This is a genomic window from Massilia sp. CT11-137 (assembly GCF_047302885.1).
In the GTDB taxonomy this organism is placed as follows: domain Bacteria; phylum Pseudomonadota; class Gammaproteobacteria; order Burkholderiales; family Burkholderiaceae_D; genus Telluria; species Telluria orientalis.
Window position 1 is genome coordinate 3,367,483 of sequence record NZ_JBKYMP010000002.1, and the last position, 55,226, is coordinate 3,422,708.

Consider the following 55,226-nt stretch of genomic DNA (forward strand, 5'->3'; position numbering starts at 1 on the left):
CTCCAGAGCGGCAACCTCGACCAGGGCAACCAGTCGCAGTCCGACCTCGGCAGCGGGCCCGGCGACAATTCGCAACGGGGTAGCCGCGGCGGTGGCAACATGCAGAGCGGCGGCCAGGGCAGCCGGTCGGGCCGGAACCGGTTGACGCCGGACGATCTCGATACGGACGAGTCCCTGTAACACCCTCACCGGCCCGCCCACCGGGCGGGCCTGTCCCGAAGCCATGATGTTGTGTTTACGCGTCACTCGGGAAAAGAGTTGCCGCGCGGAATGATACAATCTTCCATCCGTGCGCCTGTGCGGGCTTCTTCCGCATCATTCCCGGTCTGACTGGAAACACATCATGAACGCGCCGGCCCTGCCCGCCTCCGCCGCCGACTACATCGCGCATATCGATCTTGCCTTCGAGCTGATGGTCGTGCTGGACGCGTCCGGACGCATCGTGCGCGCCAACGCGGCGGCCGGGGACATCCTCGGCTACAGCCCGGTCGAGCTGGCGGGTCGTCCCGTGCGCGAGCTGCTGCATCCGGACGAGTGGGCCGCCATGGACACGCTCGCGGCCGACCTGCTGGCCGGCCGGCCGTGCCACGAGCGCGAACTGCGCTGGCGCCGCAAGGACGGCGCGACGATCTATCTGTCGCTGTCCGCGCGCTGGTCCGCGCACGCCAGGCTCGTGTACGCGAGCGCGCGCGACGTCACCACGCACCGCGCGGCGCGCGACGAACTGAAACGCTCGCGCGAGCGCATGCACGCCATGCTGGAGAGTATCGGCGACGCGTTCTTCGCCATCGACCGCGAGTGGCGCATCACGTACGCCAACCGCAAGGCCGGTGCGTTCATCGGCGTGGACGTGGCACCGAATGTCGGGCGCCACCTGCTCGAGGTCGCGCCCGCGCTCGAAGGCTCGGCCATCGTCGAGCACTACCGCCGCGCGCTGGCCAGCGGCGAATCCGGCTTCTTCGAAGCGTACTGGCAGCCGTCGGCGACGTGGGTCGAGGTACGCTGCTACCCGACGCCGGACGGGCTCTCGGTGTACTTCCATGACGTCACCGCCAAGCGCGTCGCGCTGGACGCCGTCCGCAAGAGCGAGCAGCGCTTCCGCAACCTGTTCCAGCAGGCCGGCGACAGCATCGTGATCGCCGACGCCGACCTGCGCATCATCGCCGCCAACGGCCGCGCGTGCGCCCGCTTCGGCTACACGGAAGACGAATTCAGCGGCCTGTCCGTGAGCGACATCGACGGCCACCACGCCTACACGCCGGGCCTGCTCGACAGCCTGCGCGGCGGCCAGACGCACCTGCTGCGCATGGCCAAGCGGAGAAAGGACGGCACGAGCTTCCCGGCCGAGGTGCACATCTCGCGCTTCGAGGACGGCGGCGAGGAATACTTCCAGGCCATCATCCGCGACCTGACGGAGCGCGAGGAAGCGGAGCGCCAGCTGCGCGCCAGCGAACGGCGCTTCCGCGAAGTCATCGAGATGACGCCGGCCGGCTACGTGCTGGCCAGCGCGGACGGCCGCGTCCTCGACGTCAACCCGGCCCTGTGCGCACTCGCGGGCCATACGCGCGCCGCGCTGCTCGCGCGCACGCTCGACGACCTGTTCGTCGCCTTCCCCTGGCACGGCCTCGCGGCGCACGACGCCGACGCACCGGTGCAGGGCGTGGAGGCGGTGCTGCGCCACGCGCAAGGCGGCTCCGTGCACGTGCTGTTCAATGGCAGCGTGCGGCGCGACCCGTGCGGCAACGTGGAATCCGTGACGGGCCTGATGAGCGACATCACCGACCGCAAGCAGGCCGAACGCCGGCTGCAGCAACTGGCCACGCACGACACGTTGACGGGCCTGCCCAACCGCGCGCTGCTGCAGGAACGCGTCCAGCGCATGCTCGACGAGTGCCCCCGCGGCCGCGCCGTCGCCGTCATGTTCCTCGACCTCGACCGCTTCAAGGAAGTCAACGATTCGTTCGGCCACGAGTTGGGCGACGCGCTGCTGTGCGAAGTCGCGGCGCGGTTGCGCAAGGTGATGCGGCCGGGCGACGTGATCGCCCGTCTCGGCGGCGACGAATTCGTCGTGGCGGCCGAGTGCGCGGGCGCGCAGGATGCCGAAGTGATCGCGGCCAAGCTGCTCGACGCGCTGGCGCTGCCGGTGCGCGTGGGCGGCCAGGAAGTGACGGCCGGCGGGTCGATCGGCATCAGCATGTTCCCGCACGACGCCGGCACCCGCGAGCTGCTGTTCCAGACCGCCGACACGGCGATGTACGGCGCCAAGCGCGCGGGCCGCAACCGCTACCGCTTCTTCGAACCGGCGATGACGCTCGCGGCCCAGGCGCGCATGGCGCTCGAGATGGCGCTGCGGCCCGCGCTCGCGCGCGCCGAGTTCGAGCTGCACTACCAGCCGCGCATCGACCTGCGCACGATGAACGTCGTCGGCATCGAGGCGCTGATCCGCTGGAACAGCGCGGACCTGGGACGCGTCTCGCCGGGCGAATTCATCGCCATCGCCGAGGAGACGGGCCTGATCCTGCCGATCGGCCGCTGGGTGCTGAACGAGGCGTGCCGCCAGACGCGCCGCCTGATCGACCGCCACGGCCGCACCATCCGCGTGTCCGTGAACGTCTCCGCGCGCCAGCTCGCGCAGCCTGGGTTCGTCGACGACGTCCGCACTGCGCTGGCGGATACCGGCCTCCCCGCCGCTTGCCTCGAAGTGGAACTGACGGAAAGCGCCCTGATCGAAGACATCCCGCGCACGGCCGCCATGCTCGACGAGCTGCGCGCGCTGGGCGTCAAGCTGGCCGTCGACGACTTCGGCACCGGCTATTCCGGCCTCGCCTACCTGCGGCGCTTCCACATCGACGTGCTCAAGCTGGACCGCTCGTTCGTGCTGCAGGCCGATGGCCGCATCAGTGCCTTCGACTTCATCAAGGCATTCGTCGACATGGCCCATGCGCTGAAACTGTCCGTCGTGGCGGAAGGCGTGGAAACGGCCGAGGTGCTGGACTTCCTGCGCGCGGCCGACTGCGACGAGGTGCAGGGTTACCTGATGGCCCGGCCGATGCCGCTGGACGCGCTCGAGGCCTGGCTGGTCGCGGCGACCGAAGGCTAGCGCGCTGCGACGGCGGCGCCTGCTGCCGTCTCCTCATCCGCGTCTTCGGGGGGCGCGAGCAGCAGGAGCCGCCCCTCCAGCGCCTCGAACCGCAGCGGCAACCGCATCCGGCACACTTCCCCATCCGTCGCCGTCTTGAGCCTGCGCCGCGCCGACAGCAGCGGCGCGCGCACCGTCATGCTCCGGAACGCGAACGCCTGGACATCCTCCGCCTCGCCCAGCCGCCCGAGCGCCCCGCGCACGAGCAACCCCAGCATCCGCAACCGCCCGACGGGCCGCGGCGCGATCGCCACCAGCCGTCCTTCGTCCAGCGCATGGTCGAGTGCATGCATGCCCACCTGTTCCATCTGCAGACGATTGTTGCCGACGAAGAGCGTAGGCGTGCGCAGGTGGCGCGTCTGGCCGTCCAGTTCGAGGGTGATGCGCAGGCTGCGGTAGCCCCGCAGCGCCGTCTTGACGGCCGACAGGAGGGCCACGACGCGCCAACGGCCGTACTGGCGCTTGTCGTGCTCGCGCTCTTCCAGCAGGTGCGGATACATGCCGACGCTCGCGTTCACGAGGAAGATCCGCTCGTTCAGCAGGCCGATCTGCACGGGCCGCACGCGGGCGTGCAGCAGCGCGCGCACGGCCTCGGCCAGGTCTTCCGGAATGCCATGCGTGCGGCCGAAATAATTGAAGGTACCCTGCGGCAGCACGCCGAACACGCAGCCGTGCGCAACGGCCGCATGCGCGACCGTGTTGAGCGTGCCGTCGCCGCCCGCCGCGACGAGGATGGCGCCGTCGCGCGCCGCCCGTCCGGCCGTGACGCGCGCCGCGTCCGCGAGCTTTGCCGCATCGTGCACGACCTCCAGTTCGCAGGATCGTCCCGCCGCGCCCAGCACGGCGCGGATCGTCGTGCAACGCAGGTCGGTCTCGGCCCGGCCGGAGCCGGCGTTCAGGACGACGTAGAAGGGGGCATCGGAGCGCACAGGTTCGGGACGTGATGCGGCGCGCATCGCCGTGGATCTCCATGGTCGGCGGTTGATCGGACAAGCGCAGGATAGCAGCATTCGCGCGACCGGCCCGCCCCGCTGAACGTGGCGAACGAAATGTAACTTCGGTCCCCTTTCACCATGATGGTGCATTCTCCGTCGCCCGTGCCAATGTCAACAATTTCGCTACGCGCAGCGCCACCTGCGAAGCGCTATACTCGCAGGCACAATCATAATTTCATCCTACGGGACTGCGCCGCCCAGCCAACGCGACGCGCTTCCGGCACCACACGCACAGCATGAGAATCAGCAAAGAGAAGGCCGCCGACAACCGCGCCGCATTGATCCGCGCGGCGAGCAAACTGTTCCGCGAACGCGGCATCGACGGCGTCGGGGTCGCCGAGATCAGCAAGGAAGCGGGGCTCACCCACGGGGCGCTGTATGCCCATTTCCGGTCGAAGGAAGAGCTGGCGCTGGAAGCCCTGTCGTATGGCCTGGACCAGGCCAATTCGCGCATGTATTCGGGGACGGTGGACGGCATGCCCGACCTCGCGCGCTTCCTCGACCGCTACCTGTCGCTGGAATCGCGCGACGACTTCGGCAACCGCTGCGCGATGGCGGCGTCGGCCAGCGAGATCGGGCGCCAGGACAAGGCGCTCAGCGCCCGCTTCGCCGAGGGCTATATGGTGATGGTGCGCGCGTTCGAGCGCCAGATCGCGCAGAACGATCCGGACAGCGACGCCCTCGCCCGCGCGATGGTCGTCGTGTCGACGATGATCGGGAGTCTCGCGGTGGCGCGCGGCGCCGCCAAGGGCAACCCGGCCGTATCCGAGCAGGTGCTGCGGGCCACCCGCCAGCTGGTGGACGAGTTGATGCGCGCACCCGCGCGGGCAAGCGTTACTTCGTGACGCCGATCGGCGTGCGGTGGCCGCCCTTGAACGTGTACAGGGTCAGCACGCCGTCGCGGATGTCGCCGTGGGCGTCGAACGCGATGGTGCCGGTGACGCCCGGATAGCGGACCTTCGCCAGCGCCGGCAGGTACTTCGCCGGCGCGCTCGATCCCGCCTTGTCCATGGCCGAAGCGATCGCCAGCACCGCGTCGTACGAATACGGCGCGATGATCTGCACGTCGATGCCGAAGCGCTTTTTATAGTCGGCGCGGAACTTGTCCATGCCCGCCTTGCCCTTCTCTTCCACGCCGCCCGCTTCCGCGCACACGACCTGGCCATCCGTCATCGTATTGCCCGACAGCGGCTGCATGGCGTCCGAGCAGATGCCGTCGCCGCCCATCATCTTCGCGTTGATGCCCAGCTGCTTCATCTGGCGCAGCATCGGGCCCGCCACGGCGTTCATGCCGCCGAAGAACACGAGGTCCGGGTTGCCGGCGCGGATGCGCGTCAAGATGGCGGCGAAGTCGGTCGCCTTGTCGTTCGTGAACTCGCGCGCGACCGGGTTCACGCCCTGCTGGCGCAGGCTGTTCGTGAATTCCGTGACGAGCCCCTGGCCGTAGGCGGTGCGGTCGTCGATGACGGCGATGCGCTTCGCACCCATCGTCTTGACGGCGTAGCGGCCCAGCGCGCGGCCCAGCTGGATGTCGTTCGCGACGACGCGGAACGCCGTGTTGTAGCCCAGCTGCGTGTATTTCGGATTCGTGGCCGACGGCGAGACCTGCGGGATGCCCGCGTCGTTGTAGATCTTCGCCGCCGGGATCGTCGTGCCGGACGTTTCGTGGCCGATCACGGCGTTTACCCTTGCATCCGCCAGCTTCTGTGCCGCGGTGGTCGCCGCCTTCGGGTCGCCCGCGTCGTCTTCCTGCACGAGCACCCATTTCACCTTCTTGCCGCCGATCGTGGCGCCGCGCGCGTTGAGCGCGTCGATCGCCATGCGCACGCCGTTTTCACTGTCCTTGCCGAAATGGGCAACCGGTCCCGTCATCGAGGCCACGTGGCCGATTTTCACGACCTCCTGGGCCGTGGCGAGACCCGCCGCGGACAGTGCCAACACCAACAACGCTTGCTTCTTCATTCCATCCTCATCTAAAACTGCGGTTCTTTATACCAATACGTTAGGGTAGCGCGGATGAGCGCATTTCACAAGTCTTGCAATGGAACACAGAATTTCAGGCACAATGGGATTTTGGTTTTCCGAAGTCCACGATGACAGCCGACTCTCCGTCACCGCTTCCCTCACTGGGCGCCGCCACCCTGCTGCGCGCCCTGTTCAAACGCCCGCGCCGCCTGAACGGCGTGCGCACCCCGCGCACCGCATACGTGCTCGACAGCATCGATTCGAACCAGCTGCGGCGCTACCGCCAGGCCCTCGGCTTCCGCGACGAAGGCATCCCCGTCACCTATTACTACCTGCTGGCCCAGCGCGCCCACGTGGCGACGATGCTGGACGACGCCTTTCCGTTCCGCCTGCCCGGCACCGTGCACACGGAAAACGCCCTCCAGGCACTGGCCGAGCCCCTTCGCGACGTCCCGCTCGTGCTGTCGACGACCGTCAACATCCGGCCGCCGGCCGAGAACGGCGCCGTGTACGCCGAACTGGACACCGTCGCGCGCCAGCAAGGCACCGACATTTTTACGTGCCGCAGCACCTACCTCGTCGTGCGCGGCCAGGCCGCCAGGAAGCGCCGCCAGGATGCGCGCGACCTGCCCGTGCTGACGGGCTGGCGCCTGCCGCGCAATACCGGGCGCGCCTACGCCCGCATCTCGGGCGACTGGAACCCGATCCACCTGTGGACGTGGAGCGCGCGCCTGATGGGCATGCAGCGCCCGATCATCCACGGCATGCACACGCTCGCGCGCGCCTGCGCGGAGCTGGAACAGGCGTGCGGCCGGCGCATCCTCGCGCTGGAAGGCCGCTTCCGGGCGCCGGCCGCGCTCGGCAGCGAACTGGTGCTCGGCGCCGACCTCGCAGCCGGCAGCTTCGCCGTCGGGGGCGGCGGACGCATCGTGGCGGAAGGCAGCTTCCGGACCATTTGATGTAGATCAAAGAAACTGCTTGATAGATTCGCCATCCTGAGGTCGTCCCCATCGGACTCTCAGGAGGAATCATCATGTATGACCGCATCCTCATCCCCACGGACGGTTCCGACGTCTCCGCCGCCGCCGAGCAGGCCGCCATCGCCTTCGCGCGCGCGCACGGCAGCGAAGTCGTCGTCCTCGCCGTCGGCCAGCCGCAACCGCCCATCGCGTCGGCGGAAGCCGCGATGGCCATCGATCCCGGCCTCGACGACGCCGTCCTGCTGGCCGCCGCAAAGGAGCACGCGCGCATCGTGGCCGATGCCGCGGAAGCCGCCGGCGTGAAATGCACCTCGCTGGCGGTGCTCGACTACTCGCCGGCCGACGCCATCCTCGCCACTGCCGACAGCCACGCCTGCGACCTGATCTTCATGGGCTCGCACGGCCGGCGCGGGCTGTCGCGGCTGCTGGCCGGCAGCGTGACCCAGAAAGTGCTGGGCGACGCCCACGTGCCCGTCATGGTCATGCGGCCCCACGCTGCCGGGAGGAAGTGACCGTGTACAAACGCATCCTCGTCCCCGTCGACGGCACCGAACGGGGCGCGGCCGCCCTCGGGTCCGCGCTGGGACTGGCAAAACTGGGCGGCGGCACGATCGTCGGCGTGCACGTGGCGGGCGAGTCGCCGCTGCTCGCGACGGGCGACATCGGCGGCCCGTTCTACGACGCCTGGCGGGCCGAGGCCGACCGCCAGGGCCGCGATGCGCTCGACTACGTCGTGCGGCGCGCCACCGAGGCCGGCGTGCCGTGCGAGACCGTGCTTGCGCCGCCCGGCCCGCCGTGGGAAGGCATCATCGCGACGGCGCGCGCACACGGCTGCGACGTGATCGTGATGGCCTCGCACGGCCGCCACGGCATGGCCGCGCGGCTGCTGGGCAGCGAGACGCAGCGGGTGCTGATCCACTGCGATATCCCCGTGCTCGTGGTGCGCTAGATGTGTTGTTTCAGGTCGCCGAGCCGCCCAGGCGGCGCAGGTGGTCGCGCCAGATGTCGATCCGCTCGGCCGACAGAGAATGGGCGCGCCCGACCAGCGTCGCGCGCACGGGCCGGATACCGGCACGGCCGAGGATTTGCCGGCGCATCATCTTGATGCCGTACCCGCCGTAGCCCCACCGGTAGACGGCCGCCGGCATGCCCATGCTGACGACGAGCCGCGCGCTGCGTCCGCCCAGCAAGCCGGCGCCGAACGGCCGGTGCGGGTCGTCCATGAAGACGCCGGGCCGCGTGACGTGCTCCAGGAAGCCGCGCATCAGCGCGGGCATGTCGCCCATCCACAGCGGGTACACGAACACGAGGTGGTCCGCGTGCTGGATCGCCTCCTGCACGGCCGCCAGCTGCGGCGGCGCCGAGCCGTGCCACCACTCGGACGGGCTGGTCAGCAGAGGGAAGTTCATCCGCGCCGGCTCGACGACCTCGACGTCATGCCCCGCATCGCGCGCGCCGTCCACGTACGCCTCGGCCAGCGCATGGCACAGGTGCGGGCGGTGGCAATCGGGATGGCCCTGGATCAATAGAATGCGTGCCCCCATCAGCAACCGCCATGCTCTCGTTCGACTTGTACAGCGCTCATTTTTCGCCTTCGATCTGTATTCCCTCAATCAGGCTAACCGAACAGAACATTGTTACGTTGCGAGATATCAAACCACAGGGATTTTTTCGTGATATCGGAAGTCTAAGAAAATTCTGACTCCGAGGAGCGAACATGTCTGCCACCCGTGCCAGTCCCAGCCGTCCACGCGCAATCTGCGCCGCGCTGCGGCATGGCCGCAAGATGCTGTGCCGGCGCATCGGCGAGATCGTGTCCGGCCCCGACGACATGGTTGCGCACGGTTTCGCGGCGCTCGTGGCGGCCGTCGAGGCGGCCTTCCGGCACGAAGAGCTGATCATGGAAACCCTGGGCTACTTGCACCTGCACGAGCACCGCGAGGAAAACGCCGTCGTGCTGTCCGCGCTGCACCACGTGCTGCCGGACGTCGAACGGGGCGACCACATGCTGGGCCGCCAGGTGCTGTCCGCGCTGGTGGACGTGCTGGACCTGCACCGCCTGTCCGGCGAGCTGGCGCTCACGGTGGCGGCCCGTCCGGCCGAGGTGCGGGCCCGCGGACACGCGGCGCGCGCCACGCTGCACGTGGCCACGCGCCGCCCATCCTCACGCTGACAGCCGCCTGGCCATGTACAGCGCGCCGGCCGGATACGTGGCCAGCGCCGCGCCGTCGCCGGCCGCCGCCGCATAGCCGAGGTTTTCCCAGAACCGGCGCGAGTCCTGCACGGACACGAGGGCCGAATGACGCAGGCGGCCGGCCCGCGCCAGCATCGCGTCGACCAGGCGGCGCGCGACGCCCTGCCCCGCCGCGCGCGGTGCCACCGCGAGGTCGTGCAGGTACAGCGTATCTGGCGTGTCCGGCAGCGTGAAATCGCCGCCGAGCGGCGTCACCTTGCCGAGCCGCGACGGATACGCGAACAGGTACGCGCAGATGCCGTCGGCGTCGCGCGCGACGAGCACCGTGTCCGGGCTCGCGCGCAGGCGCGCCCGCACGACGTCCGCCGCTTCCCGCATGGCCCGCGGATAGCACGCGGCCTGCACGGCCAGCACGGCGTCCAGGTCCGCCTCCGCCATCGGGACCATCCGCATCAGGCGGTCCCCAGCGCCCGTGCGACGATCGCCGCGGCGTCGGCGACAACCTTGCTGTCGCTTTTCGAACCCGTGTGGTAGACGGCCACGATCACGGGCTGGCCCCGAGGGGGAAACACGATGCCGACGTCGTTGGTCGTGCCGTGGGCGCCCGTGCCCGTCTTGTCGGCCACGCGGCAATCGGCCGGGAAGCCGGCCCGGATGCGCTCCTTGCCGGTCGTGTTGGCGAGCATCCAGTCGAGCATCCGGCGGCGCGACTCCGGCGCGAGTGCTTGCTCGAGCAGCAGCGCTTCCAGGCTCCGGGCCATCGCGCGCGGCGTCGTCGTGTCGCGCGGGTCGCCGGGGATCGCGGCATTCAGTTCGGTCTCGCGGCGGTCGAGACGGAACGCGGTGTCGCCGAGGCGGCGTGCGAACGCGGTGACGGCCGCCGGGCCGCCGATCCGGTCGAGCAGCAGGTTGCACGCGCTGTTGTCGCTCACCTGCAGCGCGGCGGCGCACAGGTCGGCGGTCGTCATGCCGTCGTCGACGTGTTGTTCCGTCACGGGCGACCACGACACCAGGTCCGTCTTCTTGTAGCGCACGCGCTCCTCGAGTAGCCCCGGCGTGCGCGCCGCCTGCGTCAGCACGGTCCCGACGACCATCACCTTGGCCGTGCTGCAGAACGGGAAGCGCTCGTCGCCGCGCCACGCGATCACGTTCGCACCGCCGCGGCGCCAGGCGGCGACGCCGAGGCGGCCGCCGGCGCGGCGTTCGAGGGCGGCCAGCGCTTGCGTGGCGTCGGCGGCGGCATGGACGGCACCGGCCAGCCCGATCGCGGGCAGGATCAGCGCGGCGCGCAGGACGGTGCGGCGTGTCGTGTCGGTCATGGGTTCTCCTGATGGTGGACGCGGCCGTCATTATGCCGCAAGACGTTCCGGTTGCCGCTTCGGAAAGTTTCGCGATATGGTTCGGGTTTACAGGCACACGACTGGAGACGACATGCACAATTCCATCCTGCCCCTCGCCATCGCCGCGTTGTGCGCGGGTTCGCCCGCCCACGCCGCCAACCGCACCGACAACGTCGACGTCTTCATCGGCACCGGCGGCGACGGCCACACGTTCCCGGGTGCGACCCGCCCGTTCGGCATGGTGCAGCTCAGTCCCGACACGCAGGTGCGCCACTTCCGCCAGGGCTATCCGTGGGCCGCCGGCTACCGCTACGAGGACGATTCGATCCTCGGCTTCTCGCACACGCATTTTTCCGGCGCCGGCCACTCGGACCTGGGCGACGTGCTGCTGATGCCGACCGCCGGCCAGGTGAAGCTGGAACCGGGGTATCCAGAACGCCCGTTCAGCGGCTACCGCTCGCGCTTCTCGCACAAGGACGAGCGCGCGGAGCCGGGCTATTACGCGGTGAAACTGCTGGACAACGACGTCGACGTGGAGCTGACCGCGAGCGAGCGCGTGGGCCTGCACCGCTACCGCTTCAGGCCGGGCGCGGTGGCCAACGTGATCCTGGACCTGCGCTCCAGCATCTACGACTGGTCCGGCAAGAATCTCTGGTCGCGCGTACGCCTGCGCGGCAACGACACGGTCACGGGCATGCGCGCGACGCGCGGCTGGGCGCCGGGCCGCCAGCTGTACTTCGCGATCCGCTTCTCGCGGCCCATCGTCGCGCACCAGTTGATGAACCGCGAGGAAGGCGTCGAATACAGGGGCTTCGCGGCGCCCGGCAAGACGCCCGCCGACAAGGTCCTCGTCGAAGGCAAGGCATTGGAAGGCACGTTCGGCTTCGGCACGCCCGCCGACGGCACGGTGCTCGTGAAGGTGGCCGTGTCGGGCGCCAGCGAAGACGGCGCGCTCGCCAACCTCGCGGAGATGCCGGGCTGGGACTTCGATGCCGAGCGCCGGCGCGCGCACGACGCGTGGGAAGACGCCCTGGGCGCCGTCGACATCGACGCGCCGCAGCCGATGAAGCGCATGGCCTACACGAGCCTGTACCACGCGCTGCTGGCCCCCAGCCTGTTCATGGACGCGGACGGCAAATTCCGCGGTCCGGACAACCAGGTGCACCAGGCGCAGGGCTTCCGCTTCCACTCCACCTTCTCCCTGTGGGACACGTACCGCGCCCTGCATCCGCTGCTGACGCTGATCCAGCCGGAGCGGCGCAACGCCGACTTCGTGCGCTCGCTGGTCGAATCGCAGAAAGCCAGCCCGTACGGCATCCTGCCCGTGTGGCAGTTCGCCGGCCTGGAGACCTGGTGCATGATCGGCTACCACGCGGTGCCCGTCATCGCCGACGCGTACATGAAGGGCCTGAAGGGTTTCGACGCCGACGAGGCGCTGCGCGCGATGACCGCGAGCGCGGAGTATAGCCCGTACGGCGGCCTGCAGCACTACATGAAGTTGGGCTATGTGCCGATCGACCTGGAACCGGAAGCGGCGTCGAAGACGGTCGAATATGCGTTCGACGACTGGACCATCGCGCGCATGGCCGACAGGATGGGCCGGCGCGACGTGGCCGACCGTTACTACCAGCGCGCGCAGAACTGGCGCAACGTGTTCGATCCCGGGACCGGCTTCGTGCGGGCGAAGAAGTCGGATGGGACGTTTCGCGAGCCATTCGACCCCGTGCGCTCGAATTTCGGCAGCGATTACACGGAAGGCAGCGCGTGGCAGTATTCCTGGTATATGCCGCACGATAACGCGGGGCTCGTGACGATGCTCGGCGGCGACGCGGGGCTGATCGACAAGATCGACCAGGTGTTCGACGCGACGATCGACCCGACCGTGTACGCGCACATGGAAGACATCTCCGGCCTGATCGGCCACTACGCGCACGGCAACGAGCCGTCGCACCACGTGGCGTACCTGTACAACTACGCGGGCGCGCCGTGGAAGACGCAGGCGCGCCTCGCGCAGATCGTGAAGAGCCAGTACAAGGACACGCCGGACGGCCTCGCGGGCAACGACGATCTGGGCCAGATCTCGGCCTGGTTCGCGTTCACGGCGCTGGGCTTTTATCCCGTCGCGCCGGGCAGCAACGAGTACGTGATCGGGCGGCCCTTCGTCGAGCGCGCGGCGTTGAACCTGCCGAACGGGAAGCGCTTCACGATCCGGACGGAAGGACTCTCGGACGCGAACCCGTACGTGGGCAGCGTGACGTTGAACGGCAAGCCGCTCGCGCGCAGCGTGCTGCGCCACGAGGACATCGTGGCGGGCGGGGAACTCGTGTTCCGGATGCAGCCCACGCCGAACAGGGACTGGGGCAAGGCGCCGGCCGCGCGCCCTTATACCCAGACCGCGTATTAACGGCGGCGCATGCTGGCGACGGCGACGCCGGCCAGGATGACGGCGAAACCGGCCGCGTGGTACAGGTGCGGCGGCTCCTTCAGCAGCGGCCACGCGGCCAGCGTCGCGAACAGCGGGATCAGGTACACGGTCAGGCTCGCGCGCGCCGGACCGGCCGCGCCCACCAGGCGGTCGAAGAAGAAGTACGCGCCGAGGCTCGGCACGACGGCGAGGAAGGCGAGCGCCGCGTACAGGCGGCCGTCGGCGAAGTCGGCGACGGTGCCGCTGGCCGCTTCGACCGCGGCGAACGGCGCCAGCACGAGCGCGCCGCCGCCGATCAGCGCGGCCAGTTTCACCGTGGACGGCAGCGGCGGCAGCGGCAGGCGCTTGTTGAAGACGGTGTAGAACGACCAGCCGCACGCGGCCAGCACGACCCACAGGTCGCCACGCCCGAATTCCAGCTGGCCCAGCGCCGTCACGTCGCCCTTCGACAGCACGACCAGCACGCCGAGAATCGCCAGGAACATGCCGCCGGCCTGGCGGCGCGACAGCGGCGCCTTCCACACGAGCGTTTCGATCAGGGTCACGAGCGCCGGGCAGGCGGCGAAGATGATGCCCACGTTGGCCGCGCTCGTATGGCGCGCGCCGACGTATTGCGGTGCAACGGAAAGGCCCATGCCGAGGCCGGCCAGCAGCAGGATGCGCTGCCAGTTGGCGCGGAGCAGGCCGCGCAGCGCCCACAGGCGCGGACCGCACGACGGCAGCAGGATCAGGAACGCCAGCATCCAGCGCCCGAAGGCGAGGAAGACGGGCGGGATCCCCGCGCCCTGCGCCCAGCGGGCGACGACGAGGTTCGCTGCGAACAGCGCGGGGGTGATCAGCATGAGCGGCAGTTCGGCTGCGAAGGGATCACTCCGGCAGCCGGCGCCCGCCCGTGACACTGCATTCGACACGAGGGCTCCTGAACGAAAAGCGGCGGACGCGGACATTGCCGGGTAAGCGATGCTGCGCCGCAATAATGGATAGGCGCCATGGTAAGGGAGCACGCGCAGAATGTGCTTCTATTCGATAGCGATAACACGGCCATTTCCGCAAGGGTCTTCTGCAGAAATGCGAGATAGAAGATAAAATCTCCGGCGTTATCTAGAATCTACGAAGGAAGCACTGCGATGAAAGACGGCCAGCTGGACGAGATCGACCGCCAGATCCTGCGCACGCTCAGCCGCGACGGACGCATCAGCAACCAGAAACTGGCCGAAACGGTGCACCTGTCGCCGACGCCCTGCTGGCACCGCGTCAAATCGCTGGAGGAAGCGGGTTTCATTACGGGCTACGTCGCGATGCTGGACCAGCGGGCGCTGGGCATGCCGGACACGGTGATCATCGAGGTGACGGTGGACCGCCACGACGACGAGATCTTCAAGGCGTTCCAGGACGCCCTGGCCGAGTTGCCGGAGGTGATGGAGGCGTATCTGCTGTCGGGGGAGTACGACTACCTGATCAAGGTCGCCGTGGCGGGGACGGAAGGCTACGAGAAATTTCTCCGGCAGAAGCTGTACAAGCTGCCGGGGGTGACGCGGACGCGGTCGACGTTTACGTTGCGGTGCCTGAAACGCACCCCGTCGGTTTCGCCATGATGCCGGCCTTCGCGTGGGCACAGGGTGCCCACCCTACGCGCTGAAATGCACTCCGTCCGTGTGGCCGTGCACATATTTTTTGGATTTCAGTGCACTGTAGGGTGGGCTCCCCGAGCCCACGATGCGCACACGTTTATTTTTTGGATTTCAGCTCGGTCAGCTCGGCCCGCAGCTTGCTGCGCTCCGCGGTCGACTTGTCGAGCTTCGCACGCAGGTCGTCCAGCTCGGCCGCCAGGCTGTCGCGCGCGGTCGTCGCGCCCACGAGTTCCATCTCGGCGCGCAGGCGCGCGTCCGATTCGGCGGCCATGTCCGCCACCTTGCGCTCCAGTTCCTGGCGCAGCTGCGTCAGTTGCTGTTCCTTGCCGTCGATCGCGAGCTGGTCCTTCGCCTTGCTGACGAGGGCATCCATCGCGACCTGGCGCGCATTCTTGAGTTCCGCGTTCAGGCGCTCGATGGTTTCGTCGCGCTCGGCGATGGCTTCCTCGGACGCCGCCGTGGCGCTCGCCATTTCCTCGCGCAGCGCGTCGCGCTCGCCTTCCAGCACTTCGCCGGCCGAACGCAGCGCTTCGATGTCCGCCTCGTTGCGCTCGAGCGCTTCGCGATCGCCGGCACCGGCCTGCTCCGCGAACTTCAAGGCCCAGTCCGCCAGACCGGCCAGCAATTCCTGCGGCAGCTCGGCCTTTGGGGGAGCCTTCGGCTTGACGTTCGCCGCACGCCACGCGGCCAGGTGCTTGAAGATGGCGTTCGGCGACCCCTCGCCGAGGAAGTCCTGCACCGCTTCGATGGTTACCGCTTCGCCATCCTCCTGCAAACTCTCGGCTGCGCGCGCAACGTCGTCGAATGTGACTTCTTGGCCTGCCATAAGGTCTTGACTCCTGCTTCGTTGGATTTCGGGAGTGCGTATGATACTTCCCGTAGAGAAATTCAGCAGCAATCAGCGCAAGAGTGTTGCGCGCCGGACGCGTTGGCCGGCAAACCATTTCACAATTGGTAAGAATTCAGCCCGTTTGCGCGACTGGCGCGGCGATCGGGCGGATCTGGTTGCGTCCGCCCTGCTTCGCTTGGTACAGCATGGCGTCCGCGCGCAGGAACAATTCGTTCTCGCTGCGTCCGTCCGGATAGGCGGCCAGGCCGCCGCTGAACGAGAAGTGGCGCACGTCGCCCGGCTTGACCTCGAACGCAATGGCGCCAAACGCCTGGCGCAGCGCGTCGAGCCGGTGCCAGCCCTGCTCCAGCGTGCAATCCCAGAACACGACGACGAATTCCTCGCCGCCGAAGCGGCTCAGCAGGTCGCCCTCTTCCATGCGCGCCGCCAGCGTCAGCGACAGACGCTTGATGACGATGTCGCCAAAATAATGGCCCCAGGTATCGTTGATGGTCTTGAATTTGTCGATGTCGATGACGCCGAAGCACAGCGGCCGGTTTTCCAGCACGGCGCGGCAGATCAGCGCCTGCGCCTTCTGCTGCAGGCCGATCTTGTTGAGCAGGCCCGTCGCGCGGTCCTTGCCGATCAGGTCGCGGTTGATGCGGATCTTGGCGGCCCGGTTGAGCAACTGGCGCGCGAGCAGCTCGGCATCGTCCATCGCGAGCAATGCATCGAAGCCACTGTCCAGCGCGCGTCGCGCCAGCGCCGGGTCGGCGCGGCGTTGCAGCAAGGTGATCTCGCGCACGGGATCGGCCTCGATATTGCGCTTGAGCACGCGCACGACGGCTTCCGTGCATTCGTATTCCGCGTCCGTGATCAGCACGATATCCGGCTGCAGGTCTTTCACGCGCAGGTGCAGCGTCTGCGGATCGGTGTGATAGACGATGTCCAGCCGCTGTGCGCGCAGCGCCGCCTCGTCCCAGCCCGGCGGCGCGCCCAGCATGACCACGCGCACGAGGTCGCCGCGTTTCTGCTGCACGAACAGGTTGAACAGCTTGTCGACGAGGACGTCGTTCGCGATCGGCTTTTCGGCGTAGGCGAGGCAGTTGCTGTCGACGAGGCGTTGCTGCAGCAGGAACCGGCTGCCCTGGCGCACGCTTTGCAGGTAGACGTAGCGGTGGTCCGCGGGCAGCCGCTGCAGCAGCTCGCCCAGCAGCAGGGTCTTGCGCGCATCGCGCAGGTCCGACTGCATGTTGTGCAGCGCGTCGAGGTCGACGACGTACAGGCTGTCGGCCGCATCGCGTTCGACCGCCGCCACGAATTCGCTCAGCTCATGGAAGAAGCGGATATCGAAATCGTACTTATGCGCGTGCAACTGCAACTCGGCCTGGTTGTCCTTGATGAAGAAGCTGTGCGACAAGAACAACACATGATTCCTGTACAACGAGGTATGCCCTGCCATCTGTTACACGCCTTCGAAGAGTTGACCATGGTAGCGTTGCGCCGACCGCCAGCATACCTCCGTTTGCGCCATGCATAAGAAAGAAACCCCGTTTTTTTTGACTATCTGATGTTCCTCTGAGAGTTATCAGGAAAATATGTTGTGCGCTGACAAAAAGATACCGATCAGGCACGCAGGCCGGCCAGTCCGCCCAGCTTGTCCGGGTTGCGTACGACATAGATGGCGGCGATGCGGCCGTCCTCGATGTGGATCGACGTGATCGCATCCGGCATGCCGTTGCGCCAGGTCAGCACGCCCGGCGCCCCGTTGACGGTGATGATGTCGTGGCGCGTGTCGGCGTTCGACCACTTGCGCTCGATGCCGGCGACGAGGCGGCCCACGCGGTCGGCGCCGACCACCTGCCTGACCGTCGTCTTGACCTTGCCGCCGCCGTCGCCCGTGAACGTCGCGTCCGCCGTCAGCAGCGCCTGCACCTGGGCCGGGTCGGCCGAACGGGCCGCCTGCACGAAACGCCCCAGCAATTCCAGGTGCAGTTCGCGGTTGACGGCGAACCTGGGCCGTTCCGCCCGCACCCGTTCGCGCGCCCGCTGCAGCACCTTGCGGCAGGCCGCCTCCGTCTTGCCGACCATCGCCGCGACCTCGGCGTAATCGAAATCGAACACCTGGTGCAGCAGGAACACGGCGCGCTCTTCCGGTGCCAGCCGTTCGAGCATCAGCAGGAAGGCCGTCGAGAGGTCGCCGGCCGCTTCCAGTGCGCTTTCCGGCGACGCCGCGGTGTCTTCGACCAGCGGTTCGGGCAACCACGGGCCGACGTAGTGCTCGCGCTCCGTCATGGCCCCGCGCAGGCGGTCGATCGAGAGCCGGGTGACGACGGTGACGAGCCACGCTTCCGGCGTGCGCGCTTCCAGGCTGCCGCCGTTCTGCCAGCGCAGCCAGGCTTCCTGGACGATGTCCTCGGCGTCGGCGCGCACGCCCAGCATGCGGTAGGCGATCCCGAACAGGCGGGGACGGAGACGAATGAATTCGTCGAGGGGAGTGGCAGTCTGGGTATCCATATCCATTAGACGGATGAGGCACACGTTTTGTGACCGCCGATTGTACGCCCCGTCAGCGCTGCGACATAGCTGCCCGGGCTGTCAGGGTGGCGTCCCGCACTCGGCATCCAGCCGGGTGCGGGCATGCGACTTTCCCGGCCGCACCCGCATCGGTGCGCGTGGCGCGTCCAGCCGCACCGGGGTGAGTTTGCCGGCATACGGCGGCATGTCGGGATCGATCTCGACCGTGCTGCCGTCCGGCGGTACGCCGGCGAGGAAGGCGCCGATGGCAATGCGGACGATCATCCGGTTGCCGGGCTCCGCCTTCATGCTGACCCGCTGTTCAACCTTGTTGATGTAGAGGAACGTACACGTCGCCCCGGCGGGCGTCGTGATGTCGACTTTCTTCGGCAGGGAAAACCCGTAACGGCCCGTCGCCCACAGCTTGACGACACAGGTTCCGTGCTCCAATGACGAAAAAGTAAAGTTCATGCGGCAATCCTAACCGCCGTCACTCATCTGTACGTTTGGAATTTGTACCAAACCGTAACGGGTGGAACATTCGTTTCCTGGTCACATCTTCAGCTCGAGATTCACCCCCACGCGCGTGGCGCCCTGCTGCCAGCTGACCTGGCGCGACAGCCCGCCCGCGTCCTCGTAGATGCTTTCCGACTCGCCGTCCATGCCCAGGATATTGTTGAGCGTGAAGCGCAGCTGCAGGTGCGGATCGAGCTTCCACGCGGCATACGCGTCGACGTCGCGCCGCGTGTGCGCGTGGCGGATCTGCGCGTCCGACACGCGCACCCAGCCGCCCTGCTGGTACGCCATGCTGGCGCCGAAGCTGAGGCGATCGCGGCGGTAGTCGAGGCCGACGTTGGCCGACATCGGCGTCTGCCCGTCGAGGCGGTTGTCGGGGCCGGGCACGGTCGACACTTCCGACCAGTTGCGGGTCACGCTCGCGCGCATGTCGAAGCCGGCGGCGGCCGGGTTCAGCATGCGCAGCGGCAGTTTCACTTCGGCCTCGAGCGAATGCACGCGCGCGTCGCCGTCGTTCAGCGGGCGATAGATCCAGCGGCCGTCCGGATCGAGGTCCAGGCGCGTGCGGATATAGTCGCTGATCAGGCGCTGCGTGCCGCTCACTGACACCATCGCCCCGTCCGCCCAGTACTGCTCGAACGCGACGTCGACGCCGTTCGCCAGCTCCGGCTTCAGGCCCGGATTGCCGCTGGAATCGGGCGCGAAGCGGGTGTTCAGCGCGGACAGGTAGCGCCGCGCCGTCAGCTGGTCGACGGTGGGCGCCTTGTACGTGCGCGTGAGCGCGAGGCGCACCTGGCGGCCGCTCTTGTCGGGAAATTTGTACAAGGTCTGCGCGACGGGGCTCAGCACGTGGCTGCGCGACGTCGTCCCGGGCACGTTCGTCCCCGCACTCTCGGTCTCCACGCCTTCCCAGCGCCCGCCCAGGTACATCGACCACTGCTTCGTGATGCTCCACTCGTCCTGCACATAGCCGGCCAGGCGCGTGACTTGCGGCTCGTAGGCCTCGACCACGTGCGTGGCGGGCGCGCCGTCCTGCTGGTCGATGCGGTCGCGCGAGTCCTCGTTGCGCTGGCGGCTCGCATCGATGCCCGTCACGAGCGAATGGCCGTCGAACAGCGAGCGCGCGAACTTGCCGCGGAACGACATGCGGCGCGGACGATACACGGTGTCCCAGTCGCGCAGCAGGTGGTGCGCGCGGCCGGCCGAATAATAATCCGTGTCGTTGTCGTTCTCGTCGCGGCTGCGCTCCCCCGACAGGCTCACGTCCAGCTTGCCGCCGGCCAGCTTCGCGACCCAGCCGATCTCGCCGCGCATCATCCACTGATCGCCCGACGTGCGGCCCGGCATGTCGATCCAGTCCGGATTGCCGAACGACCCGGCGAGATTCTCGTTGTGCGAGACGCCGGACCACGCATGGCTGCTCGCCTGCAGCCCCGCCGACAGGTTCAGTTCGTTGTCCGCGTCGATCTTCCAGTTCAGGCGCGGGAACAGGACGCCGCCGCGGTAGGCGCCGCCGCCGTCGTAGCGGGTCAGGCGCGACTGCGCCAGCGTGCCGTCCGGCAGCGACAGCTGGTCCGCGCCGCGCGAATGAAACTCGTTGTGGCCGCCGAACAGCGTGCCGTTCACGAAGTACGACAGGGTGCCGACCTTGTCGCCCCACGTGCCGCCCATCGTGCCGCTGCGCTGCAACGGCGAGCGCGTCGCGTTCAGGCGCAGGTCGCGCTGCGGCTTGCTCACGACCTTGCGCAGCACGATGTTGATGGTGCCCGCGATGGCCTGCATCGAATACTCGGCGCTGGCGGCGCGGATCACTTCGATGCGCTCGATCTGGTCCGGCGTCAGCGCGTCCAGCGAAAAGCCGGGCGGCGGGCGGTCGCCGTTGACGAGGATCTGCGTGTAGCCGGCGCCGAGTCCCCGCATCTTGATCGATTTATCCGTCACCGTGACGCCCGGTGCGCGCTTCAGCACGTCGAAGATGTTGTCGTCGCCGTATTTGCGGATCTCCTCGGCCGACAGCACGGTCTTGCTGGCCGTGTCGTCGCGGCGCGGGTCGTAGGTGCTGGCCGAGCCCTTCACTTCCACCTTTTGCATCGGCTTGTCCTGGGCCTTGCCCTTGTCGGCCGGCGGGGTGGATTGTGCGAACGCGGCGCCGGGACAGGACAGCACGGCGGCGATGGCGAGGCAAAGAGGTGTGGGTGACATCGTGAGAGGGCAGAGGATTGCGTCAATACGCGCTGGATTGGCAGCGTTCGGATCAAATAGTTCGAGAGACTAACGAATTATGCTATCCGGAATCGCGGCGTTTGTCACTTCCGCGTTGCACCACCGAGTCCCGCGAAATTGGCCCGCACGCGATCTTCCGGGAACGCTTCCGGCGGGCCCGTCTCGGGTTCCGATACAAGACGATGACGCGTATGTGGCGCGCAGCCCTCATGTGCTATTGATTTGACGAAATACTTGGTCCTCCAAGATATAATCGGCCAGCCATGCTCCTGCGCCGCCTTTATTACTTGCTGCTTGCCTTGATGCTGTCCGCGACAGGCGGCCACGCGTACGCGAAGACCTATCAGTTCAATGGTGGAAACGTCGGCGGGTGTCCGTTGTCAGGGAATACGTACACGTGCACAAGCCTTCCGCTGAGCAACTGGAACGACAGTATGACCATTGCGAGCGGCTACCGGGTAGATTTTACGTCGGACATCACGTTCGGATACGATCACACGCTGACGATGAGCGGTACCGCTGTCCTGTCGAGTACTGGCGACCTCGACATCGGCGGGATCAAGACCGGCAACCTCAACATCAGTGGCGGCACGCTGATCGCAGGCGACGTGTTCAGCGTGGGCGCGCAGAACCAGACGCTGACGGCGACCATCCAGGCCGTCACGGCGAACCTGGGCACCGGATCCGACCTCACCATCAACGGCAGCATCAAGGCGACGGGCACCGTCAACGTCGCCTCGCACGCGACGATCAACGGCCCGATCAGCGGTGCGACGATCACGACCAACTCCCCTGTCGCCCTGAACGGCGACATCGTCGCGACGAACTCGTTTACGCTCGCTTCGGGGAGCACGGTCAAGGGCAACATCACGGCGCCCGTCGTCAGCCTGCTGGCGTCCGGCTCCACGGTCGAGGGCAATATTACGGCCCGGACGTCGCTGCAGCTTGGTTCTTCCGTCACCGTGAAAAAAGGCGACGTAACCGCCGGCACGTTGACGCTCGACTCATCGGACGCCCTCATCGATGGCAATGCGACGATCGACAGCGGCATCTTCAACTGGCACGGCCGCGTGACGAAGACGATTTACTGCTCGGGCGGCACCGCCACCGGCAAGTGCGACTGCGTACAGAACAGCAGCGGCTACGACGTGAACACGACGCTGGGTCCGCACTGCCAGGGCAATGCTGTAGCGCTCGACCACTTCCTCATCAACTACAATCCGGCGGGCAGCGTGTGCGCGCCGTCGGCGGTGACGATCACCGCCTGCGCCAACCAGGCGTGCACGGCCACGTACGGCGGCGGCGCCACCGTGACGCTGGCCCCGACGGGCCAGTCGGTGGCAATACCGACGTCCGGCAGCGTGCAGGCGGCCGTGAGCTGGACCCAGGCCGGCACGTTCACCCTGGGGCTGTCCGGCGCGACGACGGCCAGCGCCACCGCCTGCAACCGCACGGACACGGGCACCGGGGGCGACTGCAAGGTCGCCGTGGCCAGTTCCGCGTACACGATGACGATGAGCGCCGACGCCGCCTACGCCGAGGCGCCCTCGCCCCCGCAGCTCACGATGGCCGCCGTGCGCTTCGACGCGAAACAGAATACGTGCGTGCCGCTGTTTAACAACGTGGATCGCAACATCACCTTCACCTGCGCCTACAGCAATCCGGCGAGTGGCACGCTGCCCGTCCGCCTGAAAGATATCCCCCTGAACAGCGGCCAGAACGCCGCGGCGGCCTGCGACGGCACCGGCGCGACCCTCAAGCTCACCTTCAACGAGGAAGGCAAGGCGAGCGTGCCGCTGCAATACGCGGATGCCGGCGCGGTGACCGTCAAGGCGACCGACAGCGGCGCCGGCAGCCCGCCGTCGGCGAACGTCACGGCGACGTTCGTGCCGGCGAAGTTCGCGCTCGCGCTGGCGAACGCCAATGCCCCTTACGTGGCGGGCAAGGAGTTTACGGCAACGGTCACGGCCGTGAATGCCGCGTCCACCCCGGCCGCGACCCCGAACTTCGGCCGCGAGCGGATAGCGGAAAGCGCGAAACTGGTGCCGGTGACGTGCCAGCCGGCTAACGGCAACGGCCTGCTCGCACAGACGGCATCGCCGACCCTTGCCGGCGTGCAGACGATCAAGGCCACGTGGAGCGAAACAGGCCGCATCGACCTCGTCGCATCGCTCGCCAACGGCGCCGGCTACCTGGGAACGGGCGTACTTCCCGCCACCGCGGCGACCGGCAGCGCCACCACGGGGTGCACGGGCGGCGTCGGCACGTTCAGCCCGGCCTACTTCACGTTCGATACGGACGCCGACTGGAAGCGCACCTCCCGTTTCTTCGGCGGCACGCTGGCGCAATATTATTCGGGCGAACCCGCGCTCAAGCTCAAGGTCACGGCACGCAACCTGCAGAACGGCGTCACGCAAAACTACGAGGGCGCAAATGCGCGCGACGTGCTGTTCACCGGCGTCAACCCGGACGGCAGCGCACTGGCCGCCGGCGGCGCCTTCAGCCGCTCGACGAGCTATCCGAACACCGACCTCGTGGGCAAGGCGCAGCTGCGCGGCACGGACTTCAAGGCCGGCAGCGCCACGTGGGCCGGCAGCTTCACGTTCACGAAGTCGCCGACGGCGCAGACGCGCTTGCGCGTGCGCGCGGCCGAGGACCTGCCGCTCGATCAGTATCCCGCGAGTTCGTCCGCGATGCCGGCCGAGGTCACGGCCGGCGCCGAACCGACGCTGTTGATCCGCAGCGGGCGCATCCGCCTGCCCAGCCGGTTCGGTCCCGCCGGCGCCCTGCTCCGGATTCCCGTGTCGATCGAGTATTACACGGGCCAGATGTGGATCATGAACGCCGAGGACTCCACCACCGCCCTGCCGGCGGGCATCGTGTCGACGGGGACGGCCGTGCCGGGTCTCACGCTCTCGTCCACGCTGTCGCCGGCATTCACGGGCGGCAAGGCCGACCTCACGTTGACGCCCAACGTCGCCGCCCACGTCAGCGTGCCGTTCGCGCTCAACCTGGGGACGACGGCCGCCAACACGTCCTGCTACGCCAGCCGGGGCGCGGGGATGTCGACCAGCACGGGCGGCGCCCTCGCATTCCTGCGCAGCCCGGACGCCTCCTGCGCGCCCGCCGGCAACGTCGACCCGTCCGCGCTGGCCACGTTCGGCGTCTACGCGCCGGAGACGAAGCGCATCATCCACACGCGCGAGGTGTTCCGATGACGCGCCCTGCCCGTCGCGGCGGCTTCACGATCGTCGAGCTGGTCGTCGTGATGATCATCATCGCGGCGCTGGCCGCCATCGGCATCCCGCGCCTGACGGGCGACAAGTCGGCGGAAGCGGCCGTATTCGGGGACCAGGTCGTCAGCGGCCTGCGCCGCGCCCAGAAGATCGCGATGGGGCACCGGCGCGTCGTGTCGGCGACCGTCGGGCCGAAGGCCGTCGTACTGCGCGTGAACGGCAACAACAACGGCTGGATCGCGCTGAACGGCGTGGGCGACGACGACTATGCGACGAGCGACAGCGGGCTTACGCTCACGACCGGCAACCTGCCGGCCACCCTGTACTTCCAGCCGGACGGCCGTATCACGACGGACGCCCGCGGCGCGGCCGCCTGGGCGGGCAGCCTGTCCGTCACGGGCGCCGTCAACGGCGGAACCCTGTTTCGCACCATCACCGTACAAGGCGCGACCGGCTATGTTGAATAAAGCCAGGCGCAGCACCGGCGTCACGCTGGTCGAACTGATCGTCGCCCTCGTCATCATGGGTGTCGCGCTCGGCGGCATGGTCGCCGTGTACACGGCCACGACGCGGTCCAGCGTGGATCCCGTCATCGTGCAGCAGATGCAGTCGATCGCGGACAACATGATGGAAGAGATCCTGATGAAACCCTTCACGCCGGGGCCGGGCACCGGGGCGCGCATCAACTACGACGACGTCAGGGACTACAACGGCTATGGCAAGGGCATGACGGGCATCCGCGACGTCGAAGGCAACCTCATTCCAGGGCTGGAGCGGTACTCGGTGAACGTCGAAGCCGTGACTGCGGCGCTGGCCGGCGTCGCGTCGGCGGAGGATGCCGTGCGCGTCGTCGTCACCGTGTCCATGCCGGGGGCCGGCTCCGTCGTGCTGACCGGCTGGAGGACCAACCCATCATGACCCGCCAGCGCGGCTTCACCCTCGTCGAACTGATCATCGTGATGGTCATCGTCGGCGTCATCGCCGGCGTGCTCGTGCTGCAGATCCGGCCGGCCATGCAAACCTATCTCTCGATCCGCCAGCGCGCGAACCTCACGAGCCAGGCCGATACCGCGCTGCGCCGCATCCTGTGGGAAGTGCGCACGGCCGTGCCGAATTCGCTGCGCTATACGTGGACGGATGGGCAGAACCAGTGCATCGAATTCGTACCGACGAAGGATGGCGGCCGGTTCCGCACGGCGGCGGACTACGAGCATGCAACCCCCGGCAACCCGTTCACCCGCGACGCCGCCACGGATACGTTCGACACGCTGACGCTCATCGACGCCAGCTATGCAGGCGATTATCTATTCGTCGGCAACGTGAACGGGAACGACGTCTACAACCCCGCCAACAGCTGGGCGATCAAGAGCATCGCCGACGCCGCCACGACGACCCAGGGCCGGAACACGGTCACCCTCGCCGCGCCGGCGACCCTTCCGGCCGGCTACGAAGGCGGCCGTTTCGTCGTCATCCCGAAGCTCGAGCGGGCCGTGACCTACACGTGCACCCGGCAAGGCACGGACGGCGCCGGGACGGGCACCGGCGTCATCTACCGCGTCACCGGCTACACGCCGAGCACCACGCCGGCGAAGAACTGCCCGACGAGTGGCGCGATCCTCGTCGCGAAGGTCAGCGACTGCAACTTCCTGTACCGTGAAAGCCAGGGCGCCACCCAGCAAAGCGGTTACCTGCAGCTGCGTCTGGGCCTGGCCGAAGGCGGCGAATCGGCCCGGCTGACGATGGGCGCCCACGTGGAGAACACGCCATGACGGCCCGGCGCGCGGGCGGGTTCGCGTACATCGCGGCCATCATCTTCCTCGTCGTGCTGGCGGGCTTCGCGCTGGCCGTGCTGCGCCTGTCGGAGACGGAGCAGGTCACCGTCAACCAGTCCTTCCTCGGCACCCGCGCGAGCCTCGCCGCGCGCACGGGGCTCGAATGGGCGTTCTACAAACTGAAAGCAAAGGACGCGACGTGCGATACCGTGAAGACTGTGCCGGACTTCAAACACGACACGGGCTTCACGGTGAACGTGGGGTGCTCCACGCCCCCGCAACCCTACGACGAAGGGCTCGGACCGGATGGCAAAACCGTAAAAAAAGTCATCTTCGAGCTGACCGCGACGGCCTGCAACGGGAGCACCTGCCCGGGCTCCGACGCGGACCTCGCGAACCCGGACTACGTCGAGCGCAAGCGCACGGCGTCGATCTGCGTCGCGTCCGACGGCACCGACTGCTACTGAGGCCCATGCTCCGCCGCGCCCCACTCTCGCTCGCCGCGCTCGACACGTTGCTGACGGACGCGCGCACCCGCGGCATCGAAGGCTGGCGCCGCGGCGTGCTCGAATCCCTGATGTTCGGGATCAAGGAAGCGCGGGCATGCCTGTTCGCTGGACTGTTCTTCGCCTGCGTGCTGCTCGTGCCCCGCGCCGGCCTGCTCGGCGTACCCCGCTACGACCTGCTGCTGGGGGCGGCGCTGGCGATCCAGGCGTGGATGCTGAAGAGCGGACTGGAGACCCGCGACGAACTGAAGGCGATCTGCCTGTTCCACGCGCTCGGGTTCGCGCTGGAGGCGTTCAAGACGTCCAGCGGCATCAGGTCGTGGAGTTATCCGGACTTCGCCTACACGAAGGTGTGGGGCGTGCCGCTGTTCTCGGGGTTCATGTACGCGGCGGTAGGCAGCTACATCATCCAGGCATGGCGCCTGCTCGACCTGCGGGTCCGCCACCATCCGCCGTACTGGATGGCCGCGCTCGTCGCGCTGCTGATCTACCTGAATTTCTTCACACACCACGCGCTGGGGGATGCGCGCTGGTACCTGGCAGCCGTCGCGCTCGGGCTCTACGCCCGCACGACCGTCAGTTTCCGTCCGCTGGACCGCGAGCGGCGCATGCCGCTGCTACTGGGATTCGTGCTGACCGGGTTCTTCATCTGGCTGGCGGAGAACCTCGGCACGTTCTGGGGATTGTGGCGTTATCCGAACCAGCTGGGCGCGTGGTCGGCCGTCCACGTCAGCAAGTGGAGTTCGTGGTCGCTACTGGTCATCATGACGTTCACGATCGTCGCGAACCTCAAGCACGTCAAAGCGCGGATACACGTACCAGAGCAGTGACGCCGGTCTTGGCCAGCGCCATCGCCACGGGCAAGGCGCACAGAACGATCATCACACCGATACGCACGCGGCGCGCGCGCTGTTTCTGTTCCTCGAAACGGGAAACGCGGAATCCTGCATCATGGTTCATGGAAGTCCTTTCATGTGATATGTATGAGCCAATCATAATATGGAGGCCGAGAAACCCGCGACACGAATGGATTTCCCGCGAATCCGATGCCACCCCGATAAGTTACATTGCGATGGGGTAAAAGATCAGATTACACCGCCTGGCTATACAAATCCATGAGGCAGATCTAACCAAGGTTAAATTCCGCAAGATCGTCTGATTTTCTCCACGACAGAATGGCAAGCCCGCCAGCTCAGCTGCGGTCGACGACGAGCGCGAGTTGTCCATCGCGCACGACGAATTCCGACTCGCCCCGCACTGCGAGCCGGGTGCCGGCCGGTGGCCCGCCGGGCACGTCGATGGCGAGCTGGCCGCGCCAGGCGATGGCGGCGACGAGGGCGTCGCCGCGCGGCGCCAGCGCCGTCACCCGCTGCTCGCGCTGGGCGAACATCGTTCTCGCCTGTTCCGCCAGGATGCGGAAGGCGTCGCGGCCGTCGCTGGCGGCCGTCAGATGGCCGCCGGACCAGTTCTCGAAACGGACGTCGGGGCTCAGCGTATCGAGCATGCCGTCGACGTCGAAGGCGTTGTAGGCCGCCACGTAGCGCTCGATCAGGGCGAGGGCAGCCGGTGCGATGCAGGCATGGGACATCGGTCTCTCCTTTCTCGTTTCACGTAAAACGCCAGGCGATGGCGGATGCGTCGTCCGCCGTTTTCGCAGCCAGTCCGGCGGCCTCCTTGCCGGCCTCGAACGCGCGCAGCTCGTCCAGCAGCGCGTCCAGCCCGCGCGCGCGGCACGCGTCCAGCAGGCTGCCGTCCGAGTGCAGGCCATAGGTGTCGACGAGGCGGTACAAGCCGTCGCTGAGCACCAGCAGCAGCGCGCCCCGCGGCGCCGTCACCCGCGTCCTGCGCGCCGCGAACGGGCCGCGCGGTTCCAGGCACAGGACCGCGGGACTTGCCGCCGTGTTCTGTTCGTGGCGGCGTGCGCGCAGCATCGGCAGCAGCCGCGTCCAGCGCTCGGCCGGATCGAGGATACCTTCGGCAACGAGCGCCGCGACCGCGGCCTGCGTCGCCTGTTCCTGCGGGTTCTCGAAAGGGTCGAGGTCGCGTACGGTGCCGTCCGGGAGCTGCAGCAGGACCTTGCTGTCGCCGAGGCAGAACAGGTCCAGGGTGTGGCTGCCCCCGGTGCCGGCATCGGACACGCGCACCCACGCGAGCGTCGCGATGGGCCAGGCGTACGGCGGCACGTCGGCGTGGCCGCCGGCGGCACGGTAGGCGGCGCGCGTGTGGTCCAGCGCTTCCAGCACGAGCGCGTCCTGGCTCCCGTCCGCGCGCAGCACGCGGCCCAGGTCCTGCGCGAAGCGGCGCACGAACCAGGCCGGATCGCTGGCGCCGGCCGCCACGCAGCGCTCGGGCGTGAGCGGCGTCGCGCCATCCATCAGCACGAGGTCCGTATGACCGTCGCGCTCGTACACGACGGCGACGTCTTCGTTGATCCGGCCCTTGCCGGCCGACGAAGCGAGGGTGTACCGCATACTTGCTCCCATCCGTGTTGTCGTCGTTACTATAAGCCATCCGGATGACGTACGGATGAACCGTGCGCGGCGTGAAGATTGGAGAGTTTGTCGCACCGCTTTTCGCGTACGATAGTGCCGGACTTACATCACGAGGACACCATGACGCTCATCGAATCCGTTGAAACCTGCTTCAAGAAATTCGCCACCTTCGACGGCACGGCGCGCCGCTCCGAATACTGGTGGTTCTTCCTGTTCAACTTCATCGTCAGCATGATCCTCGCGATGATCGTACCGAAGATCTCGTACGTGTATTCGGTCATCGCCCTGCTGCCGGGCATCGCCGTCACCACGCGCCGCCTGCACGACACCGACCGCAGCGGATGGTGGCAGCTGATCAGCTTCGTGCCGTTCGTCGGCGTCATCGTCATGATCGTGTTCCTGTGCCAGGACAGCCGTCCGAACCGCTACGGCGCCGCCCCGGCCTACGCGGTCTGAGGCCTGCTCACAGCAGCCGGATACCCGGCAAGGTCCGCAACGACGTCTCGCGCATCACCTGCACGAAATCCTCCAGGTAGGCGTCGTCGCGGCCGCGTTCTCCCTTGGCCTGGCGCATGACCGCGTACAGGCGCCCCGTCAATCCGCCCGCCCCGATGCGCTGCTGCGCCACGTAGCCGCGCTGCAGGTAAGTCTGCACGGCCCACAGCGGCAGCGCCGCGAAACCCCGTCCGCTCGCCACCAGTTGCAGCATCGCCACCGTCAGCTCCGTCGTGCGGCGCGGCGGTTCCACGCCCGCGGGCCGCAGCACCTGGCGCACGAGGTCCAGCATCTCGTCCGGCACCGGATACGTGATCAGGGTCTGGCCGGCGAAGTCGGCGGCCACGAGGTGGTCGCGCGCCAGCAGCGGATGGCCCAGCGGCAGGATCGCGACGATGTCGAACTCGAACAGCGGGTAGACATCCACGTCGCGCTCGTCCGCATCGACCTCCGACACGATGGCGACGTCGGCGCGGTCCTGGTGCAGCAGCCCGACGGGATCGGACTGGAAGCCGGACACGATGTCCTGCTCGACCTCCGGCCAGCGCAGGCGCAGCGCGTCCATCGACGGCATCAGCCAGTCGAAGCACGTGTGGCACTCGACGGCGATGCGCAGCTTGCCCGCGCCGTGGCCCGTCAGGCGCGCGATGTCGCGCTCGGCCCGGTCGACGGCCGGGATCACGTCCTGCGCCAGCTCCAGCAGGCGCCGGCCGGCGGGCGTGAACGCGACCGGCGCGGACTTGCGCTCGAACAGCGTCAACCCATAGAACTCTTCCAGCGCCTTCAACTGGTGCGACAGCGCGGATTGCGTCACGTTCTGCAGCGCGGCCGCGCGCGACACGCTGCCGGATTCAAGGAGGGCCAGCAAGGTGCGCAGGTGGCGCAGGTCGAGGATCGAGGTCGGCATGAGCGGAATTCATCTGGACAGAAAAATAATTCGTTTGAATTATGCCGGTTGCTCATCGATGATGACAAGACTTATTCATCCAGATGAGGCAACAACATGATCAAAACTCATATTCTCGGTTATCCCCGCATCGGCGCCCAGCGCGAGCTGAAATTCGCGCTGGAGCGTCACTGGCGCGGCGAAATCGACGAGCAGGCGCTGGAGGCCGTCGCCGCCGAGCTGCGCGCACGCCACTGGGCCGACCAGCGCGCGGCCGGCCTGGACTTCGTCAGCGTGGGCGATTTCGCGTTCTACGACCAGGTGGCCGACCACGTGCTGCTGTTCGGCTGCGCGCCGGCGCGCTTCGGCTTCACCGGCGCCGAAACGCCGCTACAGCAACTGTTCACGCTGGCGCGCGGCGTGGCGACGGAAGCGCACGACGATTGCGGCTGCGGGCACACGGCGCACGGCAAGCCGGCGCTGGAGATGACCAAGTGGTTCGACACGAACTACCACTATCTCGTGCCGGAATTCGACGCGGCCACGCGCTTCGACCTCGCGCCGGACCGCCTGCTGGAGCAGGTGGCGGAAGCACGCGCGCTGGGCCACGCCGTCAAGGTGACGCTGGCCGGTCCGCTGTCGTTCCTGTGGCTGGGCAAGGCCAAGGACGGCGCCGACCGCCTCGCACTGCTGGACGCGCTGCTGCCGGTGTACTGCAACCTGCTGGCCCGCCTGAAGGCGGCCGGCGCCGAGTGGGTCCAGCTGGACGAGCCGATCCTCGGCCTGGACCTGCCGGGCGACTGGTCGCTCGCATTCGAACGCGCATATCACCTGCTGCATGGCGCCGGCGTGCCGTTGCTGCTGGCCACGTATTTCTCGCCGCTGCAGGAAAACCTGAGCCTCGCGTGCAAGCTCCCGGTCGCGGGCCTGCACGTGGACGGCGTCCGTGCGCCGGAAGAGCTGCGCCCCGTCGCGGACTGGCTGCCGGACCACAAGGTGCTGTCGGTCGGCATCGTCGACGGCCGCAACATCTGGCGCGCCGATCTCGACGCCTGCCTCGAACGCCTGCGTCCCGTGCTCGAGCGCCGCGCCGGCGCCGTGTGGCTCGCGCCTTCCTGCTCGCTGCTGCACGTGCCGTTCACGCTCGCCCACGACGCCGCCCTCGACGCCGAACTGCGCACCTGGCTGGCCGGCGCGCGTGAAAAACTGAACGAGCTGCGCATCCTGAAACAGGCGTTGACCGGCGGCGAACGGGCCGTCGCGATGGATCTCGCCGCCGCGCGCGCCGCGCTGGCCGCCCGCCGCGCCAGCCCACGCGTCGCGCGCCCCGATGTGGCCGCCGCACTGGCCGCGCTGCCGCCGGACGCCGACCGCCGCGCCGCCCCGTTCGCGCAACGCCAGGCCGTGCAGCGCGCCCGCTTCGGCCTGCCCGCGTTCCCGACCACGACGATCGGCTCGTTTCCGCAAACCCCCGCCATCCGCGCCGCACGTGCGGCGTGGCGCCGCGGCGAGCTGGCGGATGCCGAGTACGACACCGCGATGCGCGCCGAGATCGCCCATGCGGTGCAGGTGCAGGAAAACCTCGGGCTGGACGTCCTCGTCCACGGCGAGGCCGAGCGCAACGACATGGTCGAATACTTCGGCGAGCAACTGGACGGTTTCGCGTTCAGCGCCAACGGCTGGGTGCAGTCGTACGGCTCGCGCTGCGTGAAGCCGCCCGTGCTATACGGCGACGTGGGCCGCCCCGCGCCGATGACGGTGGCGTGGACCGCGTACGCGCAAAGCCTCACGGCGCGGCCGCTGAAGGGGATGCTGACGGGGCCTGTCACGATCCTGCAATGGTCGTTCGTGCGCGACGACCAGCCGCGCGCCCTCACCTGCGCCCAGATCGCGCTGGCGATCCGCGCCGAAGTCACCGACCTGGAACGGGCCGGCATCGGCATCGTGCAAATCGACGAGCCAGCGCTGCGCGAAGGCCTGCCGCTGCGCCGCGCCAGCCGCGGCGCCTACCTGGACTGGGCCGGCCGCGCATTCCGCATCGCCGCGAGCGGCGTCGCCGACGCGACGCAGATCCACACCCATATGTGCTACGCCGAGTTCAACGACATCCTGCCGGCCATCGCGGCGCTGGACGCCGACGTGATCACGATCGAGACGAGCCGCTCGGACATGGAACTGCTGGCCGGTTTCGGCGCGTTCGCGTACCCGAACGAGATCGGCCCGGGCGTGTACGACATCCACTCGCCGCGCGTCCCGGCGACGTCTGACATGGTGCGCCTGCTGCGCAAGGCGAGCGCCGTCGTGCCGGCAGACCGGCTGTGGGTGAACCCGGACTGCGGGCTCAAGACGCGGGCCTGGCCGGAGACGGAAGCGGCGCTGCGCAACATGGTGGCGGCGGCGCGACTGTTGCGGGATGAAGCGGGTGGCGGGCAGGTGCAGGCGGCCTAGACCGGGTGAATACCGCGCGTGGTGAAATAGGCCTCCAGCGTATCCCGCTCCCCCGCCCGGTCCACCAGCGCGACATACGTATCCGGTCGCACGAGATAGACCGCGTCGCGCACGAGACCGGCCGCCTGGCACGCGTCGCACCAGTCGTAGCGGTACAGTTCGATGCCGCGCCCGGCGCACCAGGCCTGCAGCGCCGGCGCCGCCTCGCCGTACACGTGCACCTGCCAGGCGATCGCCGCCAGCGGCGCGTGGTTGTCCGGACCGCCGCCGTAGCCCGCCCACGGCAGCCGGTCGCCGCCGCGAACGTGGCCGGCGCTGCCGGCCGACAGCGGGCTGTCGGGATAATGGATGCCCATCTGCGACAGCACCCGGAACATGAACGCCCGCACCGGTTCGATGCCGTACGCGGCCGACGCGAACAGGGGGGCGATGTGCGTGCGCACGAAGTCCGCGAACCCGCCCTCGGCGACGACGAACGAGAACGCGCGGTCCGTCGTCTCGACCAGCCGCTGGGCGAATGCCTTGCGCTCGGCCTCGTAGGTATCGATGAGCGTTTCCGGCGCCCGGCCCCGCAGCACGTGGGCCAGCTTCCACGCGACGTTGATCGCGTCGCCGATCCCCGTGTTCATGCCCTGGCCGCCGGCCGGGCTGTGGACGTGGGCCGCGTCGCCCAGCAGCAGCGCCCGTCCGGACCGGTAATGCCCCGTCACCCGGTGGTGCACGCGGTAGGTCGAGAACCAGTTCACCTGCCGGATGGTCAAGCCCAGACTGGCGATGGCGCGCTGGCGCACGTCGTCGAACGCCAGCGTGTGGCCCTCGCGCACCTCGGCGTCGCGTACGGCGCCGATCAGGCGGGCATTGCCCTGCTGGTCATACGAGAACAGCGCGGCGAAATCGCCCTCCTCCAGCGACAGGTGGATCTCCCCGTTCGCCGCCGGGCCGCTCACCTCCACGTCGGCGACGTAGAACGTGTGCTGGTACGTGCCGCCCTCGAAACCGGTCCCCAGCTGATGGCGCACGATGGAGTGCGCGCCATCGCACCCGGCCAGCCAGGCGGCGCGGCACACCGACTCGCCCGCCGGGCCGCGCAACCGCGCCGTCACGCCCGCCGCATCCTGCTCGAAGCCCAACAATTCGGTATTGCGCTCGACCGTCACGCCCGCCTCCTCCAGGCGCCGCACGAGCACCCGCTCGTGGCGGTCCTGCGGATAGATCAGCACGAACGGATACGGGGTCAATGCGCGGCCGGCGTCGCGGAAGGACAGGCGCGCGCGCCGTTCGCCCTTTGCCCACAGGTTGATGGCGGGATTGCGCAGGCCACCCGCGACGATCTCGTCCACCAGGTCGAGCTGGCGGTACAGTTCCAGCGTGCGCGCCTGCACCGCCATCGCGCGCGAGCTCGTGCCCGGCCCCGCGCTGCGGTCCACGATCCGCACGTCGACGCCCTGGCGCACGAGCCACAGCGCCAGCACGAGGCCGGTCGGTCCGGCCCCCGCGATCAATACTTCGGTCTCGTCCATGTCGCCTCCTCGCAGAACAGAATGGCAGGAAATCCGCCGCATACGGCGCACGATAACGATACAGTATGTTACGCGCGTCCCGCTACAATGCACCGGTCGGGCTTGTTAGAGGAAAGGATGGCGCCGTGAACATCGTCTGCATCGCCTGGGGTTCGCTGATCTGGGAACCCGGCCCCTTGAAGCTGGCGTCGGACTGGCAGCCGGACGGCCCGGCCCTGCCGCTGGAATTCGTGCGCGACAGCGACGACAGCGCCGAACTGGCCCTCGTCCTGCACGCGCCCGCGCCGCCCGTGCCCACGCGCTGGGCGCGGCTCGACGCGGCCGGCCTCGATGACGCCCGCGAGATGCTGCGCCGACGCGAAAAGATCCGGCCCGAGTATCCGCAATGGGTGGGCAGCCTGCCCGACCCGGTGCCGCCCGGCCTGCCTGCGAAGACGCCGGCGGCTATCGTGGCGTCCATCGCGGACTGGATGGCAACCCGTGACGTCGACGCGGTCGTGTGGACGGCGCTGCCGGCCAAGTTTGCCGGCGTCAGCGAACGCGCGCCCAGTCCGCACGAGGCGGTCGCGCTGCTGGCCGGGCTGCAGGGGGAGGAGCGGGCCAGGGCCGAGGAATACGTGCGCCGGATTCCGGGGGATATCCGGACGTTGTATCGCGGGGTGATCGAGGAACGGCTGGGCTGGACGCCACGCCAATAAGCCGTCATTCCCGCGCAGGCGGGAATCCATGCCGAGTGTCCCCGTTCGGATCAGTATGGGTCCCCGCTTGCGCGAGGACGACGACGGCTGATCACCCGCCCGTCTTCAGTTTTTCCATCAGCTTGCGCGCCTCGTCCGCCTGCGCAAACCCCATGTCGCCGGCCAACAACCCGTCGAGTTCCTTGCGCGCCGCGGCCTTGTCGCCGCTGGCGGCCAGCGCCGCCGCCAGGTGGTAGCGGATGTCGCGCGCCTTCGGTGCCAGCGCCTGCGCCTCGCGCAGCAGGGTCACCGCGCGGCCGGCGTTCCCGTTGCCGACAAGGATCCAGGCCAGCGTATCCATCACGTCCGCGCGCTTCGGCGCAGCGTTCAGCGCCGCCTCGGCCGATGCCTGCGCGCGCGCGTCGCCCAGCGCCTGGTAGCACAGCGCAAGATTGTTCAGCGCAACGGGGTTGCCGGGCTGGCGCCGCAGCACGTCTTCCAGCTGGAGGGCGGCCCGCTTGAACTCGTTCGCGCCCATCCACGTCTGCGCGCGGTACGCGAGCACGCGCACGTCGTCCGGATGCGCCGCCAGCCATTTCGCCAGGCGGCCGTCGGCGTCCGCGACGCGGCCGGCCCGGCGCAGCGCGTTGTCGATCTTGATCGCGAGTTCGTTCGTCGCATGCAGCGCGGACGCGCGCTCGAACGCGGCCAGCGCGGCGGCCGGCTGGCGCTTGGCCATCAGGATGTCGCCCTGCAACTGGTAGCCGGCCGCGCCTTGCGGATGCTGCTTCTGCATGTGTTCCGCGACCATCAGCGCCAGGTCGTGCGAGCCCTTGCGCACGTACAGCGCGGCCAGTTCCAGCTGGGCCGACGGGAAATCGGGCTGGATCGCCAGCACGCTCTTGAGGTCTTCCTCGGCCTGCGTCGTGTTGTTCATCACGAGCCGCAGCGCCGCCACCTGCATCAGCGCGGGCGCCGAGCGCGGCAGCGCCTGGGCCAGCTGCTTGTACGATTCCAGCGCGGCCGGCAGGTCGCCCCGCGCCAGCTCGGCCTTCCCGCGCAAATCCAGCAGGTCCGGGTTTTCCGGATGGCTCACCTGCAGGCGGCGCGCCAGTTCCAGCGCCTTGTCCGTCTGGCCCGTGCGCAGATAGTGCGCGCACAGGTCGACGCCGGGCCCAATCGCGTGCGGGTCGACGGCGGCGGCCTGTTCCAGCCAGCGCGTCACCTCGGCGCTGTCCTGCGTGCGCTCGGCCAGTGTCGCCAGGCCGTCCATCGCGGCCACGCTCTGCTTGTTCTTTGCCAGGAAGTCGACCAGCACCTGGCGCGCCTGCGCCGGCTGGCCGGCGTCGAGCGCCAGCTGCGACAGGCTCGCCGCGGCCCGGTAGTACGCGGGATCGAGCTGCAGCGCGCGTGCGAAACTGGCGCGCGCCGCGTCCGCCTTGCCCTGGGCCGCCAGTACCTGGCCCTTCAGCGCGTGGGCCAGCGGCCGGTCGGGCTCGTTGCGCTCCAGCGCGAGCGCCGCATCGAGTGCGGCGTCGCGCCGGCCCAGGCGCAGGTTCGCCTGCACGAGGGCCTCGACGGCCTCCGGCGAACGCTCGTCGAGCGCCGTCGCCGCCTGCAGCTCGCGCACCGCGTCGTCGGTCGCGCCCGCGCCCAGCCGCGCCAGTCCCAGGCCCGTGCGCAGCGTGGCCGACGCACCGTCCAGGCTAGTGGCGCGCGCGAACAGGTCGGCGGCCTGGTCGTAGCGGCGCGCCTTCAGGTTGGCGTCGGCGGCCAGCGCCAGCACTTCGGCATCGGCCTGGCGGGCATCGAGCACGGGCTCCAGCACGGTGCGCGCCTCGTCCCCGTGGCCGGAGCCGATCAGCGCCTGCGCCAGCATCTTGCGCGCGTAGACGTTGGCCGGATTGCGTTCCAGGTAACGGCGGAAATGCTGCTCCGCCTGGTAGTTCGATCCAAGCTTCAGGTCGACGGCGCCGGCCAGCAGCACGCTGGGCATGTGGTCCGGCACGGCCTTGAGCACCTTGTACAGCACGTCGCGCGCGGCGTCGGGCTTGTCGGTCGTATAGTCGAGCAGCGCCTGCGTGTACGCGACGAGCAGGCTGCCGGGTGCGCCCTTCGCGGCCAGGTCCAGCTCGGCCTGCGCCATCTGCGGCTTGCGCAGGCCGATGGCGAGATAGGCTTTTTCCACGTGGGCCGTGCGGTGTTGCGGGCTGACGGCCAGCACGCGGTCGTACAGCGCCAGCGCGTCCTCGGGCCGCTCGCCCGCGCGCACGAGGTCGGCCTTGAACATCAGCGCGTCGACGTTGCGCGGATCGCGGGCCAGCACGCGGTCGGCGTAGCCGTGGGCGGCGTCCGCATGGCCCTCGACGATGGCGAGCCGGCCCAGGCCGACGAGCGCCGCCGGGTCGTCCGCACGCTTGGCAAGCACGTGTTCGTAGGCAGCCCGCGCCTCGTCGTTGCGGCGCAGGGCCAGGCAGGCGTCGCCGCGCGCGGTGGACAAGCCAGGGTCGTCCGGGCCGCCGGCCGTCTCGTCCAGCGCCTTCTGGTGCTGGCCTTCCAGCACGAGCGCCGCAGCCAGCGCCGCCAGCGCCGGTCCGCGCGCATGGCCCCGGTCCAGCGCCTGCCGGGCTTCCTTTTCGGCCGTCGTGCTGTCGCCCAGGTCGAGGTAGACCTGGGCGAGCTGGTAGCGCGTGTCCGCACTGCGCGGGTCGGCGTCCAGCGCATTCTTGAGGACGATGAGGGCACCGCGAAAATCCCCTTTCGCGCGCAATTGCGCAGCGTGGGCCCGCTGCTGCTCCGCCGTCTGCTGCTTGCAGGCCGGAAGCGCGGCGGCGAGAACAAGGGCCACGAGGACGGCGGCCAGGCGGCTGGTGCGTGGAGGTGGGGAGGACATCGCTGATCTTGTTATAGATGAATGGTGCATTTTCGTGGGGCAAGGCCGTTTATGGCAAGCAAAACCCGACGGGCATGACCGCAATACCACGCCACCGCGAACAGTTGTAAAAAGATCACGGCTCTCATCGGTAATAAATAATTTATTTACAAGTTAAGTTTATCCGTGGCATGATACGAGCTGATGCTGGTCAACGTGTAAATATATCCGGGAGATTCTGTGAAAAAAGCGCTCAAGCTGGCCGTCTCGGCTGCATTCATCCTCGGCGCCAGCCAGGGGTGGGCCGCGACCATCACCGACTCCGGCGTCACCGCCTATTATGGCTACGACAACCAGGGCGCCGCGGACGTCATCGGGGGCACCGAATACGATATCTCCAAGGCGACGATCGCGCGCGCCGGGAGTGTGCTGACCATCACGATCAACACGAGCTTCGCGGGCAAGGCGGGCGTCAGCCCGACGTGGGGCAAGGACGGCCTGACCGGTGCGACCGGCAAGGGCATCGGCTACGGCGACGTGTTCCTGTCCGACACGTGGAATGCCGCGGGCACGTCCAGCAATCACTACACGTCCGACAACGCCACCAAGGGTACCGTCTGGGACTACGGCTTCGCGCTCGACAACCGCTGGAGCAACTCGGGCGGCGACTTCAAGCTGTACGCCCTGAACGGCGCGACCAACGCGCAGAACATCCTCAATTCGAACAGCTACATCAAGTGCTCGAACTGCAACTACCGCGAGAACGAGGAAACGGCCGTGAACACCAACTCGTCCACGGTCAAGGACACGGGACTGTCCGGCAAATGGGCCGTCTCGACCGGCGCCCTGACGTTCACCATCAACCTCTCCGGTTCGGAACTGATGGACTACAGCTCGTTCGCGATGCACTGGGGCGAGACCTGCCAGAACGACGTCCTCGAAGGCGTGGCGATGGGCGTGCACATCCCGCTGCCGGGCACCGCCGCCCTGCTGTTCGTCGGCCTCGGCGCGCTCGGCATGGCACGCCGCCGCCGCGCTGCGGGTGCACTGCCCCCAGGCGCAGCGGCCGCCTGATTCCTTTCAGCCGGCGCTGCCGGCAATCCTGTTGCGTCCCGCCGCCTTGGCACGGTACAACCGCGTGTCGGCCACCTCGACGAGTCCAGCCGGCTGGTCCTGGCTGCCCGGGACGATCGTCGCCACGCCCATGCTGCACGTGACGACGTCCGCCACGCCGGACGCCGCATGGGGCAGCGCCGCCTGCGCCAGCCGCCGCGCGCACCGCGCCGCCACCGCCAGCGCCGCCGCCTCGTCCGTCGCGGGCAGCACCAGCGCGAACTCTTCGCCGCCCAGGCGCGCGCACAGGTCGCGCGTGCGCGATGCCGCACGGTCCAGCACCCGCGCCACCTCCTTCAGGCAGGCGTCGCCCTGCGGGTGGCCGTAACGGTCGTTGTACTGCTTGAAGTAATCGATGTCGACCATCACGAGCGACAGCGGCTCGCCCAGCGCACGGGCCTTGCCCCACTCGACGTCGAGGATCCGGTCGAACATGCGCCGGTTGGCGATGCCGGTAAGCGGGTCGCGGTAGGACAGCGCCTCCAGCTCCTTCTGCAGCTGCAGGATCTTGTCCTCGGCCCGTTTGCGTTCGCTGATGTCGAACATGAAGCCCACCAGGCAGTCCACGGCCCCGTCGGCCCGCCGGATCACGTGCACGACGTCACGGATCCACACGTATTCGCCGTCGGCCGTCAGGGCGCGGTAATCGGCTTCGTGATCGGTGCCCTGCTGCGACTGGCTCACGCAGAAATCGACCGTCTTCTGCCGGTCTTCCGCATGGATGCGCGTGGCCCAGTCCTCGACCGTCTTCCAGCTGTCCTGGGGCCAGCCCAGCACGCGTTCGATCTGGGGACCGATGTACGTGAAGCGCGCGGAGGCCCAGTCGATGCGCCACGGGATGGCCTGCGTGGATTCGAGCAGGGTGCGGTAGACGCCGGCGTCGTCGCCGGTCTCGGAATGGTTGGTCATGGCGTTCCCGAACCTGAAAACCATCATACTACCGGAATGCCTGGCCTTTGGACCAGTGCCCATGCGGCGCGCGATGGATAGACTCGGCCTGTCATCCATTTCCCACCACGAGGTCTCCCATGGACAACCAACATACCCAGGACAATGCCGGCGTCGTCCAGGAATTCGGCGCGCTGGCGCCCGTGCGCATCGGTCTTCCGGAGCAGACGCGGTCGCAGAGCGTGCGCGCCCTGAACCGCCTGCTGGCGCACACGATGGCGCTGCGCGACGCCTACAAGAAAGCGCACTGGCAGACGTCCGGCGCCAACTTCTACGAACTGCACCTGCTGTTCGACAAGCACTACGAAGAACAGGTCGCGATCATGGACGCCATCGCGGAGCGCATCCAGACCCTGGGCGGAGTGACGTTCGCGCTGGCCGGCGACATCGCCGGCGAATCGTCGATCGCGCGCGCCCCGCGCGGCCGCGAATCGGCCCCCGCCCAGCTGGAACGCCTGGCCGCCGCCCACGAGACGATCCTGATGGACGCGCGTCCGCTGGCGCGCGCGGCGTCCGACGCCGGCGACGACGGCAGCAACGACCTGATCGTCAGCCAGGTCGTGCGCGCCAACGAACTGCAAAGCTGGTTCATCGGCGAACACCTGGCACGCCAGGCCGAGCGTAACTGAGCGCGCCTGAACATCATACTTTAGTGTGATGTCATATCCTTTTGTATAGCTGGACCCGGGCGGCCTTCGTCCCGACAATGACCATGGTGGCGCGGCATTCCGTCCGCACCACCATGATCACCGGACGAGGAGCAGCCCATGACCACCCACCCGCCCCGACTGGCCGCGAGCCTTGAACCCGAACGGCAGGCGCGCCTGGCCACGATCGGCCAACTGGCCGCGTCGATCGCCCACGAGGTCGACCAGCCGCTGGCCGCCATCGCGCTGCACGCCCACGCGGCGCTGCGCTGCATCGAACGCGCCCAGGCGCCGGCCCAGGCGCATGCCGCCCTGTGCGCCGTGCTGGAAGCGTCGCAGCGCGCCAGCGCCATCGTGAGGAGCGTGCGCGCCCTGGCCGGCCAGGTCCGGCTCGAGCGCACCGAATGCCGCCTCGACGCCGCCATCGACGACGTGCTGGCCGAATACGCGGCCGACGTGCGCCGCCACGCCATCGCCTGCAAGGTCACGGTGGCACCGGGTGCGCGCACGGTGGCGGCCAGCCCCGTGCAGCTGCGCCAGCTCCTGCGCAACCTCGTCGGCAACGCCGTGGACGCGCTGTCTCCCGTGCGCGGCCGCACCCGCTCGATGGCGATCCGCGCCCGCGTCGGCCCCGGCGGCGAGATCGTCGTCACCGTGCGCGACAACGGCACCGGCATCGATGCGGCCGCCGCCGCAGACGCATTTGACCCGTTGTTGACGACGAAGCCGCACGGCATGGGCCTGGGATTGGCGATCTGCCGCGCCATCGCCGACGCCCATGGCGGCCGCCTCTGGCTGGACGCCAATCCGGACCACGGCGCGACGGCCGGCTTCGCGCTGCCGCGCACAGCGCACGCGCATCCGTCCACCGCATCCGTGGAGGCCGTCCATGGATGACCCGCGCCCCATCACCGTCCTCGTCGCGGACGACCACCCGCTGATCCGGGCCGGCCTCGCCGCGCTGATCGGCGTCGAACCGGCGCTGCAACTGGTCGGAGAAGCGGGCGACGCCGTCGCCGCCGTCGAACACTACCTGCGCCTGCGTCCCGACGTCATGCTCGTCGACCTGAACATGCCCGGTGGCGGCGGCGTCGAGGCGATCCGCAAGATCCGCGCGCTCGTGCCGGACGCCCGCATCGTCATCCTGACGACCTACGACGGCGACGAGGACGTGCACCGCGGCCTGCTGGCCGGCGCCAGTGCCTACCTGCTCAAGCAATCCGGCCTCGACGAGGTGGTGCAATGCGTGCGCCAGGTGGCCGCCAACCGCCGCTACCTCGCGCCCGGGCTCGCCGAGAAGCTGGCCGGGCGCGTGGACGCCAATCGCCTGTCGCGCCGCGAGCTCGAGATCCTCGCGCACCTGTCGGCCGGCATGAGCAACAAGATGATCGCGCGCACCGAGAACATCGGCGTCGGCACGGTCAAGTACCACGTCAACAATATCCTGTCCAAGCTGAACGTCTCGTGCCGCACCGAAGCGGCCTGCGTGGCGGCGCGACGGGGGCTGATCCACGCGTACTGAGCGCTCAACCCTCGACCAGGTACGGCGCGGGGCCGCCGGCCATTTCCTTGAACAGCCGCCGGATCACACGGCTGAGCGATGCGTGCGGCTTGCCGCCCTTGCGCAACAGCGGGTAGCGGCCGGACCGGCGCAGGCCGTCGAAGAACGTGACCTCGTAGTCGCCGCGGCTGTCGCGCCGCGCCTGCGCCGCCCACGCGGCCAGGATGCGGTTGGCCATCCGGAATTCGCTGACGACGGCCGTAGCGCCGACGTCGGCGGACAGGCGGATGCGGACGACGTCGATGGGTTCGGTGGTTGGGGCGTTAGCGGCACGCATGCTGGGACTCCGGCGACTTGTGTGGTAAGAGAACCGGGGTCAGAGCGCCAAAAGAAGAACCGCGCTCCGACCCCGGTGCTGCCAGCGTAGCGTCCGTTCATGTCTTTTTCCCCACCCAGTTGGCGGGGGCATGACTCAATAAGGGGGAATCTTGTACAATCTTGCCCTGTACCGCCCCCAAAGACTCCACCGCATGAATCCTCCCAGCGCCACGCCGATCCGCGTCCTGATCGCGGACGACCATCCGATGATGCGCGAAGGCATAGCCGCTTCGCTGACCGCGCACGGCAACATCGAGGTCATTGCCCAGGCCTGCGACGGCGACGAAGCGATCCGTTTCTTCACCAACTGGCGCCCCGACGTGGCCCTCGTCGACCTGCAGATGCCCGGCAAGGACGGCCTGGAAGCCATCCGCGCGATCCGCAGCATGCATCCGGACGCCCGCCTCGTCGTGCTCACGACCTACGACGGCGACGCCCGCATCGCGGCCGCGCTCAAGGCCGGCGCCTCCGCCTACCTGCTGAAGAACGTCCCGGGCCGCGAACTGGCGGCGACCGTGCGCGAAGTGCACAACGGCTCGCACATCCTGCCGCAGGCGCTGCGGCGCGAGGTGGCGATCCACTATGCCGGCGACGCGCTGTCGCCGCGCGAACTCGACGTGCTGCGCCTCGCCGCCGTCGGCCATTCGAACCGCGCCATCGGCGAACAGCTGCACATCGGCGAGACGACGGTCAAGACGCACATGAGCACGATCCTCGTGAAGCTGGGCGCGAACGACCGCGCGCACGCCGTCACGCTCGCCGTGCAGCGCGGCTTCATCGACCTCTGACCGGTACCGCGATGCGCCGCCGCCATCGTCTCGTCCGCGTACTCGCGGCAGCCCTGCTGCTGGCCGCCGGGCCGGCAATGGCGGCGCCGGAAGGCTTCACGGACTATCACCACACGCAATGGACGGCGACCGACGGCGCGCCACCGGCCATCCGCACGATGGCGCAGACCCGCGACGGCTGGCTGTGGCTCGGCACCGCCGACGGCCTGTACCGCTTCGACGGCCAGCGTTTCGAACGCTACGCGCTGCCCGCCCAGCCGGGACGCAGCCACGAACGCATCGAGGTGCTGCGGGCCGCGCCGAACGGCGACCTGGTGATCGCCTTCGCCGCCGAAGGCGTCGCGGTGCTCCATCCGGACGGCCGCGTCGCGGACCTGCCGGAGCAACCCTCCCCGTACGCGAGCATCGGCGCGCTCGCCGTCGACACGGACGGCAGCCTGTGGGCCGCCAGCGGACGCATCGCCCATTTCGCCGGCGGCCGCTGGCATGTCGTGGCGGCCGGGCCGGAATGGGAAACGGCGCACCAGGAAGACCTGCTCGTCGACGGCGCCGGCAACCTGTGGGCGTTCAACGAGCGCGGCGCCTGGCGCCTGGACCGGGCCGCCGGCCGCTTCGCGCGCGTGGCGGACCAGGCCGGTCAGCCGCTGCTGGCGCCGGACGGCAGCCTGTGGTTGCGGGCCGGCGGCACGCTGCACCGGCTCGCTGCCACGGGAAACCCGCGCCCCGCCACGTACGCGCCGTCGCAATCGGGCGGGGCCGGACAGTTCGACGCGGACGGCACCCTGTGGCTGCTGGACTGCCCGCAGCCCGTGTGCCGCGTGCCGCACGCGGGGCAGCGCAAGGCGGCGCGCTGGACCATCGCCTCCGCGGCCGCGGAGCGGGTCGTGGACCCGGCGCTGCTGTCGGGGCGGGGCACGACGGCGATCCTGGAAGACCGCGAAGGCGACATCTGGGTCGCGACGGAAAGCGGCCTCGATCGCTTCCGGCGCAACCGGTTCCTGCACAGCGGCCTGCCCGGCAGCGGGACCCGCTACAGCTTCGGCGTGGACGGGGCCGGCCGCGTGCTCGCCGCCGACTTCGAGACGGGCACGCTGTGGCGTCTCGCGCCCGACGCCGCGCCGGCCGCCGTGCGCGGCCCGTGGGCCGGCGTGATCAACAACGGTCCCGGCGGCGCACTGCTCGTCGGCGGCAAGCGCAGCATCCAGCGCGTGCGCGGCACCACCGTGGAAGACATCCCCCTGCCGCCGGGCCCGGACGGCAAGCCGCGCGACTACCGCCTCATCGGCCTGCTGGACGACGGCAAGGTGTTGTGGACGGGATCCCTCGAGACGGGCCTGATCGGCTGGCGCGACGGGCGCTGGCTGCCGCGCGCCGCCTTCAACCTGCCGTCCAAGATCTTCCAGTCGGCGACCGACGGCGCGGGTACCCTGTGGCTGGCCACCGGTGACGGCAAGCTGGTGCACTACCTCGACGACAGGCTGACGAATTACGACCTCGGTCCCGTGGGCCAGGCGAGCGCACTGTTCGCGGGCGAACACCTGGTCGTCAGCGGCTCCGGCGGCACGGCCGTGCTGCGCGACCGCACGCTGCGCCTGCTGCGCACCCGGGATCCGGGCGTGCTGCGCAACCTGTCCGGCATCGTGGTCACGCCGGACGGCGACCGCTGGATGAACGGTGTCGCGGGCCTCGTGCACGTGCGCGCCGCGGACTGGCGCCAGGCCATGCGCGACCCGGACCAGGCACTCCCCTACGAATTGTTCGACGCGCTGGACGGCTATCCGGGCCGCGCCGCGATGGAAAACCGCTGGCGCGGCATCGTCAGCGCCGACGGCCGCAACCTGTGGCTGTCGGCCACGGGCGGCGTCATGCGCCTCGACCTCGCCCAGCTGCGCCGCAACCGCGTGGCGCCGCAGGCCGTGATCCTCGGCGTGACGGCGGATGGCCGCAGCTGGCCGGCGCAAGGTACGATAGCCCTCCCGGCCGGCACCGACCACTTCCGCATCGAGTACACGGCGCCGGCGCTGCGCCTGCCGGAACGGGTGCGTTTCGAGTATCGGCTCGACGGCGTCGACAAGGGGTGGCTCGATGCCGGCGTCCGCCGCGCCACGTCGTACACCAACATCGGTCCCGGCGACTACGTGTTCCACGTGCGCGCCGTGAACGAGGACGGCCTGCCGGGCGACGCGGTCGCCGCCCTGCCGCTGCACGTGGCGCCCACGCTCGTGCAGACGCTGTGGTTCCGCCTCGCCTGCGCCGGCGCGCTCGTGCTGCTCGGCGTGCTGCTGTACCGCTACCGCATGCGCTACGTGACGCGCCGCCTGACGGAACGGCTGCAGGTGAGGACGGCCGAGCGCGAACGCATCGCGCGCACCCTGCACGACACCTTCCTGCAGACCGTGCAGGGGCTCGTGCTGCGCGTGGACGCCGTCGCCGCGTCCCTGCCGCCCGATGCGGGCGCGCGCCGCCAGCTGGAGCACGTGCTGGACGACGCGAGCCATGCCATCGGCGAAGGCCGCGACCAGCTGCAGGAGCTGCGCGCGGGCGATGCCCACGTGCTGGAAGACGTGCTGGCCGACGCCATCGCCCGTCTCACGCTCACGCATGGCGCGCTGGCCGTCGACGTGCACGTGGAAGGCGAGCGCCGGCCCCTGCTCGCACCCGTGGCCGACGAGATCGCGGAGATCGCGCGCGAGGCGCTGCGCAACGCGTTCATGCACGCGCACGCGGCCCGCGTCCGCGTGACGCTCGTCCATGCGCGCCGCGCGCTCACGCTGTGCGTGGCCGACGACGGCCGCGGCCTCCCCGAGCCCGTGCCGCGTGACGGCGCCGGGTTTGCAGGGTACCGCGGGCACTGGGGCCTCATCGGCATGCGCGAACGGGCGGCACGCATCGGCGCCCGCCTGGACATCGCCAGCGGGCCGCGCCAGGGCACGATGGTCACGTTGACCGTGCCCGGCGTGCACGCCTACGGCGCGGACCGGGCACCGCCGATATAGTCCTCCAGCCCTCCCGCCTGGACAATGCCCGCCCCGTCGAGGTGCCGGGCTGTTTCGCGACTAGGCACCGAGCCGCTGGCCCTTGCCGTACATCCGGCACTCGGCCGCCAGCGCCAGCAGGTTCGGATCGCGCTCGCGGCTCCTCGAGATCAGGAGGGTGATGGTCTGGTGCGACGCGTAGGGCGCATCGAGCGGGATCAGCTGGATGCGCGTGCTGAATTCCGCCACGCGGCCCGGCAGCAGGCTGTAGCCCATGCCGCCGCTGACCAGGTTGATCAGCGAGAAGATGTCGGACACGCGCATGATCGTCTCCGGCGTGTAGCCGGCCTGGCGGAACGCGTGGTCGAAGCTGTCCGACGTGACGAAGCCGCCTCCCAGCGTGATGAATTTTTCGCCCTCCAGGTCGCGCAGATCCACGTGGCTACGGTTCGCGTACGGTGAACCCAGCGGCGCGGCAAGATGCACCTCGTCCTCGAACAGCGGCACGGCCAGTAACTGCGCATCGTCGAGCGGCGCCTGCAGCCCGATCACGACGGCGTCCAGCCGCCCCTCGTCCAGCCCGCGCAGCAATTCCTGGTTCGAGCCAAGGGTGAGGTCGATCTGCAGTTCGGGCCGGCGCAGCTTCAGGCCCATGAGCAGTTGCGGGATGCAGCGCAGTGTCAGCGAATACAGCGACCCGATCTTCAGCCTGCCGCCCGCGAAGCCAGCCAGCTCGCGCACCTTGCGCACGCCCTCTTCCGTCTCGCTGACGGCGCGCTGCGCGTGCTTGGCGAACGCATAGGCGGCCGGCAGCGGCGCGAGACTCCTGCCCTCGCGCCGGAACAGCGGGCAGCGCAATCCCTCTTCCAGCGAGTGCAGGGCGCGGTGGATGCTGACCGTGCTCTGGCCCAGCTCCTCGGACACGCGCGCCAGGCTCTGCAGGCGCATGAAGGCCAGGAAGACTTCCAGTTTCTTTAAAGTAATCTCTTCGTCGATCATCGCGCCGCTCCTCGGGAAAGCATACCGCAATCATTAACCTCAGAGTAAACATTCCGCCGCCGCGTTGATTGAAGTGCGGTCGTCTCCTTTCTATGCTGGACCTACCTTCCATACAAAGGAGACAACATGGAAAGCACCACTCCCCGCCGATGGGACACGCGGCGCCAGGAAAAGGCGCGGCGCATGGCGGCAGCGAGCCACCTGGCCGACGGCCCCGTGCTGGACAGCGCGCGCATCGTCGACGCCCTCGAGCTGCTGCTGGCCGGCGGCGACCGCGTCGTCCTCGAGGGGAATAACCAGAAGCAGGCCGACTTCCTCGCCCGCGCCCTCGTGCAGGTCGATCCGGACCGGATCAACAGGCTGCACATGATCATGCCCAGCGTGAGCCTGCCGGAGCACCTCGACCTGTTCGAGCGCGGCATCGCCAGCAAACTCGATTTCGCCTACGCCGGCGCGCAAAGCCTGCGCATCTCGCAATTCCTGCAGGAGGGCACGCTCACCGTGGGCGCCCTGCACACCTACATCGAGCTGTATGCCCGCCTGTACGTGGACCTGTCGCCGAACGTCGTCATGGTCGCCGGCTATATGGCGGACCGCCAGGGCAACCTGTACACGGGACCGAGCACGGAAGACACGCCGGCGCTCGTCGAAGCGGCCGCCTTCCGCGACGGCATCGTGATCGCGCAGGTGAACGAGATCGTCGACGACCCGAAGGACCTGCCCCGCGTGGACATCCCCGGCGCGTGGGTCGACTACGTCGTACGCGCCGACAAGCCGTTCTACATCGAACCGCTGTTCACGCGCGACCCGCGCCTCATCAAGCCCGTGCACATCCTGATGGGGATGATGGCGATCCGCGGCGTCTACGAGCGCCACAACGTGCAGTCGCTGAACCACGGCATCGGCTTCAACACGGCCGCGATCGAACTGCTGCTGCCGACGTACGGCGAGCGGCTGGGCCTGAAGGGCAAGATCTGCCGCAACTGGACCTTGAACCCGCACCCCACGCTGATCCCCGCCATCGAAGCGGGCTGGGTCGACAGCGTGCACTGCTTCGGCGCGGAGCTGGGCATGGAAAAATACACGGCCGCCCGCCCCGACGTGTTCTTCATCGGCCGCGACGGCTCCATGCGCTCGAACCGCGCGTTCTGCCAGCTCGCGGGCCAGTACGCGGTCGACCTGTTCATCGGTTCCACCCTGCAGATGGATGGCCTGGGCAACTCGTCGACCGTGACGCACGGCCGCCTGACGGGCTTCGGCGGCGCGCCCAACATGGGCCACGACCCGCACGGCCGCCGCCATCCGACGCCGGCTTGGCTCGACCTCGTGGAGACGGACGATCCGCTCGCCCGCGGCAAGAAGCTCGTCGTGCAGATGGTCGAGACGTTCCAGGACGGCAGCCAGCCCACGATCGTGGAATCGCTGGATGCCGTCGAGGTGGGCAAGACGTCCGGCATGCCGCTGGCGCCCGTGATGATCTACGGCGACGACGTCACCCACGTTCTCACCGAAGAAGGCATCGCCTACCTGTACAAGGCGCGCTCGCTCGAAGAACGCAAGGCGATGCTGGCGGCGGTCGCCGGCGTCACGCCCATCGGCCTCACCCACGCCCCGAAGCAGACGGCGCGCATGCGTGCCGAAGGCCTGATCGCGCTGCCGGAAGACATGGGCGTGCGCCGCGCCGATGCCACCCGCTCGCTGCTGGCGGCGAAAAGCATCGCGGAACTGGTCGACTGGTCGGGCGGGCTGTACGAACCGCCCGCGAAATTCAGGAGCTGGTGATGACCGCTCGCGATCCCATCCTGGTTCCTTCCGATGCCGCGCCCACCCTCGCGCAAGGGTTGGCAAACGAGCTCGCCGACCACGCCGTCGCGGCGCTGATCGACGAAGCGATGCTGACGCCGAAGCCGGGTCTCGTCGACCTGCGCGGCGCCGGCGCCCACCGCGACCTCTCGTGGCCCCTGATGTGCACATCGGCCTGCGCACTCCGGCCCGCGTTCGGCCAGATGGCGCTGGCGGGCCTGCTCGGCGCGGACGACGACGCGCTGCTGCGCCGGCGCATCGGTGCCATCGGCCGCGACGGCGAAGCGGCGATGATGGCGGCCAGTGGAGGCGTCAACACGCACCGCGGCGCGATCTGGGCCCTGGGCCTGCTCGTCACGGCGGCCGCCGGCTCGATGGAACGCGACGCCGGGACGATCGCGGCACGCGCCGGCCGGCTCGCCCGCATCGCCGACCCCGGCGCCCCCGCTGCCACTGGCCACAAGGGCGAGCGCGCCTGTATCGAGCACGGCGTGGGCGGCGCCCGCGGCCAGGCCCGCGCCGGCTTCCCGCACGTGATCGACCACGCGCTGCCGATGCTGGCGCTGGCCCGCGCACGCGGCGACGCCGAGCACCATGCCCGCGTGAACGCACTGCTGGCCGTGATGGCCACGCTGGACGACACGTGTTTGCTGGCGCGCGGCGGCCGCAAGGCGCTGGAGGCGGCGCAGCACGGCGCGCGCCGCGTGCTCGCGTGCGGCGGCATCGCCACCCCGAACGGGCGGCGCGCATTCGACGTGCTGGAAACCCGGCTGCGCCGGCTGCACGTCTCGCCCGGCGGCGCCGCCGACCTGCTGGCGGCCGCGCTGCTGCTGGACCGAATCGAACGAGGAGAATAGGAATGGAGAGACTGGAATACGAATTCGCGGCCGGCCAGCCCGCGCTTGGGCGCACCGTCAGCGGTGTCGTCAGCTCGGGCGACCTGGAAGTGCTGCTGGAACCCGCGAGCGCCGGCCGCACGCTTGTCGCCGTACAGACGTCCGTCGACGGCTACGGCGCCACGTGGAAGGCGCTGCTGGAGCGCGTGTTCGGCGCCGGCGACCTGCCGGCCGCGCGCATCGAGATCAACGACAACGGCGCGACGCCGGGCGTCGTCCGCATGCGCATCGAGCAGGCTTACGAACAAGCCGCGAACAACGGAGGCACGCCATGAGCATCGAGAACCTGTTGAAGCGCGACAGCTTCATCGAACGGGGTGCCCGCAGCCGCGCGCAGGCGCTGCTCGACCCGGGCACGTTCCGCGAACTGGCCGGGCCGTTCGCACGCCTGCACTCGCCGTGGCTCGCCATGCAGCACCTCGTCACCCAGGCCGACGACGGCGTCGTCGTGGCCAAGGGCAAGCTCGCTGGGCTGCCGACCGTCGTGCTGGCGATCGAAGGCGCGTTCCAGGGCGGCAGCATGGGAGAAATCGGCGCCGCCAAGATCGCCGGCGCGCTGGAACTGGCGCTGCGCGACAACGAACGGGGCATCCCGACGCAGGCCGTGATCGTGTTCGAGACGGGCGGCGTGCGCCTGCAGGAAGCGAACCTGGGGCTGGCCGGCATCGCCGAGATCCAGTCCGCCATCGTCGCCCTGCGCCGCCACCGCCCCGTCATCGGCATCAGCGCGGGCACGGTGGGCTGCTACGGCGGCATGTCGATCGCGGCCGGCCTGTGCTCGTACTTCGTCATGACGCGCGAGGCGCGGCTGGGCCTGAACGGCCCGCAGGTCATCGAGCAGGAAGCGGGCGTCGCCGAATTCGATGCACGCCAGCGGGCACTGATCTGGGGCCTGACGGGCGGCGCGCAGCGCACCGCGACGCACCTGGCCGACGCCTGCGTGGACGACGACACGGCCGCCGTGCGGGCGAGCGTGATCGATTTCTTCGCCCGCGGCGTGCCGCCCGTGCATCGCAGCGACCGTGCGGCCGACTTCCTCGCCTGCCTCGGACGGGTCGACACGGACAAACAGGCCACGGCGCAGGACGTCCGTGAACTCTACGCGAAAGGACTCGAATGATGGATACGAACCACGCCTCGCGCGGCGCCATGTGGCTGCGCCTGCTCACGGGCGGTGCCCACCCAGTCCACGACTGGACCACCGTGCACGCCTGCGACGCCATCCTGGCCGGCCGGCCCGCACGCTACATCGCCGTCGTGCCGGATGCCGACAATGCGTTCCCGCGCGCCCGCAACGGCGAAGTGGGCCTCGTCGAAGGCTGGCGTCTCGCCCAGGCCGTGCGCGAAGTCATCGACCTGGACCGGGACGCGTCCGAAAAGCGCGCTATCGTCGCCGTCATCGACGTCCCGAGCCAGGCCTACGGCCGCCGCGAGGAAGCGTACGGCATCCACCAGGCGCTGGCCGGCGCGGTGGCCGCGTATGCGGACGCCCGCCAGGCCGGCCACCCCGTCATCGGGCTGATCGTGGGCCTCGCGATGTCCGGCGCCTTCCTCGCGCACGGCTACCAGGCCAACCGGCTGATCGCGCTGGACGACCCGGCCGTCGCGGTGCACGCGATGGGCAAGGCGTCGGCCGCGCGCGTGACCCTGCGCTCCGTCGAGGCACTGGAAAAGCTCACGGCCAGCGTGCCGCCGATGGCGTACGACATCCGGAGCTTCGCGTCGCTCGGCATCCTGCACGAGGTGCTGAAGTTGACGAATCTCGCGCTGCCGGACGAGCAGGACATCGCGCTCGTGCACGGCGCGCTGGAGGCGGCGCTGGTGGACATCCTCGAGGATCCACGGCGCGACCTCTCCTGCCGCCTGCATGGCCAACACCGGGGCGCGTCGCGGTCAGTGCGCGCGCTGCTCGCATCGGAATGGGAGGCCGCAGACTAGATCCCGCAGCACCCGGCCGCCAACAACAATACCTACGGCCGGTCCACCTTTTTCTGGACAAAGAGGAGACACACATGATTATCTACGGAACCGCATTGCTGGCCATCTGCCACCTGCTCGGCATCTTCCTGGGCGATTTGCTCGGGGCGCTGCTGGGTGCCAAGACCAACGTCGGCGGGGTGGGCATCGCCATGATCCTGCTGATCTGCGCCCGCCTGTGGCTGCACAAGCGCGGCCTGATGCCGGCGCAGACCGAAATGGGCGTCGGCTTCTGGGGCGCCATGTACATCCCGGTCGTCGTCGCGATGGCCGCCCAGCAGAACGTCGTCTCGGCGCTGCGCGGCGGTCCCGTCGCGCTGCTCGCCGCCTTCGCCTCGGTCCTCGTGTGCGCCGTGTGCGTCTCGCTGATCAACCGCGGCGAGCGCCCGGTCCCCGAGGCCGACGCGGAAGCCCGCGTCGCCACCCAACACGCCTGACGGAGGCCACCATGCTCGATCTCCTGGATAAGACTGCGAAACACAACGGCCTCGTGCTGGCCTTCGCCCTCGTGGGCCTCGTGATGATCGTGTCGATGCAGCTGTCGCGCCGCCTCACGTTCGGCCGCGTGCACGGTTCCGCCATCGCCATCCTCATCGGCCTCGGCCTCGCCTACTGGGGCGGCATCCAGACCGGCGGCCAGAAAGGCCTCGCGGACGTCACCCTGTTCGCCGGCGTCGGCCTGATGGGCGGCGCCATGCTGCGCGACTTCGCCATCGTCGCCACCGCGTTCGAAGTGCAGGTCGTGGAAGCGAGAAAGGCGGGCCTCGTGGGCGCCGTCGCGCTGATCCTCGGCACGGTGCTGCCGTTCATCGTCGGCGCCAGCGTGGCGTGGGGCTTCGGCTACCGCGACGCCGTCAGCATCACGACCATCGGCGCCGGCGCCGTCACCTACATCGTCGGCCCGGTGACCGGTGCCGCGATCGGTGCCAGCTCGGAAATCATGGCGCTGTCGATCGCGACGGGCCTGGTAAAAGCCATCATGGTCATGGTCGGCACGCCGATGGCGGCACGCTTCCTGCGCCTGTCCACGCCGCGCTCGGCGATGGTGTTCGGCGGGCTGGCCGGCACCGTCAGCGGCGTCTCCGCCGGCCTGGCCGCCACCGACCGCAAGCTCGTGCCCTACGGCGCCCTCGTCGCCACGTTCCACACGGGCCTCGGCTGCCTGCTTGGCCCGTCGCTGCTGTTCTTCGCGACCCGCGCGCTGGTGGGCTGACATGGTCCCGCACGACCTGCTGTTCATCCGCCGGCCAGACGCATTCGCGTGCGACGGCATGCGGCCGGACTGGCTGGATCCGGCCGCGCCGCTGGTCGTGCGGCGGGAGGCGACGGCGCCCGGCCTCTTCCCCGTCGGCGCGCGCGGCCTGGCACGCAACGAACGGTGCAAAGGCTACGTCGCCGCGAGCGATGTGGCTTCCACCGTCACCCCGCGCATGCTGGCGGCGCGGGCAAGGGAACGCAAAAGCGCGGCAGACCACGACGCGCCCTGCATCGCCGCCCTGCGCGCGCTGGCCCCTCGGCTGGACGCGCTCGGCGTCGACTGGGGCCCGGCCGGCGGCGCGGGCTACTGGCTCGCTTGCGGCCTGCCCGTGCTGCGCGCGACGAGCGACCTCGATCTGCTCGTGCGCCTGCCGCGCCGGCCGTCCGCGGCATTGATCGCAGCGTTGTGCGCGCTGCAGGACGGCCAGCCGTGCCGTCTCGACATCCAGGTCGACTCGGGCACCGGCGGCTTCGCCCTCGCGGAATATGCGCGCGGCGGGCGCGTGCTGCTGAAGACGGACACCGGTCCCCGCCTCGTCGGCGATCCCTGGGAGGCCGCATGAGCGTACTGTTCACCTTCCCCGGCCAGGGCGCGCAAAAGGCCGGCATGCTGCATGTGCTGCCCGTGCACGCCGAGACCGACCGCACGCTGGCCGAGGCCACGCAGGCATTGGGCCGCGACATCCTCGCGCAGGACAGCGCCGAAGCACTGCGCTCCACTGTCGCCGTCCAGTTATCGCTGCTGGTGGCGGGCGTCGCGATGGCGCGCGTGCTGGCGGCGCTCGGCGCGGCACCGCAGATGGTGGCCGGTTTGTCGATCGGCGCCTGGCCCGCGGCCGTCGTCGCGGGCGTACTCGATTTTAGCGATGCGGTACGCCTCGTTGAACTGCGCGCCCGGTTGATGGAAGACGCATACCCGGGCGGCTACGGCATGACGGCGATCGGCGGGCTCACGCGCCAGCAGCTGGAACCGCTGCTCGCGCGGGCACACGGGCCGGTGTACCTGGCGAACCTGAACGCGCCGCGGCAACTCGTCGTCTCGGGTAGCGCGCCCGCCCTGGACGCCGTCGCCGCGCTGGCCCTGGCGCACGGCGCCACCCGTGCGAAGCGGCTCGCGGTGCCGGTGCCGTCCCACTCGCCGCTGCTGGACGACCAGGCGCGCACGCTCGCCTGCGCGTGCGACCAGGTGCCGCGCAAGCGCCCGCGCATCACGTACATCAGCAGCAGCGCGGCTCGTGCACTGTTCGACGCCGACCGCATCATGGCCGACCTCGCCGCGAACATGGCCCGCCCCGTGCTGTGGGCCGACACGCTGCGCCACGCGTGGGAACGGGGCGCCCGCACGGCGCTGGAAATGCCCAGCGGCGCCGTGCTGACGCGGCTCGCGCTGGAAGCCGACTTCGGCGCGGGCATCGCCCTGTGCGCGGACGGCAACCGGCTCGATACGCTCGTGCAGGCCGCGCGCGAGAATCAGTAGCCCGCGCGGTCCAGCGCCTCGTTGACGGCGTCGACGACGGCTTGCGGCTTGTCGGCCTGGATGATGTGCGACGCACCGGCGACAACGTGCAGGCTCGAACGCATGGACAGTGCAGCGACCTCCTTCTGGATCGCGAGGTTTTCCGCCTCCGTCGCCTTGTTCAGTGCACTCTGGGGCTTGCCCGGCACCGCGTACGGGCTCACGCCGCGCGCGAGCACGACGAGCGGCAGGTCGCCGAAGCTGCGGCGCGCGGCGCGCAGTTCCGCATCGCTCGCGTCGCCCGCCTTGTTGCCCGCGACGAGATCGTCCCAGTACGCCGGCTGGCGCACCATCGCGAGGCGCGCGGCCGCCAGTTCGCGGCCATACGCCGTGCCCGTGCCGCCGGTGCAGGCGGAAAACAGGTCGCTGCCCAGTTCGAACCCTTTATGTGCCGCCTGCGCGCACTGTTCGATGAACTGGTTCTGCGCGTCGTAGAACTGTTTCAGCTTGCCCTGCGACGCGGCGTCGATCCGCTTTTCCTCGTCCTCGTGACCCGCTTCCACCAGCACGAGCGCCTTCACTTCCTGCGGATAGCGATACGCGTACAACTGGACGGCGGCGCCGCCGAACGAGTTCCCCACGAGGACGTAGGGCGGCGCGATGCCGGCCTTGCCGAGCAGCGCGTGCAGGTCGGACACGGCATTGCCGAACGTGGGCGGCAGCGGCGACGGGTCGCTGAAGCCGCGCGCCGCGCGGTCGTACACGCAGGCACGCGTGCGCGTCGCCACCTTCGGCTGCACGCCGTGCCACGTCCAGCCACCATCGCCCGA

54 protein-coding genes (2 of these 54 only partly in view) are annotated in these 55,226 nt (G+C 69.1%); 33 read left to right on the forward strand and 21 right to left on the reverse strand.

Features of this window, described 5'->3' with window-relative positions; all coding sequences use genetic code 11:
- On the forward strand, positions 1–180 hold the 3' end of the coding sequence (locus ACEN98_RS31805; RefSeq protein ID WP_413388826.1) for a hypothetical protein. 300 nt of this gene lie to the left of the window's left edge; 180 of the gene's 480 nt are visible here — the last part of the coding sequence; its start codon lies off the left edge, out of view; its stop codon occupies positions 178–180.
- 163 nt (positions 181–343) lie between these two features.
- Complete coding sequence (locus ACEN98_RS31810) at positions 344–3,100, forward strand: EAL domain-containing protein (protein WP_413388827.1); 2,757 nt, start codon at positions 344–346, stop codon at positions 3,098–3,100.
- Here ACEN98_RS31810 and ACEN98_RS31815 read toward each other — a convergent pair.
- Positions 3,097–4,095, reverse strand: a complete 999-nt coding sequence (locus ACEN98_RS31815) for a diacylglycerol/lipid kinase family protein (RefSeq protein WP_413388828.1) — start codon at positions 4,093–4,095, stop codon at positions 3,097–3,099. The two genes, ACEN98_RS31810 and ACEN98_RS31815, sit on opposite strands and share 4 nt — an antisense overlap.
- Positions 4,096–4,370: 275 nt before the next feature.
- Between ACEN98_RS31815 and ACEN98_RS31820 the strand changes: the two genes are divergently transcribed.
- Positions 4,371–4,979: a TetR/AcrR family transcriptional regulator gene (locus ACEN98_RS31820; RefSeq protein ID WP_413388829.1), complete on the forward strand. Its 609-nt coding sequence runs from the start codon at positions 4,371–4,373 to the stop codon at positions 4,977–4,979.
- Here ACEN98_RS31820 and ACEN98_RS31825 read toward each other — a convergent pair.
- Positions 4,969–6,096: a branched-chain amino acid ABC transporter substrate-binding protein gene (locus tag ACEN98_RS31825; protein ID WP_413388830.1), complete on the reverse strand. Its 1,128-nt coding sequence runs from the start codon at positions 6,094–6,096 to the stop codon at positions 4,969–4,971. The two genes, ACEN98_RS31820 and ACEN98_RS31825, sit on opposite strands and share 11 nt — an antisense overlap.
- Positions 6,097–6,227: 131 nt before the next feature.
- Between ACEN98_RS31825 and ACEN98_RS31830 the strand changes: the two genes are divergently transcribed.
- The 3 genes from ACEN98_RS31830 (at position 6,228) to ACEN98_RS31840 (ending at position 8,028) form a co-directional block, all read left to right on the forward strand.
- Positions 6,228–7,058 carry a MaoC/PaaZ C-terminal domain-containing protein gene (locus ACEN98_RS31830; protein ID WP_413388831.1) on the forward strand — a complete coding sequence of 277 codons (831 nt, stop codon included), beginning with the start codon at positions 6,228–6,230 and terminating at the stop codon, positions 7,056–7,058.
- A gap of 74 nt (positions 7,059–7,132) precedes the next feature.
- Entirely contained in the window at positions 7,133–7,591 is a 459-nt protein-coding gene (locus tag ACEN98_RS31835; protein WP_413388832.1) for a universal stress protein, read from the forward strand.
- 2 nt (positions 7,592–7,593) lie between these two features.
- Positions 7,594–8,028, forward strand: a complete 435-nt coding sequence (locus ACEN98_RS31840; RefSeq protein WP_413388833.1) for a universal stress protein — start codon at positions 7,594–7,596, stop codon at positions 8,026–8,028.
- A 10-nt stretch (positions 8,029–8,038) separates the two neighbouring features.
- Here ACEN98_RS31840 and ACEN98_RS31845 read toward each other — a convergent pair whose 3' ends face one another.
- Positions 8,039–8,623: an NAD(P)H-dependent oxidoreductase gene (locus ACEN98_RS31845; protein ID WP_413346141.1), complete on the reverse strand. Its 585-nt coding sequence runs from the start codon at positions 8,621–8,623 to the stop codon at positions 8,039–8,041.
- A 173-nt stretch (positions 8,624–8,796) separates the two neighbouring features.
- Between ACEN98_RS31845 and ACEN98_RS31850 the strand changes: the two genes are divergently transcribed.
- On the forward strand, positions 8,797–9,252 hold the full coding sequence (locus tag ACEN98_RS31850) for a hypothetical protein (protein ID WP_413388834.1): 456 nt from the start codon (positions 8,797–8,799) through the stop codon (positions 9,250–9,252).
- Here ACEN98_RS31850 and ACEN98_RS31855 read toward each other — a convergent pair.
- Both ACEN98_RS31855 and bla read right to left on the reverse strand, forming a co-directional pair.
- Positions 9,244–9,726, reverse strand: a complete 483-nt coding sequence (locus ACEN98_RS31855; RefSeq protein WP_413388835.1) for a GNAT family N-acetyltransferase — start codon at positions 9,724–9,726, stop codon at positions 9,244–9,246. The genes ACEN98_RS31850 and ACEN98_RS31855 overlap by 9 nt on opposite strands.
- The gene (gene bla, locus ACEN98_RS31860; RefSeq protein WP_413388836.1) at positions 9,726–10,592 is read right to left on the reverse strand and encodes a class A beta-lactamase; all 867 of its coding nucleotides are present in this window, start codon (positions 10,590–10,592) and stop codon (positions 9,726–9,728) included. Before bla ends, ACEN98_RS31855 begins: the two co-directional genes overlap by 1 nt.
- A 112-nt stretch (positions 10,593–10,704) precedes the next feature.
- On the opposite strand from bla, the gene ACEN98_RS31865 reads away from it, so the two are divergent.
- Positions 10,705–13,017 carry a GH92 family glycosyl hydrolase gene (locus ACEN98_RS31865; protein ID WP_413388837.1) on the forward strand — a complete coding sequence of 771 codons (2,313 nt, stop codon included), beginning with the start codon at positions 10,705–10,707 and terminating at the stop codon, positions 13,015–13,017.
- On the opposite strand, the gene ACEN98_RS31870 is transcribed toward ACEN98_RS31865, so the two are convergent.
- Positions 13,014–13,880 carry a DMT family transporter gene (locus ACEN98_RS31870; protein ID WP_413388838.1) on the reverse strand — a complete coding sequence of 289 codons (867 nt, stop codon included), beginning with the start codon at positions 13,878–13,880 and terminating at the stop codon, positions 13,014–13,016. The two genes, ACEN98_RS31865 and ACEN98_RS31870, sit on opposite strands and share 4 nt — an antisense overlap.
- Before the next feature lie 285 nt (positions 13,881–14,165).
- Here ACEN98_RS31870 and ACEN98_RS31875 point away from each other — a divergent pair, with 285 nt between their 5' ends.
- Entirely contained in the window at positions 14,166–14,633 is a 468-nt protein-coding gene (locus ACEN98_RS31875) for an Lrp/AsnC family transcriptional regulator (protein WP_413339810.1), read from the forward strand.
- Positions 14,634–14,766: 133 nt separating this feature from the next.
- On the opposite strand, the gene ACEN98_RS31880 is transcribed toward ACEN98_RS31875, so the two are convergent.
- The 5 genes from ACEN98_RS31880 to ACEN98_RS31900 form a co-directional block, all read right to left on the reverse strand.
- A complete protein-coding gene (locus tag ACEN98_RS31880; RefSeq protein ID WP_413339808.1) occupies positions 14,767–15,495 on the reverse strand; it encodes a DNA-binding protein in 729 nt (242 codons plus the stop codon).
- A 136-nt stretch (positions 15,496–15,631) separates the two neighbouring features.
- Entirely contained in the window at positions 15,632–16,927 is a 1,296-nt protein-coding gene (locus ACEN98_RS31885) for a diguanylate cyclase (protein ID WP_413388839.1), read from the reverse strand.
- A 197-nt stretch (positions 16,928–17,124) separates the two neighbouring features.
- Positions 17,125–18,015 (reverse strand): RNA polymerase sigma factor SigJ, encoded by an 891-nt coding sequence (sigJ, locus tag ACEN98_RS31890; protein ID WP_413339804.1) that lies wholly within the window; start codon positions 18,013–18,015, stop codon positions 17,125–17,127.
- An 81-nt stretch (positions 18,016–18,096) separates the two neighbouring features.
- Positions 18,097–18,486, reverse strand: coding sequence for a hypothetical protein (locus ACEN98_RS31895; RefSeq protein ID WP_413388840.1), 390 nt, complete (start codon positions 18,484–18,486; stop codon positions 18,097–18,099).
- Positions 18,487–18,567: 81 nt separating this feature from the next.
- Entirely contained in the window at positions 18,568–20,733 is a 2,166-nt protein-coding gene (locus ACEN98_RS31900; RefSeq protein WP_413388841.1) for a TonB-dependent receptor plug domain-containing protein, read from the reverse strand.
- A gap of 455 nt (positions 20,734–21,188) precedes the next feature.
- Between ACEN98_RS31900 and ACEN98_RS31905 the strand changes: the two genes are divergently transcribed.
- Genes ACEN98_RS31905 through ACEN98_RS31930 form a run of 6 tightly spaced genes read left to right on the forward strand, consistent with a single transcriptional unit; the run spans position 21,189 to position 27,098 of the window.
- Positions 21,189–23,972, forward strand: coding sequence for a DUF6701 domain-containing protein (locus ACEN98_RS31905; RefSeq protein ID WP_413388842.1), 2,784 nt, complete (start codon positions 21,189–21,191; stop codon positions 23,970–23,972).
- The gene (locus ACEN98_RS31910; protein ID WP_413388843.1) at positions 23,969–24,457 is read left to right on the forward strand and encodes a prepilin-type N-terminal cleavage/methylation domain-containing protein; all 489 of its coding nucleotides are present in this window, start codon (positions 23,969–23,971) and stop codon (positions 24,455–24,457) included. The genes ACEN98_RS31905 and ACEN98_RS31910 overlap by 4 nt, the downstream gene beginning before the upstream one ends.
- On the forward strand, positions 24,447–24,908 hold the full coding sequence (locus tag ACEN98_RS31915) for a type IV pilus modification PilV family protein (RefSeq protein ID WP_413388844.1): 462 nt from the start codon (positions 24,447–24,449) through the stop codon (positions 24,906–24,908). Before ACEN98_RS31910 ends, ACEN98_RS31915 begins: the two co-directional genes overlap by 11 nt.
- Positions 24,905–25,759, forward strand: coding sequence for a prepilin-type N-terminal cleavage/methylation domain-containing protein (locus tag ACEN98_RS31920; RefSeq protein ID WP_413388845.1), 855 nt, complete (start codon positions 24,905–24,907; stop codon positions 25,757–25,759). The genes ACEN98_RS31915 and ACEN98_RS31920 overlap by 4 nt, the downstream gene beginning before the upstream one ends.
- Entirely contained in the window at positions 25,756–26,229 is a 474-nt protein-coding gene (locus tag ACEN98_RS31925; RefSeq protein ID WP_413388846.1) for an MSHA biogenesis protein MshP, read from the forward strand. The genes ACEN98_RS31920 and ACEN98_RS31925 overlap by 4 nt, the downstream gene beginning before the upstream one ends.
- Positions 26,230–26,234: 5 nt before the next feature.
- Positions 26,235–27,098 carry a DUF817 domain-containing protein gene (locus ACEN98_RS31930; protein ID WP_413388847.1) on the forward strand — a complete coding sequence of 288 codons (864 nt, stop codon included), beginning with the start codon at positions 26,235–26,237 and terminating at the stop codon, positions 27,096–27,098.
- Here the strand turns inward: ACEN98_RS31930 and ACEN98_RS31935 are convergent.
- The 3 genes from ACEN98_RS31935 to ACEN98_RS31945 all read right to left on the reverse strand — a co-directional run bounded on the left by ACEN98_RS31935 (position 27,067) and on the right by ACEN98_RS31945 (position 28,739).
- Positions 27,067–27,228 carry a hypothetical protein gene (locus tag ACEN98_RS31935; RefSeq protein WP_258850763.1) on the reverse strand — a complete coding sequence of 54 codons (162 nt, stop codon included), beginning with the start codon at positions 27,226–27,228 and terminating at the stop codon, positions 27,067–27,069. The genes ACEN98_RS31930 and ACEN98_RS31935 overlap by 32 nt on opposite strands.
- A gap of 232 nt (positions 27,229–27,460) precedes the next feature.
- Positions 27,461–27,856 carry a nuclear transport factor 2 family protein gene (locus ACEN98_RS31940; RefSeq protein ID WP_413388848.1) on the reverse strand — a complete coding sequence of 132 codons (396 nt, stop codon included), beginning with the start codon at positions 27,854–27,856 and terminating at the stop codon, positions 27,461–27,463.
- A 19-nt stretch (positions 27,857–27,875) separates the two neighbouring features.
- On the reverse strand, positions 27,876–28,739 hold the full coding sequence (locus tag ACEN98_RS31945) for a hypothetical protein (RefSeq protein WP_413388849.1): 864 nt from the start codon (positions 28,737–28,739) through the stop codon (positions 27,876–27,878).
- 141 nt (positions 28,740–28,880) lie between these two features.
- Here ACEN98_RS31945 and ACEN98_RS31950 point away from each other — a divergent pair, with 141 nt between their 5' ends.
- A complete protein-coding gene (locus tag ACEN98_RS31950; protein ID WP_413388850.1) occupies positions 28,881–29,216 on the forward strand; it encodes a DUF805 domain-containing protein in 336 nt (111 codons plus the stop codon).
- Between the two features lie 7 nt (positions 29,217–29,223).
- Here ACEN98_RS31950 and ACEN98_RS31955 read toward each other — a convergent pair whose 3' ends face one another.
- The gene (locus tag ACEN98_RS31955; protein ID WP_413388851.1) at positions 29,224–30,162 is read right to left on the reverse strand and encodes a LysR family transcriptional regulator; all 939 of its coding nucleotides are present in this window, start codon (positions 30,160–30,162) and stop codon (positions 29,224–29,226) included.
- A gap of 96 nt (positions 30,163–30,258) precedes the next feature.
- Between ACEN98_RS31955 and metE the strand changes: the two genes are divergently transcribed.
- The gene (gene metE / locus ACEN98_RS31960) at positions 30,259–32,589 is read left to right on the forward strand and encodes a 5-methyltetrahydropteroyltriglutamate--homocysteine S-methyltransferase (protein WP_413388852.1); all 2,331 of its coding nucleotides are present in this window, start codon (positions 30,259–30,261) and stop codon (positions 32,587–32,589) included.
- On the opposite strand, the gene ACEN98_RS31965 is transcribed toward metE, so the two are convergent.
- Positions 32,586–34,109: an FAD-dependent monooxygenase gene (locus ACEN98_RS31965; RefSeq protein ID WP_413388853.1), complete on the reverse strand. Its 1,524-nt coding sequence runs from the start codon at positions 34,107–34,109 to the stop codon at positions 32,586–32,588. The two genes, metE and ACEN98_RS31965, sit on opposite strands and share 4 nt — an antisense overlap.
- 125 nt (positions 34,110–34,234) lie before the next feature.
- Here ACEN98_RS31965 and ACEN98_RS31970 point away from each other — a divergent pair, with 125 nt between their 5' ends.
- Positions 34,235–34,807, forward strand: a complete 573-nt coding sequence (locus ACEN98_RS31970) for a hypothetical protein (RefSeq protein WP_413388854.1) — start codon at positions 34,235–34,237, stop codon at positions 34,805–34,807.
- Between the two features lie 91 nt (positions 34,808–34,898).
- Here the strand turns inward: ACEN98_RS31970 and prsT are convergent, their stop codons facing one another.
- Entirely contained in the window at positions 34,899–37,679 is a 2,781-nt protein-coding gene (gene prsT / locus ACEN98_RS31975) for an XrtA/PEP-CTERM system TPR-repeat protein PrsT (RefSeq protein WP_413388855.1), read from the reverse strand.
- 219 nt (positions 37,680–37,898) lie between these two features.
- On the opposite strand from prsT, the gene ACEN98_RS31980 reads away from it, so the two are divergent.
- Positions 37,899–38,732, forward strand: a complete 834-nt coding sequence (locus tag ACEN98_RS31980; protein WP_413388856.1) for a PEP-CTERM sorting domain-containing protein — start codon at positions 37,899–37,901, stop codon at positions 38,730–38,732.
- A 6-nt stretch (positions 38,733–38,738) separates the two neighbouring features.
- Here the strand turns inward: ACEN98_RS31980 and ACEN98_RS31985 are convergent, their stop codons facing one another.
- Positions 38,739–39,680 carry a diguanylate cyclase domain-containing protein gene (locus ACEN98_RS31985; RefSeq protein WP_413388857.1) on the reverse strand — a complete coding sequence of 314 codons (942 nt, stop codon included), beginning with the start codon at positions 39,678–39,680 and terminating at the stop codon, positions 38,739–38,741.
- A 119-nt stretch (positions 39,681–39,799) separates the two neighbouring features.
- Here ACEN98_RS31985 and ACEN98_RS31990 point away from each other — a divergent pair, with 119 nt between their 5' ends.
- The 3 genes from ACEN98_RS31990 (at position 39,800) to ACEN98_RS32000 (ending at position 41,888) form a co-directional block, all read left to right on the forward strand.
- Entirely contained in the window at positions 39,800–40,348 is a 549-nt protein-coding gene (locus ACEN98_RS31990) for a Dps family protein (protein ID WP_413388858.1), read from the forward strand.
- Between the two features lie 138 nt (positions 40,349–40,486).
- The gene (locus ACEN98_RS31995; protein WP_413388859.1) at positions 40,487–41,263 is read left to right on the forward strand and encodes a sensor histidine kinase; all 777 of its coding nucleotides are present in this window, start codon (positions 40,487–40,489) and stop codon (positions 41,261–41,263) included.
- Complete coding sequence (locus tag ACEN98_RS32000; RefSeq protein ID WP_413388860.1) at positions 41,256–41,888, forward strand: response regulator; 633 nt, start codon at positions 41,256–41,258, stop codon at positions 41,886–41,888. Before ACEN98_RS31995 ends, ACEN98_RS32000 begins: the two co-directional genes overlap by 8 nt.
- A 4-nt stretch (positions 41,889–41,892) precedes the next feature.
- Here ACEN98_RS32000 and ACEN98_RS32005 read toward each other — a convergent pair whose 3' ends face one another.
- Positions 41,893–42,204 carry a hypothetical protein gene (locus tag ACEN98_RS32005; protein ID WP_413388861.1) on the reverse strand — a complete coding sequence of 104 codons (312 nt, stop codon included), beginning with the start codon at positions 42,202–42,204 and terminating at the stop codon, positions 41,893–41,895.
- 193 nt (positions 42,205–42,397) lie between these two features.
- On the opposite strand from ACEN98_RS32005, the gene ACEN98_RS32010 reads away from it, so the two are divergent.
- Positions 42,398–43,033 (forward strand): response regulator, encoded by a 636-nt coding sequence (locus tag ACEN98_RS32010; protein ID WP_413388862.1) that lies wholly within the window; start codon positions 42,398–42,400, stop codon positions 43,031–43,033.
- Positions 43,034–43,044: 11 nt separating this feature from the next.
- Entirely contained in the window at positions 43,045–46,029 is a 2,985-nt protein-coding gene (locus ACEN98_RS32015) for a triple tyrosine motif-containing protein (RefSeq protein ID WP_413388863.1), read from the forward strand.
- Between the two features lie 60 nt (positions 46,030–46,089).
- On the opposite strand, the gene ACEN98_RS32020 is transcribed toward ACEN98_RS32015, so the two are convergent.
- The gene (locus ACEN98_RS32020) at positions 46,090–47,007 is read right to left on the reverse strand and encodes a LysR family transcriptional regulator (RefSeq protein ID WP_413388864.1); all 918 of its coding nucleotides are present in this window, start codon (positions 47,005–47,007) and stop codon (positions 46,090–46,092) included.
- 126 nt (positions 47,008–47,133) lie between these two features.
- Here ACEN98_RS32020 and mdcA point away from each other — a divergent pair, with 126 nt between their 5' ends.
- The 9 genes from mdcA to mdcH all read left to right on the forward strand — a co-directional run bounded on the left by mdcA (position 47,134) and on the right by mdcH (position 54,417).
- Positions 47,134–48,789 carry a malonate decarboxylase subunit alpha gene (gene mdcA, locus ACEN98_RS32025; RefSeq protein ID WP_413388865.1) on the forward strand — a complete coding sequence of 552 codons (1,656 nt, stop codon included), beginning with the start codon at positions 47,134–47,136 and terminating at the stop codon, positions 48,787–48,789.
- Positions 48,789–49,667, forward strand: coding sequence for a triphosphoribosyl-dephospho-CoA synthase (locus tag ACEN98_RS32030; protein ID WP_413388866.1), 879 nt, complete (start codon positions 48,789–48,791; stop codon positions 49,665–49,667). Before mdcA ends, ACEN98_RS32030 begins: the two co-directional genes overlap by 1 nt.
- A gap of 2 nt (positions 49,668–49,669) precedes the next feature.
- Complete coding sequence (locus tag ACEN98_RS32035) at positions 49,670–49,981, forward strand: malonate decarboxylase subunit delta (RefSeq protein WP_413388867.1); 312 nt, start codon at positions 49,670–49,672, stop codon at positions 49,979–49,981.
- A complete protein-coding gene (locus ACEN98_RS32040) occupies positions 49,978–50,826 on the forward strand; it encodes a biotin-independent malonate decarboxylase subunit beta (protein ID WP_413388868.1) in 849 nt (282 codons plus the stop codon). Before ACEN98_RS32035 ends, ACEN98_RS32040 begins: the two co-directional genes overlap by 4 nt.
- Entirely contained in the window at positions 50,823–51,644 is an 822-nt protein-coding gene (mdcE, locus tag ACEN98_RS32045; protein WP_413388869.1) for a biotin-independent malonate decarboxylase subunit gamma, read from the forward strand. The genes ACEN98_RS32040 and mdcE overlap by 4 nt, the downstream gene beginning before the upstream one ends.
- Before the next feature lie 74 nt (positions 51,645–51,718).
- Entirely contained in the window at positions 51,719–52,120 is a 402-nt protein-coding gene (madL, locus tag ACEN98_RS32050) for a malonate transporter subunit MadL (protein ID WP_413344677.1), read from the forward strand.
- 11 nt (positions 52,121–52,131) lie between these two features.
- Positions 52,132–52,896 carry a malonate transporter subunit MadM gene (madM, locus tag ACEN98_RS32055; protein ID WP_413388870.1) on the forward strand — a complete coding sequence of 255 codons (765 nt, stop codon included), beginning with the start codon at positions 52,132–52,134 and terminating at the stop codon, positions 52,894–52,896.
- A gap of 1 nt (position 52,897) precedes the next feature.
- Entirely contained in the window at positions 52,898–53,503 is a 606-nt protein-coding gene (locus tag ACEN98_RS32060; protein WP_413388871.1) for a malonate decarboxylase holo-ACP synthase, read from the forward strand.
- Positions 53,500–54,417, forward strand: a complete 918-nt coding sequence (gene mdcH / locus ACEN98_RS32065) for a malonate decarboxylase subunit epsilon (RefSeq protein WP_413388872.1) — start codon at positions 53,500–53,502, stop codon at positions 54,415–54,417. The genes ACEN98_RS32060 and mdcH overlap by 4 nt, the downstream gene beginning before the upstream one ends.
- Here mdcH and ACEN98_RS32070 read toward each other — a convergent pair.
- Positions 54,411–55,226 carry the 3' portion of an alpha/beta fold hydrolase gene (locus tag ACEN98_RS32070; RefSeq protein ID WP_413388873.1) on the reverse strand. 183 nt of this gene lie beyond the right edge of the window, so the window shows 816 of its 999 coding nt (coding positions 184–999); its start codon lies beyond the right edge, outside the window; its stop codon occupies positions 54,411–54,413. The two genes, mdcH and ACEN98_RS32070, sit on opposite strands and share 7 nt — an antisense overlap.

Excerpts from the sequence above, each read along its gene's own strand:
- ACEN98_RS31810 (WP_413388827.1), top strand. The coding sequence starts at position 344 with ATGAACGCGCCGGCCCTGCCCGCCTCCGCCGCCGACTACATCGCGCAT.
- ACEN98_RS31815 (WP_413388828.1), bottom strand. The coding sequence starts at position 4,095 with ATGCGCGCCGCATCACGTCCCGAACCTGTGCGCTCCGATGCCCCCTTC.
- ACEN98_RS31820 (WP_413388829.1), top strand. The coding sequence starts at position 4,371 with ATGAGAATCAGCAAAGAGAAGGCCGCCGACAACCGCGCCGCATTGATC.
- ACEN98_RS31825 (WP_413388830.1), bottom strand. The coding sequence starts at position 6,096 with ATGAAGAAGCAAGCGTTGTTGGTGTTGGCACTGTCCGCGGCGGGTCTC.
- ACEN98_RS31830 (WP_413388831.1), top strand. The coding sequence starts at position 6,228 with ATGACAGCCGACTCTCCGTCACCGCTTCCCTCACTGGGCGCCGCCACC.
- ACEN98_RS31835 (WP_413388832.1), top strand. The coding sequence starts at position 7,133 with ATGTATGACCGCATCCTCATCCCCACGGACGGTTCCGACGTCTCCGCC.
- ACEN98_RS31845 (WP_413346141.1), bottom strand. The coding sequence starts at position 8,623 with ATGGGGGCACGCATTCTATTGATCCAGGGCCATCCCGATTGCCACCGC.
- ACEN98_RS31850 (WP_413388834.1), top strand. The coding sequence starts at position 8,797 with ATGTCTGCCACCCGTGCCAGTCCCAGCCGTCCACGCGCAATCTGCGCC.
- ACEN98_RS31855 (WP_413388835.1), bottom strand. The coding sequence starts at position 9,726 with ATGCGGATGGTCCCGATGGCGGAGGCGGACCTGGACGCCGTGCTGGCC.
- bla (WP_413388836.1), bottom strand. The coding sequence starts at position 10,592 with ATGACCGACACGACACGCCGCACCGTCCTGCGCGCCGCGCTGATCCTG.
- ACEN98_RS31865 (WP_413388837.1), top strand. The coding sequence starts at position 10,705 with ATGCACAATTCCATCCTGCCCCTCGCCATCGCCGCGTTGTGCGCGGGT.
- ACEN98_RS31870 (WP_413388838.1), bottom strand. The coding sequence starts at position 13,880 with ATGCTGATCACCCCCGCGCTGTTCGCAGCGAACCTCGTCGTCGCCCGC.
- ACEN98_RS31875 (WP_413339810.1), top strand. The coding sequence starts at position 14,166 with ATGAAAGACGGCCAGCTGGACGAGATCGACCGCCAGATCCTGCGCACG.
- ACEN98_RS31880 (WP_413339808.1), bottom strand. The coding sequence starts at position 15,495 with ATGGCAGGCCAAGAAGTCACATTCGACGACGTTGCGCGCGCAGCCGAG.
- sigJ (WP_413339804.1), bottom strand. The coding sequence starts at position 18,015 with ATGGATACCCAGACTGCCACTCCCCTCGACGAATTCATTCGTCTCCGT.
- ACEN98_RS31895 (WP_413388840.1), bottom strand. The coding sequence starts at position 18,486 with ATGAACTTTACTTTTTCGTCATTGGAGCACGGAACCTGTGTCGTCAAG.
- ACEN98_RS31900 (WP_413388841.1), bottom strand. The coding sequence starts at position 20,733 with ATGTCACCCACACCTCTTTGCCTCGCCATCGCCGCCGTGCTGTCCTGT.
- ACEN98_RS31905 (WP_413388842.1), top strand. The coding sequence starts at position 21,189 with ATGACCATTGCGAGCGGCTACCGGGTAGATTTTACGTCGGACATCACG.
- ACEN98_RS31910 (WP_413388843.1), top strand. The coding sequence starts at position 23,969 with ATGACGCGCCCTGCCCGTCGCGGCGGCTTCACGATCGTCGAGCTGGTC.
- ACEN98_RS31915 (WP_413388844.1), top strand. The coding sequence starts at position 24,447 with ATGTTGAATAAAGCCAGGCGCAGCACCGGCGTCACGCTGGTCGAACTG.
- ACEN98_RS31920 (WP_413388845.1), top strand. The coding sequence starts at position 24,905 with ATGACCCGCCAGCGCGGCTTCACCCTCGTCGAACTGATCATCGTGATG.
- ACEN98_RS31925 (WP_413388846.1), top strand. The coding sequence starts at position 25,756 with ATGACGGCCCGGCGCGCGGGCGGGTTCGCGTACATCGCGGCCATCATC.
- ACEN98_RS31930 (WP_413388847.1), top strand. The coding sequence starts at position 26,235 with ATGCTCCGCCGCGCCCCACTCTCGCTCGCCGCGCTCGACACGTTGCTG.
- ACEN98_RS31935 (WP_258850763.1), bottom strand. The coding sequence starts at position 27,228 with ATGAACCATGATGCAGGATTCCGCGTTTCCCGTTTCGAGGAACAGAAA.
- ACEN98_RS31940 (WP_413388848.1), bottom strand. The coding sequence starts at position 27,856 with ATGTCCCATGCCTGCATCGCACCGGCTGCCCTCGCCCTGATCGAGCGC.
- ACEN98_RS31945 (WP_413388849.1), bottom strand. The coding sequence starts at position 28,739 with ATGCGGTACACCCTCGCTTCGTCGGCCGGCAAGGGCCGGATCAACGAA.
- ACEN98_RS31950 (WP_413388850.1), top strand. The coding sequence starts at position 28,881 with ATGACGCTCATCGAATCCGTTGAAACCTGCTTCAAGAAATTCGCCACC.
- ACEN98_RS31955 (WP_413388851.1), bottom strand. The coding sequence starts at position 30,162 with ATGCCGACCTCGATCCTCGACCTGCGCCACCTGCGCACCTTGCTGGCC.
- metE (WP_413388852.1), top strand. The coding sequence starts at position 30,259 with ATGATCAAAACTCATATTCTCGGTTATCCCCGCATCGGCGCCCAGCGC.
- ACEN98_RS31965 (WP_413388853.1), bottom strand. The coding sequence starts at position 34,109 with ATGGACGAGACCGAAGTATTGATCGCGGGGGCCGGACCGACCGGCCTC.
- prsT (WP_413388855.1), bottom strand. The coding sequence starts at position 37,679 with ATGTCCTCCCCACCTCCACGCACCAGCCGCCTGGCCGCCGTCCTCGTG.
- ACEN98_RS31985 (WP_413388857.1), bottom strand. The coding sequence starts at position 39,680 with ATGACCAACCATTCCGAGACCGGCGACGACGCCGGCGTCTACCGCACC.
- ACEN98_RS31990 (WP_413388858.1), top strand. The coding sequence starts at position 39,800 with ATGGACAACCAACATACCCAGGACAATGCCGGCGTCGTCCAGGAATTC.
- ACEN98_RS31995 (WP_413388859.1), top strand. The coding sequence starts at position 40,487 with ATGACCACCCACCCGCCCCGACTGGCCGCGAGCCTTGAACCCGAACGG.
- ACEN98_RS32000 (WP_413388860.1), top strand. The coding sequence starts at position 41,256 with ATGGATGACCCGCGCCCCATCACCGTCCTCGTCGCGGACGACCACCCG.
- ACEN98_RS32005 (WP_413388861.1), bottom strand. The coding sequence starts at position 42,204 with ATGCGTGCCGCTAACGCCCCAACCACCGAACCCATCGACGTCGTCCGC.
- ACEN98_RS32010 (WP_413388862.1), top strand. The coding sequence starts at position 42,398 with ATGAATCCTCCCAGCGCCACGCCGATCCGCGTCCTGATCGCGGACGAC.
- ACEN98_RS32015 (WP_413388863.1), top strand. The coding sequence starts at position 43,045 with ATGCGCCGCCGCCATCGTCTCGTCCGCGTACTCGCGGCAGCCCTGCTG.
- ACEN98_RS32020 (WP_413388864.1), bottom strand. The coding sequence starts at position 47,007 with ATGATCGACGAAGAGATTACTTTAAAGAAACTGGAAGTCTTCCTGGCC.
- mdcA (WP_413388865.1), top strand. The coding sequence starts at position 47,134 with ATGGAAAGCACCACTCCCCGCCGATGGGACACGCGGCGCCAGGAAAAG.
- ACEN98_RS32030 (WP_413388866.1), top strand. The coding sequence starts at position 48,789 with ATGACCGCTCGCGATCCCATCCTGGTTCCTTCCGATGCCGCGCCCACC.
- ACEN98_RS32035 (WP_413388867.1), top strand. The coding sequence starts at position 49,670 with ATGGAGAGACTGGAATACGAATTCGCGGCCGGCCAGCCCGCGCTTGGG.
- ACEN98_RS32040 (WP_413388868.1), top strand. The coding sequence starts at position 49,978 with ATGAGCATCGAGAACCTGTTGAAGCGCGACAGCTTCATCGAACGGGGT.
- mdcE (WP_413388869.1), top strand. The coding sequence starts at position 50,823 with ATGATGGATACGAACCACGCCTCGCGCGGCGCCATGTGGCTGCGCCTG.
- madL (WP_413344677.1), top strand. The coding sequence starts at position 51,719 with ATGATTATCTACGGAACCGCATTGCTGGCCATCTGCCACCTGCTCGGC.
- madM (WP_413388870.1), top strand. The coding sequence starts at position 52,132 with ATGCTCGATCTCCTGGATAAGACTGCGAAACACAACGGCCTCGTGCTG.
- ACEN98_RS32060 (WP_413388871.1), top strand. The coding sequence starts at position 52,898 with ATGGTCCCGCACGACCTGCTGTTCATCCGCCGGCCAGACGCATTCGCG.
- mdcH (WP_413388872.1), top strand. The coding sequence starts at position 53,500 with ATGAGCGTACTGTTCACCTTCCCCGGCCAGGGCGCGCAAAAGGCCGGC.